The organism is Betaproteobacteria bacterium (assembly GCA_009377585.1).
In the GTDB taxonomy this organism is placed as follows: Bacteria; Pseudomonadota; Gammaproteobacteria; order Burkholderiales; family WYBJ01; genus WYBJ01.
Genome location: WHTS01000030.1, coordinates 1 through 57,357, shown reverse-complemented (window position 1 = coordinate 57,357; position 57,357 = coordinate 1). Strand labels below are relative to the sequence as shown.

The following is a 57,357-nucleotide window of genomic DNA, read 5'->3' as shown; positions in this document are numbered from 1 at the left end:
CAAACGGCGCGAAAAAGACCCTTGAGATAGAGCGCCTCGAAGAAAACGCACGAACAAAATCCACGACGTTCATCCCGACCAATTCACACGACTATCGGAACGACGATGACACTCGCGCGAGTAACCGAGACGGCGCAGGGCGGCGTTTACCGTGTTCTCGCTCATCGAGCGACCGTTGGTCCGGGCGCCGGGGAAGACGAAACGCTTCTCGCCGGTTGCTGCATGGAGCTCGCGCAAGATATCGAGCGCCTGTCTCGAGAGCGGAACGATGTGCTGTTCGCGTGCCTTCATGCGTTTGGCGGGGATGCGCCACTCCGCGCCGTCGAGCTCGAATTCGCTCCACTCCGCCTTGCGCAGCTCACCTGGTCGCACGAACAGGAGCGGGGCAAGTCCCAGGGCGCACTTGGTGATGAGTGCCCCGTTGTAGCCCTCGATCGCGCGCATCAGCTCGCCCACGCGCTTGGGCTCGGTGATCGAAGCGTGGTGCCGCTCCTTCACCGGCGTCAGAGCACCGCGTAGATCGCCGCAGGGATCTCGAACTGCACGACCGGTGGCGACCGCGTAGCGAAACACCCGGCCGCAGTTCTGCAACGCGCGATGCGAAGTCTCGATGGCGCCGCGGGATTCGATTCGCCGGAGGATGGCGAGGAGCTCCGGCGCGGTGATCTCGCCGATCGGGCGCTTGCCGATCCAGGGGAATACGTCGCGCTCCAGCCGCCGGATGATCTTGTCGGCGTGGCCGGGCGCCCAAGCCTGGGAATACTTTTCATACCACTCGCGAGCCACCACCTCGAACGCGTTTTCGGTGCTCGCGACGACCGCAGACTTTTGCGCCTTGCGATGCTCACTCGGATCAATGCCGTTTGCGAGCTGCTTGCGCGCCTCGTCACGTCGGTCGCGTGCATCCTTGAGGGACACCTCGGGGTAGGTGCCGAGCGACAGTTGCTTCTCCTTACCGAGATAGCGGTACTTCAGTCGCCACCATCGCGATCCGTTCGGATTGACGAGTAGGAACATGCCGCCGCCATCAAAAAGCTTGAGCGGCTTCTCGGTAGCGCGCGCGTTCTTGATGGCTGTAGCGGTCAGCGGCACGGCGGGGGCAACAGCTCTTGAGGGTAGTCGTTTCAGACCGAGTTGCCCCCAAAGTTATCCCCGCACTCGCCCGGCTGTCAAGAGATGCTCACAGCCCTCTCGGACTATACCGCTATGACTTCACTTAATTTTTTGGATTACTGCGGAACTGCCTGGACACTGCTGGAAGGGGTTCTGGTGGCCAAGGGCGGAATCGAACCACCGACACAAGGATTTTCAGTCCTCTGCTCTACCAACTGAGCTACTTGGCCTTCCGGTGTTGCAACAGCTATTTCAAATCCTCTGCTTTGTCGCGCACACCTGGCCAGGCTTGCTCGGCAGGCACGCTTAACGACGCGGCGCGCCGAAACAGCAGGCGCGCCGGGAACGCCGGATTATACGGAAAAAAACTCGAGATCGCCCATTGAGCCGTGACCCGGTCGCCCATTGAGCCGTGACCCGGTCGCCCATTGAGCCGTGACCCTATGGATTTAGACGCCCGCACGCCAAGGGCACGAGATTCGCACCGCCGTGACACGCACGCCGGATCGGTGGGATGGCTCGCGAGCTTGCCGCGACGTGCGTCTCTGGTCGCCGGGTGTCCCCGGCCGTCATCCAAGGAGAAAGCCATGACCGTCGCGCGAATCACCGAAATCAGCAGCGTCAGCACGAAGAGCTTCGAAGACGCCATCATCCAGGGTGTCGAGCGCGCCAACAAGACGCTGAAGAACCTCAAGGGCGCCTGGGTGAAGGATCAGGAAGTGAACATCGACAACGGCAAGATCAGCGGCTACAAGGTAATCCTCAAGGTTACGTTCGTTCTGACCGATTGATCACGCGACATCGGCGGCATGCGCGCGGCGCTCACCGGGGCCGCTTCGCCGACTTGGGGCTGCTGCCTCGATCGGTGCCGCTCGGCACGTTTCAACAACCCGGCAAGTTTCCCCGCAAGACCGGGCTTTGACGGGGCGCCCCGGCGCGGATGCCTGCGATGCCGGCATTCGGCGATGTAACCGAGCCGCTCGCCGCAGAAGCGATCGCCTGCGGTTGCAATCCTGGTCAAGGGGCGATCGGCGGCGACCCGGTCTGCGCGCGTTTCCTTGCGATCGACCGATGGGCGCTTTACAGTCCCCATTCGGTCCACGGAGGAAGCGCCATGCCCGCAATCAACTATCTGCCCGATATTCTCGAAACCCCCGAGGCGCAACAGCTCGCCACCGGCTTCATATTCACGGAAGGCCCGCTGTGGCATCCCGACGGTTTCTACTATTTTGTCGACATCCGCACCAACAGTCTCTACCGCCTCACGCCGGGCAAGTCGGCCGAGCTCGTGACCAAGACCCAGGGCGGCAACGGCACGACGTTCGACTTGCAAGGGCGCCTGGTCATCTGCGAAGGCGAGGGCCGCCGGGTCTCGCGCCTGGGTGCCGATGGCAAACTCGAGCCGATCGTCGAGCGCTTTCAGGGCGGGCGCTTCAATCGTCCCAATGATGTGGTATGCCGTTCCGACGGCAGCCTCTTCTTCACCGACCCGGACAAGCGGGTCGCCTATGGCGAACGCGAGATCCCGCCGCCGGCGGGCGTCGACAACCTGTGGGACGGCGCCCGCGTGTACCGCATCTCGCCCGCCGGCGAGCCGAGCGTCGTCGCCCATTGCGAGTATCCGAACGGCCTCGCGTTCTCGCCCGACGAGCGTACCCTGTATGTTGCCAACACCCGCTCGACCAAGTATTTGCACGCGATCGATGTCGATGCGGAAGGCAAGATGACGGGGCGGCGCATCTTCGCCGACATGAACCTCGGCTCGCAGCCGGGCATTCCGGACGGGATGAAGGTCGACAGCCAGGGCAACGTCTACTGCACCGGGCCCGGCGGGATCTGGGTGATCTCCCCGCGCGGAGAGCGCATCGGCACCATCGCCTTTCCCGAACAAGCGGTCAATTTCACGTTCGGCGGCGACGACTTGCGAACGCTCTTCTGCTGCGCGCACACGTCGGTCTACACCCTGCGCGTCCGGATTCCCGGCAACCCGCATCCCTGGTACCGGCTGCGTAAACGCTGATCGGTCCGGACGGTTGCGGCGGGCGAGGGCACGCGACTCCCGCGCGGATCGCCCGCCATCCGGCCGGTGCATCGACGCGGCCCGTGCCCCTTGCGATGGGGAGAGTTCCTTTGCAGCACCCTGGTCGCGTGGTAGCGTTCCCGTGTTGTCAACCGAGAATCCTGTCCACCGATGAGCGGCCGAGCGCGTTACATGGTCGTGCTACCCGGGCGTGGATGCAAACGAGGTAAAGAAATCCCGGCGGCCTTACGTTAATTCCGCATGTCCCGCTACAAGCTAACTCGCGAGAGCATTCTCGACGGCAGTCTGCGCGCCGCCTCCCAGGCGTTGCTGGGGGTCAACGCGCGCTACCTGAGCGACGAGGAACGCGCACGCCAGATCGAGCAGGCGCTCGTCTCGGCACCTGATCCCGATGCCATCTGGGTATTCGGTTACGGGTCGCTCATGTGGAACCCGGCATTCCACTTCGCCGAGCGCAGAACCGCCCGCATCCACGGCTATCACCGCCAGTTCTGTCTTTGGGCGCGCGCCGGGCGCGGCAGCCCCGAGCGGCCCGGTCTCATGCTCGGCATCGAACCGGGCGGAAGCTGCAACGGCGTGATCTACCGGATTGCGCCTGGGCTGGTGAAAAGCGAGCTGGATGTGCTGTGGCGGCGCGAGATGAACTCGGCTGCCTATCGGCCCGAATGGGTCGCCGCGCGCACTCGCGAGCGGACGGTGCACGCCATCACGTTCGCTGTGAACCGGTCGCACGAACGCTATATCGGAGATCTCGACCTGGTCTCGACCGCGCGCTACCTGGCGCAAGGCGCCGGCCCCCTGGGGCTGTGCTGCGACTATCTGTTCGAAACCGTTACGCACCTGCGCGAACTGGGCGTGCGCGATCGGCACCTGGAAGTTCTGGAAGCGCACGTCCGGATGCATTGCGGGCGTGGTGAAGCGGCGGTGCAAGCGGCGGGCGAACGGTCTTGCGCATGATGATGGCGTCGAACGCGCGGTAGCGGCCCGCAGGAGCGAGGCTCACGAGGCGACGGTATCCGGGGCCCCGGCGGTCATCGCGGTCAGGATGGCGTCTTTCATTGCAGCGCGCGCCGCCTCGGTCGTGGCTTCGCCAGGACATGCTTCCAGGGCGATGAACGCAGGCGGCTGGAACACGAGGATGCGCTCGCCGAGCGTCAAGGCCTCGTCGATCGAATGGGTGATGAAGATGCTGGTCTTGCGGTTCTCGCGCACCAGGCGCACGAACTCGGCGCGCAGCTTCGCGCCCGTCAGCTCGTCGAGCGCGGAGAAGGGTTCGTCGCAAAGCAGGATCTCCGCATTGACCGCGAATGCGCGTGCGATGGATACCCGCTGGCGCATGCCGCCCGAGAGCGCATGCGGATAGGCATCCTCGTAGCCTTCGAGCCCGAGGCGGCGCAGCCAGTCGCGCGCGACGGCGAGCCGCTCGCGTTCTTCTCGATGGTTGAGCTCGAGCCCGTAGGAGACGTTATGCAGTGCCGTGCGCCAGGGAAGCAGGCGGTCGGACTGGAATACGACCGCGATCTTGCCGCGGAACCAGTCGAAGTCGTGGAAGGGATCGCGCTCGTACACGCGAACGCCGCCGGAGGTGGGCTCGAGCAGCCCGGTGAGGAGGTTGAACATGGTCGACTTGCCGCAGCCGGTGCGTCCGACGACCGCGATCACTTCTCCCGACGCGACCTCGAACGACAGGTCCTTGACGGCGTAGGCGGGCAGCTCGCGGCCGGCCTTGTCGGTAAAGCGCTTGCAGACGTTGTCGAAGCGGATGATCGGTTCGGTCATCGCACGCTCACAATCCGCGCTCGGACTGCGCGCGGTAGCGCAGCAGCCGGTTCTCGATCAGCGTGATGATTTGCTGCGTGCCGAGCACGAAGAGCACCAGCAGCAGCGTCCAGGCGAGCGCCCCGGCCAAGTCGAACAGTTGTTGCATCTGCAGCAGCTGATAGCCCACGCCACCGGTCGCGCCGACCAGTTCGGCGACCACCACGACGCGCGACCCGTTGCCGATGTTCACCTTCCAGGCGGTCAGGATGCCGGGCACTACGGTGGGCAGCACGACGGTGCGGAACATGTCGTAACGGCTTGGCCGGAAGGACAGCGCCATTTCGTGCAGATCCTTCGAGATCGAGCGATATGCGTCGAGCACCTGGAAGGTGAAGGCTGGAACCGTGGTGGCCACGATGATGAACCAGATGCGGAATTCGATCGTCTTGAACCAGATGATCGAAATCACGACCCAGGACAGCGCCGGGATCCCCTGGTTGAAATGCAGGATGGGGAAAAGATAGTCGTTGGCTTTGCGCGACTTCGCCATCGCCACGGCGAACAGGGTGCCGAACAGGAACGCACCGGCGAGACCCGCAAGAATGCGCAGCGCCGTCGCGCCTGCATTGCCGACCAGTTCCCACGAGCCGAAGATCTTGGCGAGCGCGGCGCCGATCGCCGGCAGCGGCGGGAACAGGTAAGGGGGAAAGAACAGCGAAGCGATCTGCCAGGCGATCGCGAGGCCCAGCATGGCGAACAGCGCCTCACGGCGCACGGTCAGGTGCCGCAGCATCGTATGAAATCTACTTCAGCGGTGAGCCGTAGATCGCGCCCGCTTCCGGCATCTTGTCGAGATACTTGGTGGAAACGCCCGCGCGGAATACGGCTTCGATTTCCTTACGAATCTCGGCCGCGCCGGCCACGTTTATGCCGAGCCGGTCGTTGTTCTCGATCAGCGCCTGGATGGCCGCCTGGTCCGCGCTGCTCGCTTTCGGCAGGATCAGTGCCGCGGCCTTGGCCGGGTTCTTGCGTGTCCACTCGGCGGCCGCCTTGTAGGCGGAATAGAGCGGCTGCACGAGATGCGCGTTCTGCTTCACCCACGCTTCCTGCGCAGCCACGCCCAGTGTCGGAATCGAATCGCCGCCCGCGAACTCGCGCCATTGCCGGCGGATGTCCAGGTCGAGCGTGCGAACCGTAGGCTTCTTCGCCAGCAACTGCGTGTAGCCCGGCTCCCACAATTGCACGGCATCGGCGCGCTCGGCCATGGCGTAGCTCATGAGCCCGGGTGGTGCGGTATTGACCACGTTCGCCTTGCTCATGTCGAGCCCCTGGCGGCGCGCGAACCAGTCGATCATCGCGAAGTTGGTCGTCACGCGCGCCGCGGCGATCTGCTTGCCGGCGAGGTCCTTCACCGTCTTGACGTCGTTGTTGGACGTCACCAGCGCGCCCCAGAAATCGAACAGGTTGAAAAGATACGTGACCGGCACGCCGCGATTGCGCGCAACGGCGATGGTGAGCGTGGCGGCGCTGCCACCCACCTGGAACTCGCCGGAATTGAACTGGGTGACATAGGCATCCGGCGGACGCTGGACGAACGTGATGTCGAGCCCGTTGGCGGCGTCGAACTTGTTGGCCTTGATGATCGGCGGCAGGAACGCGCCGAGAGAGGGCGGCACGAAGATCGCGATCGTGATCTTGGCCGGTGTCGCCTGCGCCTGCGCGCCGATCGGAAGCAGCGCGCACAGCAGGACGATACAACTGCATACGAACTTGGCGTTCATGCTTCTCCTCCTGGGTGGGCGGTCAGCCACTCGAAGTTGTTCGCTTCCTTTCACTTGCAGTGCGCGCATCGGCATGCAGGCCGATGCCGTTCGGCCGGCGCGGACTCTGGTCCGCTGTTTCCCGGCCGCGCCTCCCGGCCCATCTCCCAGGGAAGGAGGCAGTCTTGTGTGCCCACTGACAGCAGAAACCGAACCGCAGAACCGGATTGCGGCTCCTCACGAGTTCACGGCGTCCGCTGCAGTTGCGCGCCGGCATCCCGAATCGCACGCCAGATGCGCTCCGGCGTGGCCGGCATCTCCACATGGCGCACGCCGAATTCGGACAGTGCATCGACGACCGCGTTGACGACCACGGCGAGCGCGGGCGTGGTGCCGCCTTCGCCGGCCGGGCGCAGTCCGAGCGGATGCGTCGTCGACGGCACTTCGCTGATGTGCGTTACGAAGGAGGGGAACTGATCGGCGCGCGGCATGGTGTAGTCCATGAAGGAGCCTGCCAGCAGCTGGCCGTCTTCCGGATCGTAGTAGCAGTGCTCGTACAGCGCCTGGCCCGCGCCCTGCACGATGCCGCCGTGCGTCTGGCCGTGAACGATCATGGGGTTGACCGCGCGCCCGGCATCGTCGACGGCGGCATAGCGCACGATCGCGACGCTGCCGAGCTGCGGATCGATCTCCACTTCGCACACGTGCGCGCCGTAGGGAAAGCTCGCCTCCTTCACCGTCTCGTCGGAAAACGCCGCGAGCGGTCCACGCAAGTCGTCGGGCAGGTCATCCAGGCGCTCGGCCGCGGCCGCGACATCGAACAGCCCGACGGTGCGTCCGCTGTCGGCAATCGTGAAGCGTCCGGCTTCGAACACCACCCGGCTGGGATCGCTTTCGAGCAGGCGCGCGGCGATGCGCTTGCCCTTGTCGACGATCTGGCGTGAGGCATTGAACACGACGATGCTGACGAGTCGCATGCCCCGGCCCGAGTGCGTGCCGCCGCCGACTTTCACGATGTCGGTGTCGCCGGCGATGATGTCGACTTGCTCCAGCGCCACGCCGAGCCATTCGGTAACGAGCTGGGCGAAGCTGGTCTCGTGGCCTTGGCCGTTGGAGACCGTGCCGACCACGACCGAGACCCGTCCTTCGGGATGCACGGTGATCTCGGCGCGTTCTCTCGGCACGCCGGTCGCGGTATCGACATAGTTCGCCACGCCGATTCCGCGCACCTTGCCGCGCCGGCGCGCTTCCTCGCGTCGGGCCGGGAAGCCCGCCCAGTCGCCCAGCTCGAGCGCTTTCGCCATCACCCCGTGGTAGTCGCCGCTGTCGTACACCATGCCGAAGGGGTTGGTATACGGCAGCTCGGCTTGCGTCAGCAGGTTGCGGCGGCGCAGCTCGATGCGATCGAAGCCGCATTCGCGCGCGGCCAGGTCGATGAGGCGCTCCATCACGTACATCACCTCGGGCCGGCCGGCGCTGCGGTATGGGCGCGTGGGTGAAGTGTTGCTGAGCACCGCCCGGGCGCGAAAGAATGCGCACGGCACCCGGTAGATGCTCGTCATGATCTCGATGCCCTTCTGCAGCGGCGAGAAGTTGGTCGGATGCCCGCCGGCGTTGCCGATGTTGGAACCGCGGATGGCGAGGAAGCTTCCTTGGGCGTCGAGCGCGAGCTCGGCCTCCACCGCGAGGTCCCGCGCCTGGTAGTCGGCGAGGAAGGCCTCGTGCCGTTCGCAGGTCCATTTGACCGGACGCCCGACCCGCCGCGCCGCCCATGCCACCACGCAGAATTCGGGATAGATCATCCCACGGGTGCCGAAGTTGCCGCCGATGTCGCGCATCACCGCCCGCACCTGGGTGGCCGGCACGTTCAGCACCGTGGCGAGATCGTCCTTCAGGCGCACCGCACCGCCGCTGCCGGCATGCAGGGTGTAACGCTGGGCGGCGGCATCGTACTCGGCCACCGCGGCGCGCGGCTCCATCGTCACGCCGGTCACGCGATTGATCCGCGTCTCGAATCGAACCACGTGTGCGGCGCACGCGAACGCCGCTTCGGTGGCCTCGCGTTGGCCGGCGTCGGCATCCAGGCAGACGTTCGATCCGGCTTCGTCCCAGACACGGGGCGCATCGGGCTGCGCTGCCGCGACGGTGTCGATTACGGCGGGCAGCACCTCGTAGTCGACCGCGACTTGTTCAGCGCCGTCCTTGGCGATCGCCACGCTCTCCGCAATCACCACCGCAAGCGCTTCGCCGACGAAGCGCACCTTGTCGGCTGCGAGCGGATAATGCGGCGCGGTGAATATCGGCGTGCCATCGCGGTTCGTCAGCCGGATCTCGGCCGGGTGCATCGACAGCGGATGATGCGGCAACGGATTGAGTCGGTCGGCATGCAGGTCCTGTCCGGTCAGCACCGCAGTCACGCCCTGAATTGCGAGCGCCGCGCTGGTGTCGATCGCCCGGATGCGCGCGTGCGCGTGCGGCGAGCGTACGAATATCGCGAACAGCTGTCCGGGGAGGTTCAGGTCATCGCTGAACGAGCCTTTGCCCGTGAGCAGGCGCTCGTCTTCCTTGCGGCGGACCGGTTGTCCGATGCGGGTGCTATCGAGCTCTACCGATTTCATGACCGCTCGTCCCTCCCTTGCAGGGCGCGCATCGGCATGCAGGCCGATGCTGTTCGGCCGGCGCGGACCATGGTCCGCGAATTCCCGGCCTTACCCCCCAGCCCCTCTCCCGGGGGGAGAGGGGAGCGTCGTGTCCGTATTGAACTGTCGTCCAATACGGAAGAGGAGAAATCGCGACTTCGTCCATTCGCGTTCCAGGTTGGTCGCGAGAGCGCGCATGCAAAAGCGAATTCAGCATACCATAGGGCATCGCACGTACACGCGATGCTCGGGGGCAGGGCCGGGGCATGTGGGCTCCTGGTCTTCATCGTCCCTGCGGCGGAGCTTGCGCCCGAGTGGTGCTTGCGCCCGAATGGTTTCACCGCGGGCGGGGCTCGCAGGATGCAAGGGCGTCCTGAATTTCCGCGTGCTCGAAAGTGACTTGGAGCAGCCCTGATGCAGCAGCCGATTCCGGCGGTGATCCTGCTGAGCGGAGGGCTCGACTCCGCCACCGTGCTCGCGCTGGCGCTGCGCGACGGCTACGCCTGCCATGCATTGAGTTTCCGCTACGGGCAGCGACACGCGATCGAGCTGGATCGCGCCGCCACCATCGCGCAGCAGCTGGGCGCGGTGCGGCATGTCGTCCTCGACATCGATCTGCGCCGCTTCGGCGGCTCGGCGCTCACCGCCGACATTCCGGTGCCGAAGCAGCGCTCCGCCGAGGCGATCGGACACGGCATTCCGGCGACCTACGTACCGGCGCGCAATACCGTGTTCCTGAGCCTCGCGCTGGCGTGGGCCGAGACGCTCGCCGCCGCCGACATCTTCATCGGCGTCAACGCGCTCGATTACTCCGGCTATCCGGACTGCCGGCCGGAGTTCATCGCGGCTTTCGAGCTCATGGCCAACCTCGCAACCCGGGCCGGCATCGAGGGCGAGCGGCGGCTGCGCATCCATACGCCGCTCATCCACATGAGCAAGGCCGACATCATCCGCAAGGGCGCCGAGCTTGGCGTCGACTACGCCCTCACGTTGAGTTGCTACGATCCCGCGCCGAGCGGGGCGCCATGCCGCGCGTGCGATGCCTGCCTGCTGCGGGCAAAAGGCTTCGCCGAAGCCGGCATGGAAGACCCTGCGGTGATGCGATCGGGAATCTGAGCGCCTTTTGAGCGTTCGCGAAGTAACCCCCTTGTATGTTTTGTCCCATGGGGTCTGGTTGTCTTCCCTCTCCCTCCGGGAGAGGGATCGAGGGGTGAGGCCGGGAATTCGCGGACCATGGTCCGCGCCGGCCGAACGGCATCGGCCTGCATGCCGATGCGCGCACTGCAAGTGAGGGAAATTATGCGTCATGCGCACGATTTCCCTCACCCCCAGCCCCTCTCCCGGGGGGAGAGGGGAGCTTCGTGTGCCCGCCAGCTCTTGTCGTGCATCATGCCGGCCCGACCGGCGCCGGCGAAACATGCCAGATGTCGCGGCAATACTCGCGGATCGCGCGGTCCGATGAGAAAAAGCCGATGCGTGCCACATTGCATATCGACATCCGCGTCCAGCGCTCGCGGTCGCGGTAAGCCCGATCGACATCGTCCTGGCAGTCGACGTAGGCGCGGTAGTCGGCGAGGAGCATGTAGTCGTCTCGCGCGAGCAGCGAGTCGATCAGCGGCCGGAAGAGCTGCCGGTCCCCGCCGCAAAAATGCCCGCACGCGATGAGATCGATGGCGGCCTTGAGCTCGAGATCGGATTCGTACAGGGCTCCGGGGTCGTAACCGCTCGTGCGCAGCGCATGCACCTCGGCCTCGGTGTGACCGAACAGGAAGAAGTTTTCGGCGCCGACCCGATCGCGAATCTCGACGTTGGCGCCGTCCAGCGTCCCGATGGTGAGCGCTCCGTTCATCGCGAACTTCATGTTGCCGGTTCCGGAGGCTTCCTTGCCTGCAGTCGAGATCTGCTCCGAAAGCTCGGCCGCCGGATAAATGAGCTCGGCCACTTGCACGCGAAAGTTCGGCACGAATACCACCCGCATGCGACCGTTCACGTCCGGATCGCCGTTCACCGTCTGCGCGATCGAAGTGATCAGCTTGATGATGCACTTGGCCATGTAGTAGCCGGGCGCCGCCTTGCCACCGAACACGTACACGCGCGGCACGATGTCGAGCGCCGGGTTGGCCTTCAGGCGCAGATAGCGGGTGACGATGTTGAGCGCGCTCAGATGCTGGCGCTTGTACTCGTGGATACGCTTCACCTGGATGTCGAACAGCCAGGCCGGATCGATCTCGATTCCGCAATGCGTGCGCACGTGGCTCGCCAGGCGCGTCTTGTTGGCTTGCTTGATATCACGCCAGCGGGTCCGAAAGTCGTCGCGCCCGATATGCGCTTCGAGTCCCGCGAGCCTGTCGAGCTGCGTGCTCCAGCCCTCGCCGATGGATTCGGTGATGAGCGCACTCAATCCTGGATTGGCGAGCTGCAGGAAGCGCCGCGGCGTGACGCCGTTGGTCTTGTTGCCGAACTTTTCCGGCCACAGCTCGTAGAACCCATTCAGCACGCTTTCCTGCAGGAGGCGCGTATGCAACGCGGCCACGCCGTTGATGGCATGCGATCCCACGCAGGCGAGATTCGCCATGCGCACGCTCTTGTCGCCCGACTCGTCGATGAGCGACAGGCGCGCGATCCGCGCCTCGTCGCCGGGATAGCGCCGCCGCACCTCGTTCAGGAACCGGTGATTGATCTCGAACACGATCTCGAGGTGGCGCGGCAGCATGCGCCCGAACAACGGCAGCGGCCAGGTTTCCAGGGCTTCGGGCAGCAGCGTGTGATTGGTGTAGCCGAACAGCGCCTGCGTGATGTGCCAGGCCTCGTCCCACGGCAGCAGGTGCTCGTCGACCAACAGGCGCATCGCTTCGGCGATGGCCAGTGCCGGGTGCGTGTCGTTCAATTGCGCGGCGTACTTCTCGTGCAGGCTGTCGACGCCCGTTCCCGGCACCTGCAGGTGGATGCGAATCATGTCCTGCAGTGAGCAGGAGACGAAGAAGTACTGCTGCGAGAGCCGCAGCGCCTTGCCCGCGGCGGCCTGATCGTTCGGATAGAGCACCTTGGAGATGGTCTCGGAGCGCACTTTCGCATCGACCGCGCCGTAGTAATCGCCGACATTGAAGGCCTGGAAGTCGAACGACTCGACCGCTCGCGCGTGCCACAGCCGCAGAAAATTCGCGCCGTCGGTGCGATAGCCGTGAATCGGCGTGTCATAGGCCACGCCGCGCACTTCGCGCTCCGACACCCAGCGCACGCGGTGGCGGCCGTGGTCGTCGGTATACGTCTCGGTATGGCCGCCGAACTTCACTCCGAACGCGATCGTCGGGCGCGCAATCTCCCACGGGTTGCCGTAGCGCAGCCACTTGTCGGTGCACTCCACCTGCCAGCCGTCGCGAATCTCCTGGTCGAAGATGCCGAACTCGTAGCGAATGCCGTAGCCGATCGCCGGCACCTTCAGCGTCGCCATCGATTCCATGTAGCAGGCGGCCAGACGCCCGAGGCCGCCGTTGCCGAGCCCCGGCTCTTCCTCGTGCGCGATCAACGCGTCCAGGTCGATGTCGAGGCTGTGCATCGCCTCGCGAACGGCCTCGGTGATGCCGAGGCTCAGCATGTTCGCCGCCAGATGCGGACCGAGCAGGAACTCCGCGGACAGGTAGCACACAGTGCGCGAGGCGTTGCGCCGGTACGATTCGGCCGCACGCAGCCAGCGCTCCAGCAGGCGGTCGCGCACGGTGTGCGCGAGCGCCTGGTACTGATCGTTCAGGGTCGCGACAAGCGGGAAACGGCCCTGGATGTAGCGCAGGTTGTCCAGGAAATCCTGCTTGATCGCCTCGACGCCGAGGCCGGTGCGGACCGGCTCGGGCGACCGCTCGGATGCACGCATGCTCACTCCTTGGCTAGTGTCCTGCGTCCTCCGGGGTTCGTTGCTGCAACCCCAATCGTGTGCCCCGCGCGAATTTCGGACTCGAGGACACTGAATGCCGCTTGAATTGCGCTGCCACAAGCCGCATCCTGAACGGCCGCTGGCAAGCGCAGATACGTCGAAAGTTCGTCGTCATGTCCGAATACACGTTCGTGTTGAGGCCCGAGTCGTTCTGCATTCGGCGCATTCCGCTCGATTGGCCGCTGGATCCGCGCCGCCTGAACGCCGACTGGTATTCCATCACGCGCAACGCCGAGGAGCTCTCCCTGGTCGTCCCGGAGCATGTCGACATCGACGCCGGTGAATGCGAGCGCGGGTGGTCCTGCCTCACGATCCAGGGCACGCTGGAGTTCGGCATGATCGGCGTGCTCGCCGCCGTTTCCCGAATACTCGCCGAGGCCAACGTCAGCATTTTCGTGGTTTCCACGTACAACACCGACCATTTCCTGGTACGCGCCGAGGATCTCGACACCGCCGTTGCGGCACTGACCCGGGCCGGTCATCGCGTGGCCCGGCCGTAACGGAATGCCGCATCCGCGGCGATCAAACGCTATCGTACCTCCGCTACAGAGGTTTCTACAGAGTCTGACACGCGCGATCCCTCGCTTCCAACCTCTTGTTTGTCCCAATGGCTATGCTTGTCTTCCCTCTCCCTTCGGGAGAGGGATCGAGGGGTGAGGCCGGGAATTCGCGGACCATGGTCCGCGCCGGCCGAACGGCATCGGCCTGCATGCCGATGCGCGCACTGCAAGTGAGGGAAAATAATGTGTCATGCTTAGGACTTCCCTCACCCCCAGCCCCTCTCCCGAAGGGAGAGGGGAGCCTCGAGCGCACGGTGGCTTTGTCAACTGCTTTGCGGACCCTCGACAAGTATTCGCAGAAGCGCGCTCCGCTCGCCTGCTTCTTGCATGATGACGGGCGGATCATCCCTGCCTATGGAACACGCCATCGATCGCGCCGCACGCACGGATGCCGGCGCTGCCTCGCCAGCGGCCGAAGAAAGTGCTTCGGTGCTGCGCGAAATTGCGCCCATGTGGGAATTCGCGCGGCACAGCGGCATTGCGCAGGAGCTGCACGCGCTCGCTCGCCCGCGGCCTGGACGCTCGCTGGCTGCGGCGGCGCTGGACTGGATCGCGATCGCGCTGGCCGCGGCCGCCGTCGTGCGCTACGGCTGGATCGCGCTGCCGCTCGCCCTGCTAATCGTCGGCAACCGCCAGCGCGCGCTCGGAAACCTGCTGCACGACGCATCGCATCGATCGTTCGATGAGCACCGCACGCGGGCTGCATGGCTTGCGAACGTGCTGTTCTGCTGGCCGCTGTGGGTCTCGATGCATCTCTATCGGCGCGAGCACAATCGTCATCACCGTTTCCTCGGCGATCCGCGGCGCGACCCCGATTTCATTCACGACGCCGGCTGCCTGCACCGGGGTTGGGCGTCGGTGTGGTGGGATCAGATCACATCCGGGCGGATGCTGCGCCTGTCCCTGTTCAGTCACCTTCCGCGCATGTCGGGGCGCGCGCTGCTGGGTGTGGCCGGCTGGTGGGGCGCCGTACTGGGGCTCATCGCCTTCGCTTCGGGGCCTGGCAACGCGCTCGTCTGCGCCGGCGTGTGGATCGCGGCGCGCGTGCTGGTATTTCATCCCATCACGACATTTCGCGAGATTTCGGATCACGTCGGTCTCGTTCCGGGGAGCCTCATCGGCTTCAGCCGCAACCATCCGTTCGACGGCATCCTGGCGCAGTTGATCCATCCGCATCACAACGGCTACCACCTGCTGCACCACCTCGTTCCCGGCATGCCGTTCCATGCCCTGCCGCGCGCGCACGTGTTGCTGCTGCGCTGGCCGCCTTATGCGGCGGGCGAGCAGTGCATCTCGTATTTCCTCGGCCCGGGAGCCGCGACCGAATCCTGGGTGCGGCGCTGGTTGCCTTCGCCGAACGCGCGCGGCTAGTGCAGCGCGCGGTACTCCTCGATCACCGCCGCGATCCCGTTCACCGAATCCAGCCGCTGCGGATCGAATTCGACCTCGCCGAAGTCGACCGCAAAGTCGCCTTCGAGGAAGGTCACCAGCTTCACCACCGAGAGCGAATCCAGGCGGCCGACCTTGATCAAGGATTCGCTGTCGGAAAAGGCGCCATGGTCGTCGTGGTCGCGCAGCATGCCGGCAACGAACCCACGAACCTTGTCTAGATCGCTTGCATTCATCGGTCGATCCTGAACGTTTCGAACACAAAAGCGAAGTGCTGTCGCAACTCGACATGCCGCTGTGGCGCAGCGAAGAAGCACAGGAAACAATGCAGCGCGCCGGCTGCGGGCGATGCTGGTTGCTGCGTGCGCTCAGCAGCGGACATCGGCGTTCTCCACTGCGGCGGCTTCGCCGCTTTTCCCTTCGGCATCGACCGCGAGCCGCTCGGCGAGCGCGTGCCGATCGAGCTTGCCGCTGCCGGTGAGCGGCAGGCTCGCAGCCGAATGGATCGTGCTCGGCACCATATGGGCCGGTACGCGCTCGCGCAATGCCCGCCGAATGGCTGTCGGTTCCAGCGCGCTGCCGGCAACGAAGCAAACGATCGCCTGCGCCACGCCATCCTCGATCGGCCACGCCAACGCCGCCACCTGGTCGGTGCGCGCGATCGCCCGCACGTGAGCCTCGATGTCCTCGAGCTCGACGCGATGGCCGAGGAACTTGATCTGGTTGTCGCCGCGTCCCAGCACGTGGAACATGCCAGACGCATCCTGCAACGCGAGATCGCCGGTCAGATACCAGCGTTTGCCTTCGATCCAGCGGAAACGCTCGGCGGTCAGCTCGGGCGCGCCCAGGTAGCCGGCGCTCAGCTGGGCGCCCGCAATGGCGAGCTCGCCACGCTCGCCCAGCGCGGCGCGGCGCAGGTCAGGACTCATCACCGCCAGCTCAGTGCCAGGATGCGGCACGCCGATCGCCGCTATACCGCGCTCCGGCGTCGCCACGGCCGTCGCGCCCGGCTCCAGCCGCTGGCCGGCGCAATCGACGGTCGCCTCGGTCGGCCCGTACAGGTTGTCGACCACGCTGTTCGGTGCCGCCGCCTGCCACGCCTGCACCGAGGCGAGCGGGAGCGGCTCGCCGCCGAACGAGGTGTAGCGCAGGCTCGGCAGCGAGCCGGGCTGCAGCGAGCGCGTGGCGCGCATCCATGCGATCAGCGCCGGCGTGCTGCCCCAGACGGTGAGGCTTCGTTCGCGAATGAACTTCGCCGGCGAGACCTGGCTCACCGGCGGCACGACATGCAGCGACGCGCCGGCGCGCCACGGCACGAAGATCTCGCCCACGGACGGATCGAAGGTCAGTTCGGTGAACTGCGATGCGCGGTCCTGCGGCGTCATTGCCTTGCGCGCGGCGAGCGCGGCCAGGTAGGCGCCAAGCGCAGCGCACGGAACCATCACGCCCTTCGGAACGCCGGTGGTGCCGGACGTGAACACGATGTAGGCTAGGTCGCCGGCTTGCAGCGGCGTCGGAGCCACGTTGCCGTCGTACTCGGTCAACGCCTCGAGGCTGATGGCCTTACTCTGAAGGGCGGGCGGCAAGCCGCGCCATGCGGCGTCGCTCGGCACGACAAGCAATGGGATCGCGTCCAGCAGCGACGGCGTGAGCAGCGCCAGTCCTGTTTCGTCGACGATCAACCCATCGAGCGCCACCCGGGGAAGCACCGACTGCAAGCGTGGCTGCGGCCAGCGCACGCCGAGCGGGACGTACGTGGCGCCGGCCCAGGCAGCGCCGAGCACGGCGAGCATCGCGGTCAGGCTGCGCGAGCCGAGGATGCCGATGCGCTCGCCTCGGCCCATGCCGCGCGCCTGCAGCGCGTGGGCGAGCCGGGCCGCGCGCGTCCGCAGCTCCGCATAGGTCAGCTCGACGCCGCCGGCGTAGAGCGCAAGCCGATCGGGCGTGCGCAGGCATTGCTCGAATACTGGCTGAGCCGGATTGAAGCTCATGGCTGTCCTCGACGCGCATCATCGGCGAAAATCGCACCGAAGCCATGAACCCCGGAGCACGTATGCACCAAGCCCTCGAAGGCATCACCGTTCTCGACCTGAGCCACGCCCTGGCGGGGCCTTTCTGCACCATGACGCTGGGCGACCACGGCGCCCGAATCGTGAAGATCGAGCCGCCCGGAGCCGGCGATATCGCGCGTGCCTGGGGCTCGCGTGGGCCGAGCGGCGATGCGGGTTATTTCGTCGCCCTGCACCGGAACAAGCGCGGCATCGTGCTCGATCTGAAGAACCCGCGCGGCAAGGAGACGTTCTGGCGCCTGCTCGAGCATGCCGATGTCGTGGTCGAGAACTACCGGGTCGGCGCGCTCGACAAGCTGGGCCTCGGCTACGCGGAGGCGTCGAAGCGCAATCCCGGCATCGTCTATTGCTCCATCTCCGGCTTCGGCCAGGATGGACCCTACCGGGATCGCGCCGCGCTCGATCTCATCCTGCAAGCCGAAAGCGGCATGATCAGCGTCACCGGCTCGGCCGACGGGACGACCGCGCGCGCCGGGGTTTCCATCGCCGACATGACCGCCGGCATGAATGCCGCCTTCGGCGTGATGGCGGCACTGCGGGTGAGGGAAAAAACCGGGCGCGGACAGTCGGTCGACATCTCGATGATGGAGGGGCAGCTGGCGCTGCTCGGGACGATGATCGGCGACTACTTCATGGATAAACACGTGCCGCGTCCCATGGGCACCGCCTACCGATCGCTGCTGCCGTACCAGACCTTTCATACCGCCACGCGCGATCTGGCGCTCGCGGTCGGCAGCGAAAAGCTGTGGAAGGACTTCTGCCCGGCGATCGGCTGCCCGGAGCTTGCGGACGATCCGCACTACCGCACCAACCAGGATCGGCGCGCCAACCGCGCCACCCTGCTCGACAGGCTGCAGGAAGTCTTCATGACCAAGTCGTACGAGCAGTGGGAGGAGATTCTCATCGGCCGCGGCATTCCGGTCGGCGCGATCAACGATCTCGGGCAGGTCGTCGAGCACCCGCAGGTGAAGGCGCGCGGCGCCCTGGTCGACGTCGAGCATCCGCGCCTGGGCAAGGTGCGCGTCGCCGGTCCGGCGGTGCGCTTGTCGGCGACGCCGGCCAGCGTGCGCAGCGCATCGCCGCTGCTCGGTCAACATACTCGGGAAGTTCTCACTGAAATGCTTGCAATGACGGCCCGGGAGATCGACGAGTTGTACGCTGCCGGTGCCTTGGGCGCGGGCTAACGCTTTCCCAACACCTCGAACCCGATCCGGATCCAGCGATCGCCGCGATCGATCACGCGGTTGGCGCGGATGCGGAATGCGCCACCGCCCGTGGGCAGCAGGAAATCGTTGTTGCCGCCGAAACGATCGGAGCCGATCACGACGCCGTCGATGCGGCCGGCATCGGTCTCGATCGGGGCATAGATGGCCCCCGCCGGGTCCGGTGTCGCCTCGGTTTCCAGCTGCAGCGCCACGCTGCTCGGCTCGAGATCGATCAGCACCGGCGATTCGCTCAACCGCTTGATGCCGATGCTCCAGCGGCTCGCGTCCGGCACCCGGATGCGGCGCACGATGCAGCCGAGCTGCCAATTCTCGCTGCCGGCGTGGCGAAACCCGATCAGCGCACCGAGTGGAATATGTTCGCCGGCGTCCTTGGGCAGTGACGCACCCAGGCCGGTTGCGCTCCTGTCGCGCAATTCCCAGGAAGCCACCGCGGGCCGATCGGGATCGGTGTCCTCGGCGGCCAGCAAGCCCATGACCTGGTCGAAGCCGAGCACGACTTCGATCGATTCGCCGCTCACCTTCTCGCGCTCGCTGCGCCAGGTGGCGCGGCGGAAGTCCTGCGACCAGAGCTTTTCGGCCAGATCGAGAAAGGCGCCGAAATGCAATGCCACCACCCGGCTGGGCGTCGCGCCGACGGAGAGCTTGCCGGCATAGAGCTGACTGCGGGCGCGGGCCAAGGTCGCGCCCAGGGGCGCAACCGCCAGGAAACGGGTGGTTTCCGCGACAGCGGACGCAGGCGATACGCGCTCGGGCCCCTTGTCGCCCGCGAGATCGATCTGGTACCAGTGCGCTTCGGGATCGAAGAACGGTTCGACGCGCAGATCGCGCGCGCTCGCGGCAAGCCAACGCTGCGCCAGCTCCATCTGCGGCGAAGTGAGAATGCCCACGTTCAAAGTGCACGCGAGCAGGCAGTGCGCGAACGCGTCGGTGCAGCTCAGCTCGCCGCCGCCGACCTGGCGCTCCAGCCCCAGCGACTCGATCGCGCGCATGAGCTGGTTGGCTTGCTGCCAGCTCGAAGGCTGTGCCGCCGTCTGCTCGAACGCATGCCATTTGATCTCGTCGGCGCGGGCGCGCAGCGAGCAGAGCGCGAGCTCAGCGCATTGCATCTGCTCCTCGGGCAGCTGCGGGCGGTTGACGAGCCGCAACGCCGTTTGCGCGAGCGCATTGGCGATGCGCCGGTGCAGCATCTGTGCGCCGCGAATCACGGCAAGCGCCAAGGTGCCGCCGTCGCGCCCTTCCAGCAGCCCGTCCAGGATCCTCGTGTAATGCTCTTTCGATGCCCGCTGCAGCCGGGTGAGAACCAGCACGTGCGCCGGGTCGAAGGGCATCGTGTCCGGCGCGGATTCGAACAGCGCCAGCACCCGATCGAAGGTGGGCCTCGAGTCGTCATCCACGGCAGTCACGGCGCCCTCGCTGGGATCGAAATTTCGGGCAGCGTTCGCGATCATCTGCGGTTACTGCGTTTGCGTCCGGAGTAGGTGTCCATGAGCTGATCGTGCATTTCGTTTGCGAGCAGATGCGCGGTGAAGTCGAGCGGCACGCCGAGCCAGCGCTCCACCAGATCATCCGGTATGGTTTCGCCGCCGGCCTCGTCGCCATAGAGCGCATTGGTCGGATCCATCTGTTGGCCGAGAGTGCGGATCGCGGGCCAGTTGTTGTCCTGCCCGAAGGCGCCGCGGTAGGCGAGCACCAGGCGCTGATAGCGTTCCGGCATGTTCTCGCGCCGGTAGATGGCGAACAGCGCCTGCCACGGGCGCGTACTGTCCTTGCGCGCCGATACGGCCATCTCCAACAGGTCGATCGCCTTGAAGACGTCGTCGTCCTCCATGTAGTGCGTGCGCGCCTGCTGCACGATCTCTTCCGGCGAGGACAGCGCCACCACGCGCTCGGCGGCTGGCTGGAACTGCTGCGTGATGTGATACTCGCGCGTCATGGCCGCGCCCGGAAGCGTGACCGGCTGGGTTCTGACCGCATCGGGAAGCGGCAAGGAATCCGTGGTCGGCGGCGCTACCCATTCGGCGGTCTGATCGACCATGCGCGGCTGGGTGACTTCCCATTCCGCGGTATCGACCGCGCGGACCGCTTGCGCCAGCACCGGCACTTCCTGCGTTCTTTGGTGCAGGGGCGTTTCATCGAACAGCGCAGCCGATGGGGCGGCGGTGCTCGCCGGCGTTGCCGGTGTGGGCTTGAAGGTCGGCCGGCGCCGCCGGCTGATCGCGAATGCACCCAGCAGAAGGACTCCAATTCCTCCCGCCACCTTCCAATCGAGCAGCAGATCGAGAACGCTCTGGCCACGTGTGCTGCTCGCGGCCGGCGCGGCCGCCGGTGCGCTCGATGCGGCTGTGGATGCGGGTTTCGGCTGCGCGGCGGGCGCAGCCCCCAGTGCAGTAGCCGGCGCAGCCGCTGGTGCGGCAAGCGACGAAGCCGCTGGTGCGGCAAGCGGGGCCGGCGCTGCGGCGCTCGTCGCTGCGGCGGGTGCCGATGCAATCGGCGCGGCGGCCGCGGCAGTGGGACTGCTGGCGGCGCTCGCCGTCGCATCCGGCCGCTCCGGCGTGGCTGCGAGCCGCTGCTCCAGTTGGGCCTTGAGCAGCTCGGCCTGCTTCTGCAGCAGGGCTAGCCGGTCCTCCAGCGCGAGCAGCGCGGCGGCATGATCGTCGCTGCGGGCGCGCAGCTCGGAAATCCGGCGCTGCGATTCGGCCGAGGCGGGCGCTGCCGTCGAAGTTTCCGCGGCTGCCGGCGCCGCCGCCGGCGCTGCCGATCGGGTTGCGGTGGCGGCCCGAGGCGCAGGGGGCGTGATTGCCGCGCGCGCGGCCGCCGCTACCGCACCGGCTTCGACGGGTTTCGGCTGCGCGGCCGGCGAAGCTGCCGGTACCGCGTCGCGGGTACGCCGTTGCGGCCGGGCCCCAACGGCCCGCGGCAAGCGCTCGGCAATCGGAGCCGCAGGCGTCGAGGCCACAGAGGTCGAGGCAAGCGGCGTTGCCGCTGCGCTCGCCGCCGCCGGCACAGCGGGCTGCGATACGCTCGGATCGAGCACGACGAAATCGCGCCCGACCGGATTCTCGCAGCCGACTTCGAGACGCAGGCCGACCACCGGGCCCATGACCGTGCCGAGCGTTTCGATGATGACGGTGTCGGCCGATCCGACGCGAATCCGGGCACCTTGTAGCGCTTGCGCGCCGGCGGGCGCGTTCGGGTTCGGCGCGACCCGAATGCAGCCCGGATCGATGATCCCGTCGGGCGTGCGCACCGGCACGGCAGCGAAGAAGCGCTCACCCAGCCGCGAGCGGACGTCGAGCGGGCCGATGCTTTGGCCGAAACTCGCATCCGGCAGCATCGCGAGCGCAAGCGCTGTGGCCGCGACCAGCGACTTCAGCCGCAGCTCGGGAGGCAACAGACGGGGGCGCAACCGATGCCCGTGCGCCGCCGAGCTCGGTCCGAATCGGGTATTCAAGGCGATTCCGTTCATGGTTCGAGGCCCTGGTGGACGCTTCGCTCGGAGGCAGGTCCAGGCCCGGAACCTCATTAACGTCCGCGATCGCTGTAAATTCAACGATCGCTCGCTCAGGCAGAGCCCGCCCGTGCCGTGCGACAGCACGCCTTGGATGATACCGTCGCGAGCAGGATGTATGCCAGTTAGCTGTGCCGATTCAAGTCCTGCGGCCGGCGTCCGATACCGGATTCACCACAATTCGGCTTGTGCCGCCACCTGGAGACATGCAGCAGGCGGCGGCGGTCGAAGGCGCGGCCGCAGCCACAACTCATGTTCGCAAGGAGGCCGCGTAAAATCGCCGAAGCAACCGCTCGCTGCGGTGCGCTTCGGCGATGGGGTGCAATGCGTAGATGCTGGCAACCGGGAGCGCGCCCCCCGGTCGGGGGACGGGAAAGCGATCAGCTCTCGCAGAACTTGGTAACCGGCACCGGCTCCTTGGCGCCTTTGCCTTCCCAGAACATCAGCTTCTGGTCCAGCCCCTTGGAAGCGAGGTAGCTCGCCACCGACTTGGCGCGCTGCTCGGAAAGATTGGCGTTCGCGCTGTCCGCCTCGAACCGGTCGGTATGGCCGGCGATGATGATCGAGCCGATCATCACCTTGCGCTTGGCGAGCGTGGCGACGAGCTTGTCGAGATCCTGTTTGCCGCCATCCTTGAGCACCGAGCTGCCCACGTCCCATGCGCTGTCGCCTTGCGCGAACGCATTCAGTTGCAAGTTCGAATATTGCGGCTTCTTGGACTTGGCCGCCGGAGCCGGCTTGGCTTCCGCACCGGGCTTGGGTTTCGGCTTGGGCTTGAGAACGCGCCCGCCGACCTCGACGGCTACGCGCCGGTTCGGTTGCAGGCACTCGCTCAATTCCTTCGACGGCGTGGCAGCGCAGCCGGCCAGGAAGGCAGACGCCAAGGCGCCGATTATTATCGTGTTACGCATGATTCCTCCGATTTATTGACAGGGCAATTGAGTGGGCAACGGGACGTACAGGCTTCGCGGCATCCAGTCTCCTCTGCAGGTGCGGGAAGTTTGGTCTTGTGGCGGCTTGCGATGCGGCAATGCTGGGCCGTTCGCTGCACAGGCCGAAGTCTAAAGCATTGCGTGCGAGGGCGGACAGCGTAAATCCAGAATATGGACAAGGATGCGCGTGTGATGGCGCCGTTCGGCCGTCGCGACGCTTCTTGTGGCGGCGCGGGAGATTAGGACAACGGTCTTATGCGCAATCCATTGGGCGTTACTCGTACGGTGAGTGCCTGAATCGCGGCGACACGGCACGCAGCGACACTGGTCAGGCGAGTACGCTCAGCAGCACGCGTCACTCCGCCTTGATGTGCGCACTCTTTGCAAGCTTGCCGTAGGTCTCGATCTCACGCCGGATCAGTTGCTCGAGCTCGGCCGGATTCCCGTCGGCCGGTTCGATGCTCTGGTCCTGAAATTGAGCGCGAACCTCGCGCTGGCGCATCACCTTTTGCAAGCCTTCGGCCAGGCGCGCCACGATCGGCTTGGGTGTTCTTGCGGGAGCCAGCATGCCGAACCAGACGATCGCCTCAAAACCTTTCAACCCGGATTCGTCCAGCGTCGGCACCTGCGGCAGTTGCGAAGCCCGCTTGACGCTCGTCACAGCGAGTACGCGCAGCCGATCCGTCTTGACATACGGCAGCAGCGGTCCGATCGGCAGCATCGACATGTTGACGTGCCCGCCGAGCACGTCCGTGATGGCCGGCAGATCGCCCTTGTAGGGCACATGACGAATGTCGACTCGCGCAAAACTCTTGAAGAGCTCCATCGCCAGGTGATTGGTACTGCCGTTTCCGCCCGAGCCATACGTGAGCTTGCCCGGCTGGGTCTTGGCCAGAGCGATCAGCTCGCCCACCGTTCTCGCCGCCACCGACGGATGTGCGACCAACAGGTAAGGCCCAACCGAAATGAGCCCGATGGGCGAGAAATCGCGCAGCGCGTCGTAGGGGACGTCCTTGTGCACGTAGCGCATGATCGTGAGCGTACTCGGTGTGCCCATGACAAGCGTGTAGCCGTCGGGTGTGGCCTTGGCCGCGAGCTCGGTGCCGAGCATGCCGTTCGCACCGCTGCGGTTGTCGACGAGGAACTGCTGGCCGAAAAGCGTGCTGAGGCCGGGGGTGACCAGGCGTGCGACCATGTCGGGCGTCGAGCGCGCGGGCGTAGCAACCAGGACGCGCACCGGTTTGTTGGGATAGTCTTGTGCGGCGAAGCCCGTCGCCTGCCAGATGAGCCCGACGAGCACGAAGATGCATCGAAACTTCACGGCCTTGCTCCTTTGTCTTTGCTCTTTGAATGAGTGATTTTCGAACTGCGCTGAGGCGAGCCCCGCAACATAGCAAATTTCTGCGCTTACAGAGCATGTGCCCGAACAATCGAGATATGGGACGTGACGGGTTCGCGCTGCAAGCGCCGCTCGACGAGATTCGTGAAGCCCTCCGGGTTGCCTATTGATCGTATAGGACGAGCGTGACATGAAATAGGGAGCGCTCGATAGCGGGTCACGAAGCATGCGCTGCTCACAGGAAACGATATGAAGCTCTGGTATCAAAGTCTCTCCCATCAGGCCGAGACGAATGCGTACGGTCTCGTCCTTAATCGCATTCTTGGATCGGTGGCCGACGCGGATACGACGATCCACCTGCAGGGCGTGCATCGCTCCGCCGGCATCGGCCAGCACTATCGATTGCTCGAGCACCACGACACCCACGAAGTGATCGAGAACGCGGTTCGTGCGCAGAGGCAAGGGTTCGACACATTTCTCATCGGCAACATCAGCGATGCCGGAATTCGTGAAGCGCGCGAGCAAGTCGATATTCCGGTGCTGGGGCTCGGCGAGACCTGCATGCACCTTGCCTGCATGATGGGCGCAAGTTTCGGCCTGGTGGCGATCAGCGAGCGCTGGATTCCGCGCCTTACGGAGAATGCGCGTCGTTACGGGCTCGAACGCCAGCTCGTGGGCATCGAGCCGATGCGCACCTCGCCGGTCGACCTGAAGAAGGGCCTGGTGGACCGCGACCATCGGGCCGACCTGCTTGACCAGTTCACCATCGCGGCATCGCGCTTGCTCGAACGTGGCGCGGAGGTCGTGATTCCGGCCGGTGGCGAGGTCGTGGTCCTCACGATCGAGGCCGGGATGTACCGGATCGAGGGCGCACCGATCGTGAACGGCATCGTCGAGCTGGTGAAAATGGGCGAGATGGCGGCGCGGCGTTTCCGCCTCACGGGCCGCTTCGCAGCCAAGCGTGGCGGGTACGCGCCGCCGAGCGGCGAGCTTCTCGCGCGCGTACGCGCCTTCTATGGCCCCGAGGTTTATCCCGGTGCAAAATAAGGGGCCCGGAAAACACACTCATGCTGGAGAAAGCACAATGAATTCGAAAACGATCCTGGTCGAACCGACCGCACCGCCGCGACCGCAGGCGGACAGCACGTCGGCGCGGTTCGAAAGCCTGCAAGGCAAAGTCGTGGGTTTCATCGACAACGCGAAGCCCAACTTCGAACACCTGGCCGCCGAGATCGGTACGTTGCTCACCGAGCAGCATGGGGTTGCGCGCGTGCTGACGCATCGCAAGCGCACGGCTTCGCTGCCGGTTGCGCAAGAAGCGCTGGAGAGCATGGCCGCCGAATGCGACCTCGTCATCGCCGGCTCCGGCGATTGAGGGTCGTGCACGTCGTGGAGTGTCCACGACAGCATCGAGGCGGCCAAGCGCGGCAAGGCGGCCGTCACCATCTGCTCGACCGCGTTCGAGACGCTGGGCCACGCCCAGGCACGCGCGCTCGGCAATGCGGATTTGCCCATCCTTCGCGTTGCGCATCCGTTCGGCAATCGCAATCGCGACGAGATTCGAGCCATGGCGGCGCAGTGCGTCGATCAGCTGCTCGCGCTCGCTCAGCGCGCCGAGCTTCCTGGCAGCGCGGGTAAAGCTTCACCGAACTCGGCACCTGTGCCGCAGCGCTGTGCGCGCCATGAAGTGAGCGGCGACCTGGAAGCGATCCAGGCGCTCATTCGCGAACGGCGCTGGGGCGACGGGTTGCCGGTGATGCCGCCGACCGTGGAGCGGGTCGAGCGGATGCTCGCTCGCAACGGCTATTCGCCGGACGCCGTGGTTGCCTCGATCGCACCCGGGTTCGGTGTGGCGACCCTGGAGAGCATCGCGGCCAATGCGGTCATGGCGGGCTGCGCACCGGAGCATCTGCCGCTGGTGGTGGCGGCGGTCGAGGCGGTGGCGCAGGCGCAATTCAACCTGCAAGGCATCCAGGCGACGACCAACTCGGTTGCGGTCTGGGTCGTGGTCAACGGACCGGGCGCGCAGCATCTGGGCATCAATGCCGGCATCAATTGTCTCGGCCAAGGCGCCTGGGCAAATGCGACGCTCGGACGCGCCGTGCACCTGGTGCTGCAGAATATCGGCGGCGCGCTACCCGGCGAGATGGATCGTGCGACCCACGGCCAGCCGGGCAAATACACGTTCTGCTGCGCCGAGAACGAGGCGGCGAGCCCATGGCAAGCGCTGCATGTCGAGCGCGGTTTTCGGCCCGATGCGACCACCGTCACCGTGGTCGGGGCCGAAGGCACGATGAACATGAACTCGCACGCCAAGGATGCCGACCAGTTGCTCGACGCATTCGCGCAGACGATGATCCATCCGCCGAGCAACGAGTACACGCACGGCGGCGAGCCGTGGCTGATCCTGGGTCCGGAGCATGCCGAAGTGCTGCATCGCGCCGGGATGTCGAAGGCCGACGTGAAGCGCGAGCTCTGGCTGCGCTCGCGCATGGCGGCCGGACGCATGACCGACCGCGACCGCGCGCGCGTGCTCGATTCGCGCAAGGACGAATTCCCGCAGCTCGAGCTCGACACGCTGCTGACGATCGCGCCCCAGCCCGAAGACATTCAGCTGATCGTCGCCGGCGGGCCCGGCACGCATTCGGTCTATGTGCCGTGCTTCGGCAATTCGCGTGCGGTCACCGTCGAGGTACAGAGCCGGTAATCGGCGGCAACCCCACCCCCTATCCGGCGTGCATCGTCGCGATCCCGACGCCAAGCTGCGCCATACCCGAGTGGCGGACGGCGCGCGGTGGCGATTCGTCAGGCCTTGAAGCCCGACGATATCCCGGCCATTACGGCTCGCGCGGAGCGTAGGGTTCGATTGCGCGGCAGGGCCCGAGCACTGTCATCAGCACGATGGCATTGCGCGTTTGCCGGCCGTCGTGCAACAGCCCGAGTGCGGCGGGGTGAATGCGAGCGGCCGGCTCGACCGACTGCGCAGGCGGGGCGGTATATACCGGCACGGGCGCTCGGGGTAGCTCGTACGCCACCGGTTGCGCGACGGGCGCGCCCCCCCAGCTGTAGTCCAGCATCTCCTCCGCCTGGGGCTGCGGCGGCGCACCGGTCGCCTGTCTTTCCTGCTGCTGCCGTCGTGCCTTGTTCGCAGCCAGCTGCATCACGTAGTTGACGAGCAGAAAGCCCGCGATGACCAACCCATAGACGAGAAGCTCCGAAGTCGACATCGCTTCGCACCTATGTCCGCGGCGTACCCGGGGGATTGTCTCCTGCCCCCGCGATCACACCTCGCATGTCCGTGTCGGCCTGGAGATTCTTCATCCGGTAGTAATCCATGATGCCGAGGTTGCCCTGGCGGAACGCTTCGGCCATGGCGCGCGGCACCTCGGCTTCGGACTCGACCACCCTCGCGCGCATTTCCTGCTCGAGCGCGACCGCCATCGCCCGGCGCTCCTCGGCCTTGGCTTGGGCGATCAGCTTGTCGGCATTGGCTTGATCGATCTGCAGCTTCGCGCCGATGTTCTCGCCCACGTCCACGTCCGCGATATCGATGGAAAGAATTTCATAGGCGGTGCCGGCATCGAGCCCCTTGCTCAGGATGTTCTTCGAGATATGGTCCGGATTCTCCAGTACGATCTTGTGGTTCCCGGCCGAACCGATCGTGCTCACCATGCCTTCGCCGACTCGAGCGATGATGGTCTCTTCGCCCGCGCCGCCCACCAGGCGATCGATGTTCGTGCGCACCGTGACTCGCGATACGACAATGAGCTGGATTCCGTCCTTGGCCACGGCGGCGATCTTCGGTGTCTCGATTACCTTCGGCAGAACGGACATCTGCACCGCTTCCAGCACGTTGCGGCCTGCCAGGTCGATGGCCGCCGCTCGCTTGAAGGGCAGCGGTATGCTGGCCTTGTCCGCCGAGATCATGGCGTTCACGACCCGTACCACGTTGCCGCCCGCCAGATAGTGGGCTTCGAGGTCGTTGAGGGTCACATCGATGCCCGCCTTGACCGAGCTGATGCGCGCTGTGATGACGGTGCCGGGTGGCACCCGGCGCAGGCGCATGCCGATCAGCGTGAAAAGGCCTACATAGGCCCCGGAGGCCCAGGCCGCGATCCACAGCGGGATCGGCACGAGGTACAAAATCAGTACCAATCCGGCGACCAGCAGGATCAGCAATCCGAAACCTCCGGTGAAACCGGTATCGAGCCATGTCATCGTCAGTCCTTTTCTTGAAGGTTTATCGAGCGTTTGACCACAATCCTGTTGCCGTCGACCCGCATGACCTCGATCGGCTCGCCGGCATCGACGAATCCGCCTTCCGAGACCACGTCCACGCGTTCGCCGTCGAAGTCCGCGATGCCCGCGGGACGAAGCGCAGACGAAGCGCGTCCGCTCCTGCCCTGCCAGCGCAGGTCGCCTGCCGGCGTGGACACGTAACCGCTCCCGGTATGGAGCCCGGCTTGCAGCACGAGCTGCCGCCCGAACGGCAGCCGCGGCAGGTAGCGCAGCAGCAGAAGGCTCCCGACCAACGCAAAGATCAACGCGAACACCACGCGAGCGGCCGTGAGCAGGATGAAGCGTGGTGCGTCGCCTGCACCGAGCATGCTCAATACCAGGCCGCCAATGACCGCGAGGATGCCCAGCACCCCGGCGATGCCGAAGCCGGGAATCACGAACGCCTCCAGCGCCAGCAGCAGGATGCCGGCGAGGACCAGCAGCACTTCTTCCCAGCCAACCAGCTGCACCAGCCAGTGTCCCCACAGGAAACAAGCGAGGCTCGCGATCCCTAGCGCGCCGGGAATGCCGAAGCCCGGCGTGCGGATCTCGACGATGATGCCGATCATGGCAATCGTGATGAGCAACGAGCTCACCACCGGATGGGTCAGAAAGCGCACGACGTTCTCCGCCCAGTTGAGCGAGGCGTGCCGCAGTTCGGCACCCCCGAGCCCGAGGCTGCGCAGCGCCTCCTCCAGCGTGTCCGCGCGCAGGTCGGCCAGCTTGTGCTCGAGCGCCTCGTCGGTGGTCAGCGTGAGGAGCTTGCCTTTCTCGATGACGCCGGGAATTTCCACGTCCGGGTCCACCATCGCCTCCGCCAGCAGCAACGGACGCTTGCGGCTCTCCGCGGTAGCGCGAAACTCCTTGCGCACGTACGACACCGTCTTCTCGCCGACGGGCTTGGCGGCCTCACCCGCTTGTCCCGCCTGCACCGGCGTGGCCGCACCGATCGTGCTGCCGCCCGCCATCACCAGATCCGCGGCGGCCAGGCTGATCAGCGCGCCCGCCGAGATGGCGCGCTTGTTCACGAACGCGATCGTGCGCACGCGGCTGTTGAGCAGGGCATCGCGAATCTGCACCGCCGCATCGACGCGTCCGCCGAAGGTATTGATCTCGAGCACGACGGCATCGGCCTTGGCCGCGGTTGCCTCGTCGAGCACGCGTTGTACGTAAGGTGCCAGCCCCAGATCGATCGTGCCTTCGATCGGCGCGACATAGACCACTGGCCGCTCCTGCTGCGCAGACGCGAGCGCCGCGGCGAAGAGCAATCCAAGTGCGAGCAGCAAGCGCATTCGCCATCGTCCTATCGGGGGTGCGCCAGCTCTACGAGCGAGACTGGCGCGGCAACGGTCCAGTGCAATCGGGCGATATTACCCGTTTGCGCCCTACCGAATTCTTTCTTCCCTCGCTCGCGCTACGCGCCAGCATACTGCGCGCGCAGTTTCACCTTGTCGAGCTTGCCGGTGGCGGTGTGCGGCAGCTCGTCCACGACCGCGACGTCGTCCGGCAGCCACCAGCTCGGCACCTTCGCCCGCAGGTGCTCGATGAGGCTCTGGGGTTCGATCTTGCGTCCTTCTTTCGGGACCACGATCAGCAACGGCCGCTCGTCCCATTTCGGATGCGGGATGCCGATCACGGCGGCTTCGGCGACATCGGGATGGCCCACGGCGAGATTCTCCAGCGCGATGGAGGAGATCCACTCGCCGCCCGACTTGATCACGTCCTTGGCGCGATCGGTGATCTGCATGTAGCCGTTCGCATCGATGGTGGCGACGTCGCCGGTATCGAAGAACCCTTCGCCGTCGAGGACGGGCGCATCGCTGCGGAAATAAGCGCGCGCCACCGCGGCGCCTGCAACCTTCAGCCTGCCGAACGTTTTGCCGTCCCAGGGCAGGCGCCGTCCGTCGTCGTCGGTGATCTTCATCTCGACGGAGAACGGCGCGAAGCCCTGCTTGCACTTGAGATCGATCAGCGCGTCGCCGCGCAGATGGGCAGCCGCGGGCTTGACCGAGCCAATGGTGCCGACCGGGCTCATCTCGGTCATGCCCCAGGCATGGAACACTTCGATCCCTTGCGCCTCGAACGCTTCGATCAGCGAGCGCGGCGCCGCGGCCCCGCCCACCACCAGGCGCTCGAGGCTGGACAGGCGCCGATTCTCCTTCTGCATGTACTGCAGCAGCATCGCCCACACGGTCGGCACGCCGGCGCTGCAGGTGACCTGCTCGGCTTCGAGCAGCTGGTAGATCGAGGCGCCGTCGAGTCTTGCACCGGGCATGACGAGCTTGGCGCCGGTCATCGGCGCGGAGAACGCGATCGACCAGGAATTCGCATGGAACAACGGCACCACCGGCAGGATGACCGAGCGCGAGGCGAGGCCCAGCGCGTCCGGCGCGGACATCGCCATCGAATGCAGCACGTTGGAGCGATGCGAATAGAGCACGCCCTTGGGATGGCCCGTCGTTCCGGAGGTATAGCAAAGCCCGGCCGCGGCGCGCTCGTCGATATCGACCCAGGCGAAGTCACCGTCGACTTCGCCGATCCAGTCCTCGTAGGCGATCGCGTTGCGCAGCCGGGTGTCCGGCATGTGGGCGCGATCGGTGAGAACGACGTAGCGTTGCACCGTGGCGAGCTTGTCGGCAAGCGCCTCCAGCAGCGGCACGAACGTGAGGTCGGTCATGAGCAACCGATCCTCGGCATGATTCACGATCCAGGCGATCTGCTCGGGAAAGAGCCGAGGGTTCACGGTGTGATAGACCGCGCCGGCGCCGGTGATGCCGTACCAGGCTTCCAGATGACGCGCGCTGTTCCAGGCCAACGTGGCGACCCGGTCGCCCGGTGCAATGCCCTCGCGCGCCAGTCGCTGTGCGACGCTCAGGGCCCGGGCCCGGATCGCTGCGTAGTTGGTGCGAACGATCGGCCCTTCCACCGAGCGGGTCACCACTTCGCGGCTGCCGTGCTGGCACGCGGCGTAATCGATGATCCGCGAGACGAGCAACGGCCAGTCCTGCATCAATCCGAGCATCGGCTCCTCCTTTGACGCGATGCCTGCTCGCCTCCCGCGAAAGGCGGCTCTCATTCCGTGCTCCCCGTTCGCACGTGGAGCGACGTGCACCGTCATCCCCGCGCAAGCGAGCGCTGCGGGTCGTCAGCGACAGCGTCGTTCCCGCGTAGGCGCGCACAGGCGGAATCCAAAGTGTTGCCAGCATAGCGCGGATTCGCGTGCGGCCGTATCGTTGAGCGCGTGATCTCGGCGTGGTACGGTCGCCGGCTCGCGGCCTCGCCTGTTGTTCGCGCCCGGGCCGACAGACGGAGAACCCGATGTCCGAATCGATCCATTCCCCCGCGCTCGACTATTCCGGCCTCGTCGGCGAATCGAACGTCATGGTCGCAATGCGCGACGGCGTGCGGCTCGCAACCGACATCTATCGGCCGGCCCGCGATGGGCACGCGGTGACCGAGCCGCTGCCCGTGATCCTCGAACGCACCCCCTATGGCAAAGCGCGCGCTTCGCGCTCCGAGCTCGACCGCGGCGAGACCGAGGCGCGGCCGCGCGCGGAAGTCGCCGAATGGTTCGTGCGCCGCGGCTACGTCGTGATCTACCAGGACTGTCGCGGCCGCTACGATTCCGAGGGCCACTTCGTGAAGTAATGGACGCACGGCACGTTCGACGACTACTGGCGCCAGCTCGGCATCTACGCCGAGGGTTGGCACGAGCGCTTCGCCGACGTGCCGCAGATCCACATGTCGAGCTGGTACGATGCCTACGTGCCGACTGCGCTCGAAAATTACCTGGGTCTCGAGGCACGCAAGCGCGGTCCGGTGCGGCTCATCATGGGGCCGTGGACGCACGGCGATCGCAGCCAATCGTGGCGGGCGAGGTCGATTTCGGGCCGGCCGCGACCATCGACGGCAATCTCGCCGCGCATTGGCGCGAGCTGCGGCTGCGCTGGTTCGAGCACTGGCTGAAAGGCCGGGCGAACGGCGTCGAGCGCGAAGCCGCGGTGCGGCTGTTTCTCATGGGGGGCGGATCGGGCCGGCGCGATGCGGCCGGACGCATGCAGCACGGCGGCGCATTCGACCAGCGCGAAGACCCGCGCTTCTTCGGCTGCACGCGCTTCGGGCTGCCGCTGGCCGCGCGGCGCGACGTGCTCGTGTTCCAGACCCCACCCCTTGCCGAGGATGTGGCCGTGATCGGCCCGCTGCTGATCCGGCTGCACGTGAGCTCGAACTGCGTCGACACCGATTTCACCGCCAAGCTGATCGACGTGCATCCGGCGAACCCCGACTATCCGCGCGGCTTCGCGATGAACCTCGCCGACGGCATCCTGCGGCTCCGCTACCGCGATTCATGGGAGAAACCGGTAATGATGACGCCGGGCACGGTGTACGAGATCGCGATCGAGCCGTATGCCACCTGCAATCTGTTCCCAGGCCGGCCATCGCATCCGGGTCGACGTCTCGTCGAGCAACTTTCCGCGCTACGATCTGAACTACAACACCGGCGAGCCCGAGGGGGCGGCGGTGCGCAAGCGCATTGCCACCAATAGCGTCTATGTCGACCGGCTGCGCGCCTCGCACATCGTGCTGCCGATCGTGCCGCTGTCCGCCCTGCGGGGCATCTAGCGGCCGGGGGCACGGATCGGGTCAGGTCTTGCTTGTTGCGCGAACGCGCTTGTTTCGCAGGAAATGCAAGAAGCAAGACCTGACTCCACGCGCGACCTGCCCGCCACGCTCACAATGTATTAGCATGTCCGCATCGACCGCCGACAAGGGAGACCAGCCGTGCCGAATCTCGACTCGCTCACCGCTAATGCCCATAACACCCGACTGATTGGCTATCACGACTTGCAGGGGCGCGAATCCCTGCAGGTGACGTTGCAGGGCGATTGGTGTTACGTCGGTCATTTGCCGGGCTCCTCGCGTAATCCGCTTACCGGCAAGGACGAACCCAACGGGACGTCGATCCTCAACGTCTCGAACCCGGCCCGACCCGAGCTCCTGGCACACATTCCGGGCGCGGCAGAGGCGAATTGCCGCTCGGTACAGGTGATCGATAGCCCGCGCGACGGCAGGCGCTATCTCGCACGCAACCACGAGACGGCGAGCGCCTGCAGTTTCCAGGTCTTCGACATCACCGATCGCGCGAAGCCCGAAATGGTCGCCGACGTGAAAGAGACCCCGGCCGGACCGATGAACATCGCGCACAAAGGCTGGTGGGACGCCGAAACGGGACTCTACTTCGGCTGCGCCAACGAGCCGGGCTTCCGTCCCGGCGGGCACCTGGTCATCTGGGATTTCTCGGCGCCGGGCAAGCCCAGGTACGTGGCCAATCATTGGCTGCCGGGCCAGCGCCTTTCCGAGCCGTTCGACAAGGACAAGGGCCCCAACCTGCACCATCCCGTGGTCGACATGCCGAACAAGCGCGTGTATCTGTCCTACGCGCGCGGCGGTAACGTCGCGGTGCTCGACATCCAGAACATCACCAAGCCCGAGCTCGTTTTCGATTACACGATCGAGCCGCAGTTCAAGGGACCGCATACTTCGATGCCGTTCTTCGGCGTGAAAACGCCCAACTTCACGCCCGACTTCGGTGACGTGCGCGATTACATCATCGTCGCCAACGAAGCGAGCGATGCGCAATATCAAGGGCTGGAGGTGCGGTGCATGGTTTTCATGCTCGACGTGACGGCACGGGACAACCCGATGATGGTCGATATCTTTCGGGTGCCCGATGCAGACTTCCTCACGCAAGGCGGACGCTTTGGCCCGCACCAGTTCAACGAGACTCAGGACAACAAGCTCTACCGGCCACAGGACAACCGCAATCTGCTGTACGTCGCGTACTTCGCCGGGGGGTTGCGGGTACTGGACATCTCGGACCCCTTCGCCATGAAGGAAGTCGGCTACTACATTCCGAAGACGACCTCGACCACCATACCACGGCTCAAGACGGTGATTCAGACCAACGACGTGGATCTCGATTACCGCGGGCTCGCCTACATCAGCGATCGCGCGGGGACCGGCCTGCACGTCGTCGAATATCTCGGCTGAGGGGCCGCTTGGAACGTCACCACAACAGCCGCGGCTGGTTGTAGCGCCATGTCTCGAGCATCCAGCAGCAGTAGGCGATCGCCGCCTTCGCGTCGTCCGGCTGCATGAGGCGAAAGCGCGTGTTCGGCGGGTTGTTGCGACCGCCCTCGGTGATCATTTCGACGTAGGTCACGTCGTTGCCCTGGGTGGTGATCTCGATGCGCCCCGTATCCGGCGGGCTCGTGTCGATCACGTTGCGGCCGGGCAGCGCGATCACGCGGAAGAACGTTCCCGGCAGCGAGGCGCCGACCAGGCGGTTGTCGACCCAGAGCGTGGTCTCCGGACCGCTCAACGCAACTCCGGAGCGATAGATATAGATGACGGCCTCGCGCGTGACTGGCTCGAAACGTCTGGCTTCGGCCGTGCGCTCCGGGGTTGCCTGGGGCGTGCTGGCGCAGGCCGCGACCAATGCGATTGTGCCGAGTGCAATGAATGTGCGAAGGCACGGCGCCAACCCTGCATATCGAAAGCGCATGACGATGTTCCGCGAGTCGATGTCGAAGCATCGATTCTAAGGCGCAAATGGCGTGCGGGCTTGGCGCCGGCAAAGGGAGTTGCGTTGCCGGCGAGGGGATTGCGCTGCAGGTGAGGGCCCAGCGGCGATGGTTGTTGCCGAAGGCTGCGTTCGGTAGTATCGGATGACTACCGGAGTCGAACGCATGAGCACCGTTGCCACCAGCTTGAAGCTGCCGCCGGATCTGAAGAAGCGAATCGACGAACTGGCCCGGGTCTCCGGCCAGTCAACGCACGCTTTCATGCTGCAGGCTCTGCAGCTGCATGTCGAGGAAGCGGAGAAGCACCGGCGGTTCGTGGCCGATGCGCTTGCGGCTGACGAAGAAATGGAGCGAACCGGCCAAGGTTATCCCTTCGACAAGGCGAGGGCATACCTGGAGGCGAGGATCATCGGCAAACCTGCAGCGAGACCCAGAAAAGTGTCGTGGCGGAAATAGTTCTTTCCGCTGCTGCATTGGACGACCTCGATCGCATCAACGCGTTTCTTCTGGAGATTGCTGCCGAATCGGCGGCGGCGGTTCAGGCGCCCATTCTGGATGCACTCGCCATTCTTGCCGATCATCCGCGAATGGGTCGTCGCGTGGAGCCCGGGCTTCGCGAGCTGGTCATTTCGACCGGCCGAACGGGTAATCTTGCCCTGTATCGTCATGACGAGCGCCGACACCTCGTTCGCATCCTGCGCATTCGACATCAGCGCGACGCGGGCTACCGCGATTGAGAATCCATGCTCGAAGCAACGTTGCGCAGTTGGGGCAGGCTCTCTTAGGTCGCTCCGCCGGTAAGGCCCAATCGATCGCCGTGCAATAATGCCAGAAGCGCAATCGGCGGAGTGCTTCACATGCAGGAGCTGCTGCTTCACGACGCGACCGTCATCGCCATGGATCGCAGCCGCGCCATACTCGAACACACTTCCGTGGCGATTCGCGACGAGCGCATCGTCGAGGTGGGCCCGGCCGCGACCTTGCGGGATCGGTACCGCACGGCCCAGGTGATCGATTGCCGTCGCAAGGCCGTCATGCCGGGCATGGTGGATCTGCACGGATACCTGGGCGGCAGCTTGCTGAAATCCACCGGGCAAAACTTGAGCGGCGGCGTGCGCCGCACGATGCTGGAGAACCTGCTGCCGGATTTCACCGACGAGGCGTGGTGGCAGGCCGATGCGCAACTGAACGCGCTCGAACGCCTCAAGATGGGCACCACCTGCATGTTCTCGATGATGGGCGGTAACGGCACGCGCACCGATGACGTGGCGTTCACGCAGATCGCCGCGCGCGAGCTCCAGCGCATTGGCCTTCGCACCCGCATCGGCATAGGTCCGGCGCGCCCGCCCTGGCCGCGCCGCTTCACCTATTGGCGCAACGGCGTGAAGACCGAGCGCATGGTGGGTTTCGACGAAGTCATGGACAACTGCGAGCGGCTGTTGTCGCAACGCGCGCAGGACAGCGCAAGCATCGTCGACTACGGCGTCGCCTTATCGCGCATCGGCAATCGCAACGAGCACGATCCGGTGTGGTCTCCGGAGCGTGAGCAGTGGGTGCGCAAGCAGGCCGAGGCCGTTTTGCACTTGAAGAAGAAGCATGGCGTGATCTTCTGGACTCACATGTACGGCAACGCCATCGAATACGCCCATGACGAGAAGCTCGGCCTGCTGGGACCCGATACGGTCCTGTCGCACTGCACCGGCATTTCCGAGCGGGCGATCGGCATCATGCGCGATACCGGCACGCATGGGGCGCACCATCCGCGCGCCGGGCGCATCTATACCTACCCGGGTCGCTGTCCCGTGCCCGAGCTGATCGACGCGGGCGTCACCGTGGCGCTCGGCTCGGATGCGCCGGCCACCCACAACTGCGACCTGTTCCTGGACATGAAGGCGGCCATCGATCAGCAACGCATCCATTTCAAGGACGCCGACATTCTGCCGCCGGGCAAGGTGCTGGAGATGGCAACCATCGACGGCTGCAAGGCGCTCGGCCTGGACCAGGAATTGGGATCGGTGGAAGTCGGAAAAAAGGCCGACTTGATCACCATCGATCTGTTTCAGCCGCACCTGTATCCCTTGGACATGCTGGTCTACCGGCTCGTCTACAACGCCACGGGCGCCGACGTTGCCGATGTGACGGTGTCCGGCCGGCTGGTGATGCAAGACCGAAAGCTGTTGACCATCGACGAGACCGAAGTGCTGGAGCATGCCCAAGCCGTGTACCAGCGCTTTGTCGAGCGCGCCGACTTGGCGGCGCACACCCGCAACTCGGACCGTTTCTGGGGCGCGTCGCGGGCAGAGTAGATCGTTGGCGCCTTGGACGAGGGGTGGCGTGAGATGCGCCGCGGATTTCACGCAACATCGGAAAACACATGGTGTCCTGAGTCAGAAGTTCGTCACCCCCGCGAACGCGGGGGTCCAGGCGGAGTCTCGTTCTGGATTCCCGCTTGCGCGGGAATGACGAATTACAACGGATTTGCGATTTACCACACTGGCGGTAGCGCATGGCGGTAGAGCAGGCGTACGAGATCGGCGTCGACATCGGGGGCACATTCACCGATGTGGTTTGCAGGAGCACGCGGGGGGAACTGCGACTCGCCAAGATTCCGACCACGCGCGCCGATCCGAGCGCCGGAGTCTTGCACGCGGTGGCGCATATGACGCGCGAGTGGGGAATCGCGCCGCAAGCGATCGCCCGCTTTGTCCACGGCACGACGGTAGCAACCAACGCCGTGCTCGAGCGCAAGGGCGCGAAGATCGGTCTCATCACCACCCTCGGCTTCAGGGATGTGCTCGAAATCGGCCGCCAGAGTCGCCACCACGTCTACAGCGTGATGCTCACGCCGGAGACGCCGGTGTTCCTGGCGCCGGGCGCGCTGCGCAGGGAAGTCTCCGAGCGTGTCGCGGCCACGGGCGAGGTGATCGTCGCGCTCGACGAGGCGGCTGTGCTGCGCGCGGCCGATGCGCTGGCCGCCGAAGGCGTGGAGGCGATCGCGATCGCGTTCCTGTTCTCCTTTCTCAATCCGGCACACGAGCGGCGTGCGGCCGAGATCGTGCGCGAAGCCCATCCGCAGCTCATGCTCTCGCTCTCCTGCGAGGTCGATCCGGCGTTCCGGGAATACGAGCGCACCTGCATCACTGCCTTCGATGCGTATCTCAAGCCCGTGATCGAGCGCTATCTGCAGGCCATGGAGCGGGACCTCGAGACCCGCAGTGTCGGCGCACCGTTGCAGATCATGCAGTCGCGCGGCGGTGTCGCTTCGTCGCGCGTGGCCAGGCGTAGCCCCGTGCGCCTGTTTCTCTCCGGACCGGCGGCCGGGGTGATCGGCGGACGCGTCGCGGGCGAAGCGGCCGGGGCGAATGACGTCATCACGATTGACATCGGCGGCACCAGCGCGGACATCGCGCTCATCCATCGCGGCAAGCCGCTGATCGCCGCCGAAGGAATGCTCGACGGTTACGCCGTGCGCGTGCCGATGGTCGACGTGAACGCGATCGGCGCCGGTGGCGGCAGCATCGCCTGGCTGGACGGCGCGAAATCGCTGCGCGTCGGTCCGCACTCGGCCGGTTCGGAACCGGGGCCCGCATGCTATGGCCGCGGTGGCACCGAGGCTACGGTTACCGATGCCTCCATCGTTCTCGGCTACATCGATCCGGCGTACTTCGTCGGCGGCACGATGCGGCTCGAGCCGGATCTCGCCCGAAAAGCGATCGAGAGCCGGGTCGCCAGGCCGCTCGGCATGAGCGTCGAGCAGGCTGCGCTCGGCATCCACCGGGTAATCAACGCCACGATGGCCGAGGGCATCCGCTTCGTCTCGGTGAAGCGCGGCATCGACCCGAGGCGTTTCAGCCTGGTGCCACTCGGCGGCGGCGGGCCGGTACATGCGAGCGCACTGGCGCGCGAGCTCGGCATGCGGCGGGTGATCGTGCCGCTGCATCCGGGCGTGCTGTCGGCGGCGGGGCTTCTGGCCGCGCCGGTCGAGCATCAGGCGGCGGTTGCCTTCAACACGCCGGTCGCGCGAGTGACGCGGCAGCAGCTTGCGCAAGTTTTCGCGGAGCTCGACGCGCGCTGTGATGCGCTCATGATGAGCGAGCGGGTGGCGCGCAGCCGCATCGAGCGCCACTATCTCGCCGACGTTTGTTACATCGGCCAGTCCTACCATCTGGAAGTCGCGGTGGCGGTTCGCAGCGACGACGCGCTCGAGCGTCTCACCCGTGATTTCTACGAAGTGCACGACCGCATCTATGGCCACAGCGCGCCCGGGCCGATCCAGTTCGTGAACCTGCGCGCGGTGCATCAGGCGCAGGTTGGCGGCCCCGATGCAGCGGTCGACTACGCGCCTGCCGCGGGCGATGCGTGCAAGGGCACGCGCGCGATTCTCACGGCCCAATCGGGCAAGTTCGTGCAGGCGCGCGTGTACGAGCGAAGCCGGATCGCGCCAGGTACGCGCTTCGAGGGCCCCGCGATCCTCGAGCAGTCGGATACGACCACCGTTCTCGATTGCGGCTGGCAGGCCGAGATCGACAGCCGCGGAAGCTTGATTCTCACCGCGGCGCCATGAGAGCAGGACGATGAACACATTCACTCGCGCCGAAGTCGTCGATCCGATCACGACCGAGGTGATCCGCAACAAGCTCGAAGGCATCGCCAACGAGATGGAGCTGACGCTGCTCAAGAGCTCGTTTTCGCCGATCGTGAAGGAGGGGCTCGACACCTCCGCGAGCCTCTTCACGGTCAACGGCGAGACCCTCGCCCAGGCGTGCGCGATTCCGGTCCACCTCGCCACGCTGATCCCGGCGCTCAGGACGATGGTGGAGAAATATCCGATACCCACTATGCGCGAGGGGGACGCCTACATCCTGAACGATCCATACTGCGGCGGCACGCATTTGCCCGACATTGCGATCATGACGCCGGTGTTCCATCGCGGGCGCGTGATCGCATTGAGCGCCACGATGACGCACCACGGCGACATCGGCGGCTTTTCGCCGGGGTCGCTCCCGCCCGCAGCCACCGAGATCTACCAGGAAGGATTGCGGATTCCGGCGCTGAAGTTCCGCATCGCTGGCGAGTACAACGAAACGCTGGTCGCCATCCTGCGCCAGAACAGCCGCTTGCCCGATACGCTCATGGGTGATCTCAACGCGCAGCTCGCGGCATGCACCGTGGGTGCGCGCCGGCTGCAGGAGCTCGCCGACCAGTACGGTGCCGAGTTCCTCATGGCGGTGTTCGAGGAGCTTCTGGACCGCTCCGAAACGATGACGCGCCAGGCGCTCGGCACGATTCCCGCAGGCTCCTATCGTTACGTGGATCACCTCGACAACGACGGCATCCACCTCGAAACGCCCGTGCGCATCGAGGTTGCGGTGACCGTGCGCGACGGCGCCATCGAGTTCGACCTCGCGGGGACCGATCCGCAGCTCGACGGCCCGCTCAATTGCGTACCCTCGGGCTCGCAGGCCGCAGCCTATTTCGCAGTGCGCGTGCTGACCGATGCGAGCATCCCCACCAACGGCGGTTGCTTCCGGCCGGTCAGCTTGAAGCTGCCGAAGGGCTCGCTCGTCAATCCCGAGGAGCCGGCCCCGGTCAACGCACGCACGTCCACGATCAAGCGCATCGCGACCTGCATGGTGAGCGCGTTGGCCTCCGTCCTGCCCGACCGGGTGGCCGCCCCGTCCGCCGGGACCTTGCTTGTGGTGGCATTTGCCGGACGGCGGGCGAGCGGCGAGCGCTTCATCGTGGGTGAGCTCATCGCCGGCGGCAGCGGAGCCGCGCGCGACCGGGATGGCGTCGACGTGGTCGACACCGACGCGAGCAACTGCATGAACCTGCCGGCCGAAGCGCTCGAGATGGATGCGCCGCTGCGCCTGCATCGCGTTGCGCTGCGCACGGATTCGGGCGGGGCAGGACAGTATCGCGGGGGCTTAGGCGTCATCCGTGAGTACGAAGTTCTCGCCGACGGCGTGACCTTCACGCATCGCGGCGAGCGGCATTTCAGCGCGGCCCCGGGTCTGGACGGCGGGCTGCCGGGGGCTTCGGCGTATTCGGTGATACGTCGCGCCGACGGACGCGAGGAAGTGATCCCCTCCAAGGCGCTCACCGTGCTCAACAAGGGCGATCGCGTGATCGTGGAAACCCCGGGTGGCGGAGGCTACGGCAATCCGGAGCGGCGCCACGGCGTCGCAGGCGATGTCGCCAACGGCAAGGTGAGCCCGGCGGCCGCACGCCAGCGTTACGGGCTTCGCTGAACCGGGGTCAGGTCTTGCTTGTTGCAGATGGGGCGCGCAGGTGTCCTTGCCTCAGTTCACGCTGGCTCCGGAAGCCTTGACGACCGGCGCCCTTGAGAGCTTTCGGTCGATGGTACCGCTCAACCAGCGCACGGCAACGGATCTCGGGCGCCTCATCGCCGCCAAGCAAGCGAGCGCGGTCGAAATCGCGCAGGCCTGTCTTGCCCGGATCGAAGCGCGCGACAAGGACGTGCAGGCATGGGAGCACGTCGATCGCGAGGGCGTGCTCGCGCAGGCACGCGCTTGCGACCGCACAGCGCCGCGCGGTCCGCTACACGGTATTCCTTTCGGCGTGAAGGATGTGATCGACACGCACGATATGCCCACGCAGTACGGCTCGTCCATCTATGCAGGCCATCGGCCGCGTGCGGACGCCGCCGCGGTGGCCTTGCTGCGGGAGGCGGGCGCGGTCCTCCTGGGCAAGACCGTCACCGTCGAGCTTGCGGGCTTTCACTGGTCGCGAACGCGCAACCCGCACGATCTGGAGCATACCCCCGGCGGGTCTTCCAGCGGATCGGGGGCGGCAGTGGCGGATTTCATGACCCCCCTGGCGCTCGGGACGCAGACGGGCGGTTCGACCTTGCGGCCTGCTGCGTTCTGCGGGGTGCTGGGGTACAAGCCGAGCTTCAATCTCGTGAACCGCGCAGGCATGAAGCCGCTGGCAGAGTCGCAGGATACGATCGGACTTTTTGCTCGCAGCCTGAGCGACCTCGCACACATGCTTTCGGCACTCACCGCGTGCGCGGTCCCGCCGCTGACGACATCGGCTGCTCCGCGCATCGCGGCTGCCCGCATGCCGGCCTGGCCTGCGCTCGATCCGGCCATGGAGCGTGCCTTCGACGAGGCTTGCGCCCGCCTCGCCCGTGCCGGCGCGCCGGTCGCCGAGCTTCGACTGCCGCAGCCGTTCGTCGATGCCTTCGTTGCGCAACGCCAGGTGAACGACTACGAAGCATGGCGCGGTTTTGCTCACGAGCGGATGCATCATTGGGCGCAGCTTTCGTCGAGCCTGCAGGCACGGCTCACGCATGCCGCACGCTGCACCTACGAACAGTACGCGCGGGCGCAGGATGTGATCTTTCAGTGCAAAGCGCTGCTGCGGGAGCTGTTCGCGCAATACGATGTGCTACTCACTCCAAGCGTGCCCGGAGAGGCACCTCGCAGCCACGAGAACACCGGCGACTCGAGCTTTCACCGAATATGGACGGCATTGCATGCGCCGGCGCTGAACCTGCCGGCTTTCCATGGCCCGAACGGCCTGCCGATGGGATTACAACTGATCGGCGCCTACCGGCGCGACGCCGCATTGCTCGCGCATGCCGCGTGGATCGAGCGTGCGCTGAGCGATTGAGCGAGGAGGATTCGACGGCGCGGTCGACCCCGTCCGACGTCACGCAGCCCGCAACCCAGCCCGCGGCCTTGCACCGCGCGCACCGCGGCATCGATCTCGGCCAGTTCCGCGGGCTCGAACGGGCGAATCCAGTCCGTCCTGTTCCGCAGCTCGGCGCCCGTCCAGGCGCAGGCTCCTTCGATGGGGCGATGTTTGATGGCGTGCATGCCCTTTTCCTCCGGTCGCGCTGGGTGCCGACATTTATACACCGATTGCCGCGAAGGTGCTCGGGCGTGCTTTCGGCCCGGGTGTGTTACTTGCGAATGGACGACCGGCACTCGGAGGACAGCATGCGTCGACACACTCTGAAAGCGGCGCTGTGTGTAATCGCGGGCTGTAGCTTGGCGCTTGGCGTCGGCAAGGCCGACGCATTTTCCGAGATCGTCGTATTCGGAGACAGCCTTTCCGACGATGGCAACGTCTACCGTCTCACTCAAGGCTATCCCAACAATCCGTTGCTGCCGTTTCCACCGGATCAGCTTTATGCCGATGGCCGACAGTCCAACGGGCCCGTCGCGGTCGAATATCTAGCGCAGCGCCTGAGGACGCCCCTGCGCAATTTCGCCCAGGCGGGCGCGACGACCGGCACGGCCAACATCTGGGACGATGGTGCATTGGGCGAAGCGCCGGGAGCGCTCGGCCTGTCCGGCATGCGCTCCCAGGTTCAGAGCTACGTCGCGCAAGCGGGTGCAGCCGATTCGAACGCGCTCTACGTGCTTTGGGGTGGACCGAATGATTTCGTGTCGGGCCTTGCCAATCCCGGCACCTTCGATCCGGTCGCCGCGATCGCCAATGCCGTGACCAACCTGTCGAACGAGGCAGGGCAGCTCTATGGCAATGGTGCACGCCACTTCCTGATCCCCAACATGGCGGACTTGGGGCTGACGCCTCGGGCAACGTCCGCCGGGTTGAGCGCACCGGCGACTGGCCTCACGATGTCCTTCAACAACACTCTGGATGCGGCGCTGAGCGGTCTGCGCGCCAGCCTTGCGGGCGCTACGATCCACGGCCTCGATACCTTCGGGCTGTCGCAGGAAACCTTCGCCGAGTTTTCCGGCGGAGATCCCGGCGCTGCGGAAGTCACGCTGGCTTGCCTCTCGGTGCCGGCGTGCGCAGGCGATCCGCAGACGCAAGCGACCTTCCTGTTCTGGGACGATCTTCATCCCACCACGCAAATCCATTCGATCCTCGGGGGCGAGATGGCCGCAGCGGTGCCCGAGCCGGAAATCTGGGTGCTGTTCCTTGCCGGGCTCGCGCTGGCGGCCTGGCAACGCAGGCGCAGCTTCGGCTAGCCCGGATATTTCATCCCGTGCAGGCCGATGATCAAATTGGAGGTGGCGATCATTAGCTCAATCACTTCGTTACGCAAAGCATTTGGTTTCGATCCGGGCCGGCCTGATGAAATATCCGGGCTGGCTGCACGCTCGGATGCAGTCATGCGACGAGGCCGATCGGCGCCCTTTACCGAGCTTTCGGCATGCGCTTGGAATGCAGCGCCGCGGCGAGTAAGCTAATGCCCGCGCGGGACAGTCGCATTGTTCGAGGGTGCTGAAAACCCGACCTGCGCTCAATTCTTTTGGCGAACTTCCAACGGGGGCGCTGCCATGGCAATCAGGAAACTCGGTCACGTCGGCATCTGGGCCAAGGATTTCGACCAGGTGCGCGATTTCTATTCGAACGTTCTCGGCCTGCACATTAGCGACCAGACGGCCAACGCCGCATTCATGACGTCCGATCCCGAGCGAGAGCATCATGAATTCGTCGTATTCCGTGCGACCCAGCCCGGACAGCATACGAGTGTGCAGCAGGTGTCGTTCAGCTGCGAAAAGCTCGAGGACGTCATCGCCTACTACCGCCGGTTCAAGGAGAACAACGTCAAGTTCTCCCGCATCACCTCGCACGGCAACGCGGTCGGACTGTACTTCTACGACCCGGAAGACAACCATATCGAGGTGTACTGGACCACGCCGTTCCAGGCGCGGCAGCCTTACGGCGTTGCCATCGACATCAACCGTCCGGTCGACGAGATCCTGCGGGATATAGAAGCCGACGTGAAGATCCACGGCGCGACCGGCCATCGGGATCCGGAATCTTTCGAGAAGCAGCGCGAGCAGTTCCAGCGCGACGGCATCCGCTGCTGACCGAGCCGCGCCACCTTGGCGTACTTGTCGATCTTCCGCTTCAGGTGCTGCGCATAGACGTCGGGCGGGCTGCCAATCGGTGGCCCGCCTATAGCGCCAGTGCCTGCCGCAAGTGTTCCAGTGAGGAATTGCCGCCCGAGCAGATGAGCGCTACCTTCCTGCCGCGTAGTTCTGCACGCATCCGATAGGCCGCCGCCAGCGGCGCCGCACCGGCGCCTTCCGCCAGCGTGTGAGCGCGCTCGATCATCCATACCATCGCTTGCCGGATCTCGTCGTCGCTCACCAACACGAAATCGTGCAGGTGTTCGCGCATGACGTGCTGTGTGAGCTCGGCAGCACTGCCGGTTGCGATGCCCTCGGCAAAGGTGCGATTGGGTGCGGCGACCAGAGCCTGCTGCTTCCAGGATTCGTAGCCCGCGGGCGAAGCCTCCGACTGCACCGCGATCACCTGCACGAGCGGGTTGATGCCGTGTGCGGCAATGCACGCGCCAGCGACTCCGCTACCCATGCCCAGTGGAACGATTACCACTTCGATGTCCGGCTCCTCCAGCAGGATCTCCAGCGTGTGCGTTCCCACACCTGCGATCAACAGCGGTTCGTTGGCGGCGTGCACATAGCGATAGCCATGCTGACGGGCCAAGGACTCGCAGTGCTGCACGGCCTCCTCGAATTTTGCGCCGTGAAAGATGACCTCGGCGCTCATGCCTTGCATGGCGGCTACCTTGCCCGGATTGGCGCCTTCCGGTACCACGATCAGGACGCGCGCACCGAACAGCTGACCGGCATAGGCGATGGACTGGCCGTGATTTCCGGTCGAAGCGCTGATCAATCCGCGCTGCCGTTCGGCCGCGGTCATTTGCGCAACCAGATTGACGCCGCCGCGTACCTTGAAGGCGCCGACCGGCTGATGGTTTTCGTGCTTGACGTACGCCCGCGTGCCAAGCAGCTCGTTCAATGCCGGGTAGCTGTACAGCGGCGTCGGCCGCAGATAGGGCGCGATGCGGCTGCGCGCGGCAAGCACGTCGCGAAATACGGGCAGCGGATACTCGTTCATGGAGTGAGTATCCTCTCATCTCCATCGAGAACGTGGCAAGGCAACCGTCGTGACGTTCCTGCAAGGGCGCAGTCGATGCCTTCAGCGAGCCTCGGCCGCCGCGAGCACCGGGACATTGCGCCGTCTCAGCACCCAGTAGCCGACGATGAGGCCGACTGGCACGCAGGCGAGCCAGGCCAGCTGCCGGTCGGGATGCAACAACGCCAGGAGCGCGCAGGCTGCGAGCCCGACTCTCACCGGCACGTCGATCGCGGCACGTTGCGCGAACCTTGCCTGGATGCTGAAGGTGATGCCGACGGTCGCGGTTGCGATCAGCAACATCGCTCCGATCTGCGCCCAGCCGGGTTCCACCACCAGCTCCGGGCGCGTAAAGACGCCGGCCATCAGGATGAACAACGAGACACAGATCGTCAGGGCGTGGTAGAGCGTGTGCATGAAGGAGGTTTCCGCGATCTTCGAGGTTACCGCGGCCGATACCGACGTGGGTGGCGTCACCTCGCCCCAGACCGCGACGAAGAACGCGAAAAAGTGAACGACCCATGGATCCACGCCGATCTTGATGAACGGCGGCACGATGACGAGCGCGGTGACGATGTAGGTCGGCGCCGGCGGCAGCCCCATGCCGAGCAACGCGCCGAAGAAGAAAGCGACGACCACCATCGCCGCCAGGTTGACTCCCGCCGCCGCGATCAAAAGAGAGCCCACCTTGGTCGGCACACCGGTGATGACCAGCGCGCCGGTCATGATCGACAGTGTGGCCAGCAGCAGCGTCAGATCGGCGGTCATCTCGGCAAAATAGTCGACGAAGCGCCTGAGCGTGCCGGCGAGATTGCGCCAAGGCCGGCCGGGTGCGCGCGCGGTGGCGATCACGTGCGCCACCACCAGGGCGCCACCGACGCCGAGAAAGACATAAATTGCGGCGAACATGGGCGCCAGGTGCAATACGGCCATGATGCCGATCAGCCCGCCGACGACCGCGACGAAGGCGCCGATGTTGGTCCAGTCCGACCAACGCATGACCTCTGCCACGACGGTGCCGAGCTGCGCACGGTAGCGCGTCGAGAGCAGGTAGACCGATACGCTCACGCCAAGGTAATAGATGATCGCCGGCGCATAACCGCGCGCGACTACGTCGAAATAGCTGCGACCCAGGAATTCCGCCATGAGGAAGGCGGCGATGCCCATCACCGGCGGCATCAGCTGGCCGCCGAGCGACGAGGCGGTCTCGATGCCGGCCGCAACCGGTCGCGGCATGCCGGCGCCGATCATCGCCGGGATGGTCGCCGAGCCTACGGTGATCGCATTGGCGGCGCCGCTGCCGCTCACAGTGCCCACGGCCATCGAGCCGAGCACCGCGGATTGGGGCAGGGCGTGCGGCGAGCGCACGGCAACCTGCTTGGATAGCCTCAGGATCGAGTCCACGCAGCCGAACGCGCGCAATGCGGCGAGCACCAGGATGAAGGAGCCGATCAGCGTCAATGCGAGCTGCGGCAGGTTGGAGAAGACGCCAGTGGACATCTCCACGCTCATTGCGCTCGCAATGCGCTCCCAGCTCAACCCCGGATGAAAGAACATGCCGGGCACCACCGAGCCGTACACCGCGTAGAGGATGAGGAAGATGTTCAGCACGAACAGCGCCATGTGGCGCCGGCGCGTGTACTCCATGATCAACAGCGCCATCAACGATCCCATGATGAGATCGGGCGCGCTCCACACGCCGGCGCGCACGGTGCCGATTTCCTCGTACTCGACGAACATGTACACGGCCACGGCGAGCGAGATGGCGATGTAGACCGCCGCGATGAGCCAACTGACGATGGGCGGCAGCCGCGGATACAGGTCGTTCTTGCGCAGATCGTCCAGCGTCATGAGCACGAAGGTGACCGGCACCAGCACCAGCGCGAGCAGCACCGGCCCGCCCTCGGCGGTCCAGTAATAGACGAACAGGTAGACGAAGAAGCAGATCGCCGTCAGAAGGTAGAGACCGTTGGCGATGGCGTGCTGCCGCGGCGCGGGCGCGCTAGAACCAGGCTGGGCGGAGGTGGCATCCATGCGAATCTCGGCGGCAGGCGCGCGCGCCTGCCGCGAATTTCAATTCAACGTCGAGGGGTCGGCTACTTTGCGACCCGGGCGTCCCACTTCGCGTCCCAGACGCCCTTCTCGCGCATGTACTTCGCAAGCCCCGGGTGCACCGGCACCAGGTTCACCGACGACTCGACGCCGCGGCGCTGGAAGCCGGCCATATCCTTGGCGATCTGGGCGAACGAGGCATCGGCCTTGGCCAGCTCGGCGGCGTTCTTCTCGACCACCTTGAGCATCTGGTACACGTCGGCTTCGGGAACATCGAGGCCGACATGGTAGCCGTAGTAGAACGGCATCAGGATCGCCTTGTCGGCATGGATGTCGCGCTTGAACACTTCATGCTTGACCTCGATCACCGCGAAGCCGGCTTTCTTGAGCGCGGCGACTTCCGCCGCACTCGGGTTGACGACCGCCCAGTCGGTGGTCAACGAGGCCTCGGCGATCCACGGCGGGATCGAGGCTTCGCCATTGGTGTACAGGCCGAAGCCATCGATGCGGCCGCTTTGCAGCAACGACCCGGCGGCGGACAGGTCGACCTGGCGGTAGTTGTACTTGATGCCGAGCGTCTCGAAAATCCGCTCGAGCTGGGCACGGGTGTCCCATGGCGGCATGCCGGTGAAGAGCGCCTTGCCCGCCAGATCGTGCCAGCTCTTGTACTTGTCCTTGTCGCGCACGTGCACCGCGATGCCCATGTCGGTGGTGAACACCCACAGCGACTGCAGCGGCTGGCGCTTGATGTTGCTCTTGAAACCCTTGAAGCGCTTGATGTCGTTGGCCATCTCGTAGAAGGCGATGTCGGAGCCGTAGTAGCCCTCGAACTGGCCGGTGGCGTAACCCTTGACCGACACGATCGCACCCGGCGTGGGCTGCACCGTGATCCGGTATTTCGGCATCTCCCGGTTCAGCAGCTCGGCGAACACAACCAGCCCCTTGTGCCCGGCCGAGCCCACCGCCGAGGTGCCCCAGGGAATTTCCTTGACCTGCGCCCACCCCGCAGCACTCCACAACGCCGCCAGGGAAGCGACCAAAACAACGAACGAACGCCGCAACATTGCCGAATCCTCCTCCATGATGTCGAGAGCCGCTGGTGGCTCTCCCGCGTGCCCATTGTAGTGTGGGCGCGGCGCAGGGGATAGAGGGCGAGGAACAACGTAAGCTGAGAGGTCGGTCCGGCACAGGGTCTTGGCGCGACGAGTATGAAAACGACATCGAGAGGAAAGAGGCCATCCCGGCATCAGGCGCGAAGCGCTTGCCCTGTGCGAGACCGGCGGCTTCTCAGCTCGCGCCAACACCGGTCGCCTCCGGTCGCTTACTATTCAGTACCTGCTCAGCCGAGGAGATCCGCATGCCGTTCTACGAAAGAGGTAACGCCCGCATTCGTTACGAGCAAGCCGGTTCCGGCTTCCCGCTGTTCATCATCTACGGCGGAGGCCTGGACTCGAAGGTGACCTACGCCAACGGCCCCTTCGACGCGATGGCCGAATTCAAGGGCGAGTACCGCTGCATCGCCATGGATCTGCGCAACGCCAACGGTGGCGAAACGACCGGCCCGCTCGATACCGAGCAGCCTTGGAACATGCATACCGACGATCAGCTCGGGCTGCTCGAACACTTGGGTGTCGAAATTCCTCACCCGGATGTACGGCGACGTCGACTTCGTGCTCACCGTGTCGCGCGATTTCGTACGCAACTGTCAGACGCCGCTGCTCGTGCTGCCGGACAACACGCCGCCTCATCCCTATGCCACCGCCATGGAAATGGCGCGGCTCGCGCCCAACGCGCAGGTGAGTCTCTTTCCGTGGAAGGATACGAAGGAGAACACCGCGTTCGCGGTACGGCACATCCGGACTTTCCTGCAGGCGCATCGGCCGAATTGATTGCCCGGGCCGGTCGGCCCCGCGAGGGCCCGCGCGTGCCTGTGCAATGTCGTGACAGATTTTCCAGAGGAGCTTTCCGCATGCCTTACACGACCACCGCTTCCGGCCTGCAATTCGAGGATCTTGTCGTCGGTTCGGGAGACGCGGCGGCAGCCGACCAGCATGTCAGCGTGCATTACACCGGTTGGTTGTACGAGAACGATCAGATCGGAGCCAAGTTCGATTCGAGCAAGGACCGGGGCGAGCCGTTCGATTTTCCGCTCGGCGCGGGACAGGTGATTCGCGGCTGGGACGAGGGCGTGGCCGGCATGAAGGTCGGCGGGACGCGTCGGCTGATCATTCCGGCTGCACTCGGATATGGCGCACGCGGCGCGGGCGGGGTGATTCCGCCGAATGCCACGCTCCTGTTCGAGGTGGAGCTGCTGGGGGTCTGACGAGACGTTCGCACCATGGGAAGCGATCCGATTCAGAAGCCGCAGCCGGCGGCGACAGTGATGTTGTTGCGCGATGGCGTGCGAGGCATGGAAGTGTTCATGATCGTTCGTCATCACCAGAGCGATGTTCACGCCGGTGCGCTGGTGTTTCCGGGCGGACGGGTGGACCCCGAGGATTACGACCTCGCCGGCGATGCGGCGGTGTTTCCAACGCAGGACGGCATGGATGCGGCCACGGCGGCGTTGCGCGTGGCCGCCGTGCGCGAGACGTTCGAAGAATGCGGCGTGCTGCTTGCGCGTGCACGCGGGCAAGGAGCGCTGGTCAGCGCTGCTCGCCTGCGAGACATCGAGGCCACGCACCGTGCCGCGATGACCCGCGGCGGTCGCAGCTTCGGCACCATGCTCGCGCAAGAGAATCTGGTGCTCGCGCCCGAGACGATGGTTTACTTTGCGAACTGGATCACCCCGGAGCGCTCTGCCAAGCGCTTCGACACGCATTTCTTCCTCGCAGCCGCGCCGTCGGATCAGGTTGCCCTGCACGATGGCCACGAGGCGGTGGATTCAGTTTGGATTACCCCCGGCAGCGCGCTGGAACGCGCCCGGGCTGGCGTCTACCAGCTGCGGTTCCCGACGCAGATGAACCTGCAGAAACTCGGCCGCCACGCGTTGTCGGCGCCGGCAATGGATGCGGCGCGTGCAAGCCGGGTGGTGACCGTCATGACCAGGCAGGAGCGGATCGGCGATGGTATGCGCGTCCTGCGACTTCCGCTGGAGGCCGACTACGGCGGCGAGCTGTTCGAGGTTTCCGACCCGCCGTAGCCGTGCAGCCGATGCCGCCCTCCGCCCGAGGCGAGGGCGGCATTCGGCAAGCTGTTACTGCAGCGCCACCTTATGCTCGGTCTTGAAGTAGTCCTTGAGCCAGTCCCACGCCTCGGGCGAGAAAGTGATCGCGTCCTTGATGATGGGCTTGGCCGCATCGCCGACGAACTGCGGATAGCCTTCGATCACCTTGCCGGCGACCTTGTCGAACTCGGGATCCTTGAGGATGTTCTCGATTGCCGTGCGCCAAGCGTCGAGCACCGGCTTGGGTGTGCCTGTCGGCAGGAAGATGCCCTTGTTCATCATGGTATTCATCTTCGATACCGAGATCCATGCGTCGTAGCCGGGCCCGGACGGCTTCTTGCCCTGCACCATCTCGTAGGCTTCCGCAAAATGAGGCAGGTCGAGGGCATTCGGATCGCGCACCAGCTCGCCTTTATCGTTGATGATCCCGGCCGTAAAAAGCGGTACCGCCTTGCCCGCCTTGACCAGTTGCACCGCATTGCCGAGATAGCCGGGCATCGAATCGTAGTTCACGTTGAATTCGCCGCGCTCGAACGCGAGGCGCACCGGCCCGCGATTCAGGCCCCAGACGTGATTGACCTTGAACCCGAGCAAATGCAGCGTCATGATGAAGCGCAGCTCGCCGGAGTTCGCGCTTTGCCCGCCGAACACCAGCTGCTGGCCTTTCAGCTTGGGCAGGTCCTTCGGGCCGGCGATGCCGAGCGACGGTGAGGCGTAGGCGACCATGCCTTGGGGAGAGAGCAGCAGCGGTTCCCACTTGTCCAGCTGGAACTTGACCTTGGACCGATCGAACACGAAGCTGGCGACCGTGGTGGCCGACACGATCATCACGTGGGTGCCGTCCGGTTTCGCGCGCTCCTGGAACTGATTGGCGCCGGGAATCGAGCGCGCGCCCGGGACGTTGCGCACGATGATCGTCGGGTTGCCGGGAAGATATTTCTCGAAGTAGGGTGCGAGCGCCCGGGTATAAACGTCCGAGCCCCCGCCGGGGGCGAACGGCACGATGATCTCGATGCGCTTGCCCGAGAAATCGACCTTCTGGGCGGATGCTTCCGACGCCGACAAAGCGGTGAAGCACGCAACCGCCGCTACAACCAGACTGCCTGTCATCGATAGAAGTGACACTGCGATTTTCTCCTGTTCATGCCGTCTCACCTTCTGGAACGAAATCGGAGACGGGTTCCGAATATTAGACATAAACGGCCATGAACGGGTCGGATTGGAGCCAAACGCGTGCTCACGCCCGCCACCCTCGCTGCCGCGCCACGCCGGCGACCACGAACACGAACACGCGAGGCCGAGCATCAGCCGGCGCTCAGTCTCACGAGACCGGCTTCACGCCGGCTTTCCTGAACACCTTGCCGCGCGTTTCGATCTCGCTGCGGATGAGGTGCTCGAATTCCGCCGGCGTGCTGGGCCAGGAGCGCCCGCCCATCGCAGCGATCCTGTCCTTGATATCCTTCATCGCGGCGATGCGGGTGACTTCGCGGCCGATCTTTTCCACCACGTGGACCGGCGTCTTGGCCGGGGCGAGGATACCGAACCAGCCCTCGTACTTGTACCCCGGCACCCCGGCCGCGGCGACCGTGGGCACGTCCGGCAGCAGCGCGGAGCGTTCCGGCGACGTCACGCCCAAGGCGATCAGTCGTCCCTCTCGCACCAGAGGCAAGGCGGCGAGAATCGGCGGCACCGCGTAATGGATGCGCCCCGATACCGTGTCGGTAATGGTCTCGGGCGTGCCCTTGTAAGGCACGTGCACCACGCTGATCTTCGCCGTCTGCGCGAACAACTCGCCGCCGTAGTGCGTTCCGCTGCCGATGCCGGAGGATGCGAACGTCAGTTTGCCGGGCTGACTTTTCGCCATGGCCACGAGGTCCTTGACCGATTTGACGCCGAGCGACGGGGCAACTACCAGCAGCAGCGGATTGGCTGCAATCAGCGAGATCGGAATGAAATCCTTGTGCGGATCGTAAGGCAGCTTGGGATAGATCGAAGCCGAGCCGGCGAACGCCGAGGAGTTGAGCAGTAGCGTATGGCCATCGGGCGTCGCGCCTGCGACGATCGCGGTGCCGATCGTGCTGCCCGCGCCGGAGCGGTTGTCGATCACGACCTGCTGGCCCCAGGCATCGATGAACTTCGTGCCGTACATGCGCGCCAGCAGATCGGTCGCGCTCCCCGGCGTGAACGGCACGATGATGCGGATCGGTTTGGTGGGATAGTTCGAGGTTTGAGCCGGTACGGAGGGTGCGGCAACGACGGCAGCGACGAGCGGCAAAATATGTACGAAGGAACGCATGACGAACTCCTTCTCGCTGGCAGGTTAACCGGAGGCAGCACGAACCTTTGCGAATGGACGAAACGAGCCGGCAACATACGCCCGCCGGCCGCAAATGGAAAGCGGCCGCAAAACGGCAAGCGGGCGCAAAACGGCAAGCGGGCGCAAAACGGCAAGCGGTCGCGTTCGGCTATGCGTTCGGTCTATCATTGCCCTTCCCCCGCGTCGCCACATCGCCATGAATCAACATCTCCCCATCGCCGTCGTGCTCTCGACCGGCGGTACGATCGCTGGCCGCGGCGGTTCGACTATGAGCTTGTCGGAATACAAGGCGGGTTCGCTGCTCGGCCAGGAGCTGGTAGAAGCGGTCCCGGAGCTGGAACAGTTCGCACGCGTGCGCGTCGAGCAGATCTGCAATGTCGGCAGCTCGAATATCACGTTCGCGCATTGGCGCACGCTCGCGCAACGCATCGATGCGATATTCGCCACCGAGCCGCAGGTCGCGGGCGTGGTGATCACGCATGGCACCAGCACCATAGAAGAGACCGCGTATTTTCTCGATCTGACCGTCGGGCATGATCGCCCGGTCGTGCTGGTCGGCTCTCAACGTCCTCCCACCGCGTTGAGCGCGGACGGTCCGCTCAATCTCGTCAATGCCGTGCGCGTCGCGGCGTGCCGCGATTCCCGCGGCCGAGGCGTGCTGGTGGTGCTGAACGACGAGATCAACGCCGCACGCGACGTAACGAAGAGCAACACCTACCGGTTGGAGACGTTCCGCTCCGGCGAGCTCGGCTTCCTTGGCTACGTCGATCAGGACAAGGTGGTGTTCTATCGCTCGTCCGACAAGCGGCACACCGTGCGCTCGGAGTTCAGGCTGGACACGATAGGAGAAGCGTTGCCGAAGGTCGAGATCGTCTACTCGTGCGTCGAGGCCAGCACGCCGCTCATCATCGACGCACTGCAGAAGGCCGGCGTGCGAGGCATCGTTTTCGCGGCCACCGGCGCCGGCTCGCTCTCGGAGCGGGAGAAGGAAGCCGTGAGGCAAGCGATCGCGCGCTCACTCGGAACGGTTTTCGTTCGGGCGAGCCGAGTCGGCAACGGGCGTGTCATCGGGCGAGCGGAATTCGATCAGCTCGGTATCGTTCCCGCCGACAACTTGAGCCCGCAGAAAGCCCGCATACTGCTCATGCTTGCGCTCGCACGAACGAGCGACCTGGACGAGCTGAGACGAATCTTCTCGCAGTATTAGCGCCGCGCTTTGATCGATCGCAAGGCGGCCGGGCGCCTTGCGATTCAAAGCGCGACTGCGAAACAGCAGCATTCATGCAGACCATGGCCGGCATCACAACCGGCATCACGGAGAGAGCAATGCGTATTGCAGTCATCGGTAGCGGCGGGGTGGGCGGCGCGTTCGGCGCGGCGCTGGCGCAGGCAGGGGCGGACGTGACCTTCCTCGCGCGCGGGGCGCATCTGGAAGCGATGCGAGCCAACGGGCTGCGGGTTGTAAGCCCGCGCGGGGATAGGCACGTCCATCCGTGCAAAGCAACCGATGACCCCGCCGCAATCGGCGTCGTGGACGTGGTGCTCTTCTGCGTGAAGCTTTGGGACGTCGAAAGCGCCGGCGCGGCGATCAAGAGCCTGGTCGGACCGGATACAGCGGTGATTCCGTTGCAGAACGGCATCGATGCGGCCGAGCGCCTGATTCCCATTCTGGGCAGCGACGCGATCATGGGCGGCGTGGCGCAGATCAGCGCGACCATCGATCAGCCCGGCGTCATCCGCCAGACCGGCACGTTCATGAAGATCGTGTTCGGCGAGCTGGACGGACGCGCGAGCGAGCGCGCAACGGCGTTTCAATCGATGTGTCAGAAGGCCGGCTTCGACGTGACGCTCACCGACGCGATCCAGACGGCGCTGTGGGAAAAATTCGTCCTGCTCGCGGTGAACAGCTCGGTGGTGTCGCTGATCCGGTTGCCGTTCGGCAAGCTGTCCGAGGATGCGGATGTGAGGGCGTTGTTCAGCGCGAGCTTCGCCGAGGTCATCGCGCTGGGTCGTGCGCTGGGCGTGAAACTGCCGCCCGACATGCAGGCCCGGATGGAAAAGGCAACGCACAATTTTCCGCCGGCGATGATGCCCTCGATGGCGGTCGACCTGCTGCGCGGCAACCGCCTCGAATTGCCGTGGCTCGGCGGCAAGGTGGTAGCCCTGGGCAAGCAGCTGGGGATGCCGACCCCGGTGTTCTCGGTGATGTACGCTGCGCTGAAGCTGCATGCGAACGGGGCGCCGAACTAGCCCAACTTCCAGCGCGCCGTGTACGAACTGCCATGCCTCCTGCGGGCCGCTTGGCGCAGGCAAAAAAAGAGGGGCGCGATGCCCCTCTTTCCCATCGTGGCTTGACCGCCCGCCGGTTATTTCTTCACGCCCTTGGCCATGCCGAGCTGCGTGAGGATCTGCTCGTAAGCCTTGTTCTCTTCCGCGAGCGCCTTGCGGAACTCGGCCGAAGGCGCGTAGGCGTCGAACCACTGGTACTTGGCGAGGATCTTCTTCCACGAATCGCTCTTGACCAGCTTCGGCAGGGTCTGATCCCAGTACTTGACGGCCTCGGCCGGAATTCCCGGCGGCGCGAACAGGCCGCGCCAGTGCAGGATGGCGAGATCGATGCCCATCGAGCGCCATGTCGGCACGTTGGCGAAGTCTCCTGAAAGCGGCTCGGGCGCCGAGATGGCGATGAGCCGCACCTTGCCCGCTCGCGCCTGCTCCATCGCTTCCGACAAGCCGGTGGAGATCACCGGAACATGACCGCCGAGGAGCTGGATCATCAGATCGCCGCCGGCCTTGAACGAGACGATCTTGACCTGCTTCGGATCGATCGCCTGCGCCATCGCCGCGCGCAGGATGTTCATCTGGTCGTTGCTCGGCACGGTGCCCACGCCGAAGGTGACCGAGCCGGGATCCGCCTTGACCTTCGCCAGTATGTCCTTCGCGCTCTTGTAGGGCGAGTCCGAGAGAACCGCCCATACCAGGTACTCGGTGATCAGCCGGGCGATGGGCGTTACATCGGTATAGGTGAGCGGCGTGGTACCGACGATGCGGTTGGTGTAGATGCGGTTCGACTCGATGTAGAGAAAGTTCGGGTTGCCTTTTTTCTGGTGGATATAGTTCTTGGCGAGATTGCCGCCGGCGCCACCCATGTTGTTGATCACGAACTTTTCCGGAAACAGCTTCTCTTCGCGCAGCGCGCGCTCCAGCGCACGGGCGACGAGATCGAGCCCGCCGCCCGGGTTGCCGGCAGGCACGATCTCCACCGTTCTCGACGGGAACTCCGCGGCGCGTGCCGGGCTGCTCGCGCAAGCGAGGCCCGCGGCGGCCAGAATCAACAGCCGGGCTAGCTTCATCTTCTGCTCCATGAGGTGTGAATATTCGCCGGAATCATATCAGCAGCGGTGTGCCCTTCACATTTACTCGAAGACTCCCCTCCTGCGAAGGAGGGGCGGGACGCGAGCGCACGTCGCGGACGGGGTGGTTGGGTGGATTGCAGCAGTTTCTCTTTTTCACTGCAGACCACACCCCTTGCAGGGCGCGCATCGGTATGCAGGCCGATGCCGTTCGGCCGGCGCGGACCATGGTCCGCGAATTCCCGGCCTCACCCCCGGCGCTTCGCGCCACCCCTCCTTGTGAGCAGTATTAGCCCCGCAGGCGGGCAGGCGCGGTTAAGAAACCTGGTTGGGTTTCTTGAGAGAGGAGGGGAAAGCGCTAGTCGAGTTTCACGCCGACCTCACGGAACAGCTTGCCGATCTTCGCGTAGTCGGCTTTCACGCGTTGGGTGAGCTCTTCCGATGGTGGTGGT

At 65.4% G+C, this 57,357-nt stretch carries 46 protein-coding genes, 1 tRNA gene and 1 pseudogene; 24 read left to right on the top strand and 24 right to left on the bottom strand.

Annotation, left to right across the window (positions count from 1 at the left end; translation table 11 throughout):
• Nucleotides 1-69 precede the first annotated feature (69 nt).
• Together GEV05_12180 and GEV05_12175 are read right to left on the bottom strand one after the other, a co-directional pair.
• On the bottom strand, nt 70-1,092 hold the full coding sequence (locus tag GEV05_12180; protein ID MPZ44140.1) for a DUF4102 domain-containing protein: 1,023 nt from the start codon (nt 1,090-1,092) through the stop codon (nt 70-72).
• Between the two features lie 175 nt (nt 1,093-1,267).
• A tRNA-Phe gene (locus GEV05_12175) sits at nt 1,268-1,343 on the bottom strand.
• Between the two features lie 357 nt (nt 1,344-1,700).
• Here GEV05_12175 and GEV05_12170 point away from each other — a divergent pair.
• The 3 genes from GEV05_12170 (at nt 1,701) to GEV05_12160 (ending at nt 4,111) form a co-directional block, all read left to right on the top strand.
• Nucleotides 1,701-1,904, top strand: a complete 204-nt coding sequence (locus GEV05_12170) for a dodecin domain-containing protein (protein ID MPZ44139.1) — start codon at nt 1,701-1,703, stop codon at nt 1,902-1,904.
• 149 nt (nt 1,905-2,053) lie between these two features.
• Complete coding sequence (locus tag GEV05_12165; protein ID MPZ44138.1) at nt 2,054-3,133, top strand: SMP-30/gluconolactonase/LRE family protein; 1,080 nt, start codon at nt 2,054-2,056, stop codon at nt 3,131-3,133.
• Nucleotides 3,134-3,394: 261 nt separating this feature from the next.
• Entirely contained in the window at nt 3,395-4,111 is a 717-nt protein-coding gene (locus GEV05_12160) for a gamma-glutamylcyclotransferase (protein MPZ44137.1), read from the top strand.
• A 42-nt stretch (nt 4,112-4,153) separates the two neighbouring features.
• Here GEV05_12160 and GEV05_12155 read toward each other — a convergent pair whose 3' ends face one another.
• The 4 genes from GEV05_12155 to GEV05_12140 all read right to left on the bottom strand — a co-directional run bounded on the left by GEV05_12155 (nt 4,154) and on the right by GEV05_12140 (nt 9,293).
• Nucleotides 4,154-4,933, bottom strand: a complete 780-nt coding sequence (locus GEV05_12155) for an ATP-binding cassette domain-containing protein (GenBank protein MPZ44136.1) — start codon at nt 4,931-4,933, stop codon at nt 4,154-4,156.
• A 7-nt stretch (nt 4,934-4,940) separates the two neighbouring features.
• The gene (locus GEV05_12150; protein ID MPZ44135.1) at nt 4,941-5,708 is read right to left on the bottom strand and encodes an ABC transporter permease subunit; all 768 of its coding nucleotides are present in this window, start codon (nt 5,706-5,708) and stop codon (nt 4,941-4,943) included.
• A 10-nt stretch (nt 5,709-5,718) separates the two neighbouring features.
• The gene (locus tag GEV05_12145; protein MPZ44134.1) at nt 5,719-6,771 is read right to left on the bottom strand and encodes a hypothetical protein; all 1,053 of its coding nucleotides are present in this window, start codon (nt 6,769-6,771) and stop codon (nt 5,719-5,721) included.
• Between the two features lie 149 nt (nt 6,772-6,920).
• Nucleotides 6,921-9,293, bottom strand: coding sequence for a molybdopterin-dependent oxidoreductase (locus GEV05_12140; GenBank protein MPZ44133.1), 2,373 nt, complete (start codon nt 9,291-9,293; stop codon nt 6,921-6,923).
• Between the two features lie 435 nt (nt 9,294-9,728).
• Between GEV05_12140 and queC the strand changes: the two genes are divergently transcribed.
• Nucleotides 9,729-10,430, top strand: coding sequence for a 7-cyano-7-deazaguanine synthase QueC (queC, locus tag GEV05_12135; protein ID MPZ44132.1), 702 nt, complete (start codon nt 9,729-9,731; stop codon nt 10,428-10,430).
• A gap of 271 nt (nt 10,431-10,701) precedes the next feature.
• Here the strand turns inward: queC and glgP are convergent, their stop codons facing one another.
• Nucleotides 10,702-13,182, bottom strand: a complete 2,481-nt coding sequence (gene glgP, locus GEV05_12130) for a glycogen/starch/alpha-glucan family phosphorylase (protein ID MPZ44131.1) — start codon at nt 13,180-13,182, stop codon at nt 10,702-10,704.
• 173 nt (nt 13,183-13,355) lie between these two features.
• On the opposite strand from glgP, the gene GEV05_12125 reads away from it, so the two are divergent.
• The gene (locus GEV05_12125; GenBank protein ID MPZ44130.1) at nt 13,356-13,742 is read left to right on the top strand and encodes an ACT domain-containing protein; all 387 of its coding nucleotides are present in this window, start codon (nt 13,356-13,358) and stop codon (nt 13,740-13,742) included.
• A gap of 387 nt (nt 13,743-14,129) precedes the next feature.
• Nucleotides 14,130-15,173 carry a fatty acid desaturase gene (locus GEV05_12120; GenBank protein ID MPZ44129.1) on the top strand — a complete coding sequence of 348 codons (1,044 nt, stop codon included), beginning with the start codon at nt 14,130-14,132 and terminating at the stop codon, nt 15,171-15,173.
• On the opposite strand, the gene GEV05_12115 is transcribed toward GEV05_12120, so the two are convergent.
• Together GEV05_12115 and GEV05_12110 are read right to left on the bottom strand one after the other, a co-directional pair.
• Entirely contained in the window at nt 15,170-15,427 is a 258-nt protein-coding gene (locus GEV05_12115; protein ID MPZ44128.1) for a hypothetical protein, read from the bottom strand. The genes GEV05_12120 and GEV05_12115 overlap by 4 nt on opposite strands.
• A gap of 132 nt (nt 15,428-15,559) precedes the next feature.
• A complete protein-coding gene (locus GEV05_12110; protein MPZ44127.1) occupies nt 15,560-17,182 on the bottom strand; it encodes an amino acid adenylation domain-containing protein in 1,623 nt (540 codons plus the stop codon).
• Nucleotides 17,183-17,226: 44 nt separating this feature from the next.
• On the opposite strand from GEV05_12110, the gene GEV05_12105 reads away from it, so the two are divergent.
• Nucleotides 17,227-18,444, top strand: a complete 1,218-nt coding sequence (locus tag GEV05_12105) for a CoA transferase (protein ID MPZ44126.1) — start codon at nt 17,227-17,229, stop codon at nt 18,442-18,444.
• Here GEV05_12105 and GEV05_12100 read toward each other — a convergent pair.
• From GEV05_12100 to GEV05_12085, 4 genes are all read right to left on the bottom strand, one after another.
• Complete coding sequence (locus GEV05_12100) at nt 18,441-19,889, bottom strand: hypothetical protein (GenBank protein ID MPZ44125.1); 1,449 nt, start codon at nt 19,887-19,889, stop codon at nt 18,441-18,443. The two genes, GEV05_12105 and GEV05_12100, sit on opposite strands and share 4 nt — an antisense overlap.
• Nucleotides 19,890-19,930: 41 nt before the next feature.
• Nucleotides 19,931-21,937, bottom strand: coding sequence for a hypothetical protein (locus GEV05_12095; protein MPZ44124.1), 2,007 nt, complete (start codon nt 21,935-21,937; stop codon nt 19,931-19,933).
• A 437-nt stretch (nt 21,938-22,374) separates the two neighbouring features.
• The gene (locus GEV05_12090) at nt 22,375-22,905 is read right to left on the bottom strand and encodes an OmpA family protein (protein ID MPZ44123.1); all 531 of its coding nucleotides are present in this window, start codon (nt 22,903-22,905) and stop codon (nt 22,375-22,377) included.
• A 376-nt stretch (nt 22,906-23,281) separates the two neighbouring features.
• Nucleotides 23,282-25,003, bottom strand: a complete 1,722-nt coding sequence (locus tag GEV05_12085; protein ID MPZ44122.1) for a hypothetical protein — start codon at nt 25,001-25,003, stop codon at nt 23,282-23,284.
• On the opposite strand from GEV05_12085, the gene GEV05_12080 reads away from it, so the two are divergent.
• The 3 genes from GEV05_12080 to GEV05_12070 all read left to right on the top strand — a co-directional run bounded on the left by GEV05_12080 (nt 24,989) and on the right by GEV05_12070 (nt 26,972).
• The gene (locus GEV05_12080; GenBank protein ID MPZ44121.1) at nt 24,989-25,312 is read left to right on the top strand and encodes a hypothetical protein; all 324 of its coding nucleotides are present in this window, start codon (nt 24,989-24,991) and stop codon (nt 25,310-25,312) included. The two genes, GEV05_12085 and GEV05_12080, sit on opposite strands and share 15 nt — an antisense overlap.
• A gap of 37 nt (nt 25,313-25,349) precedes the next feature.
• Nucleotides 25,350-25,640: a hypothetical protein gene (locus GEV05_12075; GenBank protein MPZ44120.1), complete on the top strand. Its 291-nt coding sequence runs from the start codon at nt 25,350-25,352 to the stop codon at nt 25,638-25,640.
• Between the two features lie 192 nt (nt 25,641-25,832).
• Nucleotides 25,833-26,972, top strand: coding sequence for a hypothetical protein (locus tag GEV05_12070; protein MPZ44119.1), 1,140 nt, complete (start codon nt 25,833-25,835; stop codon nt 26,970-26,972).
• 130 nt (nt 26,973-27,102) lie between these two features.
• Here the strand turns inward: GEV05_12070 and GEV05_12065 are convergent, their stop codons facing one another.
• From GEV05_12065 to GEV05_12050, 4 genes are all read right to left on the bottom strand, one after another.
• A complete protein-coding gene (locus GEV05_12065; GenBank protein MPZ44118.1) occupies nt 27,103-27,492 on the bottom strand; it encodes a hypothetical protein in 390 nt (129 codons plus the stop codon).
• 10 nt (nt 27,493-27,502) lie between these two features.
• The gene (floA, locus tag GEV05_12060; GenBank protein MPZ44117.1) at nt 27,503-28,483 is read right to left on the bottom strand and encodes a flotillin-like protein FloA; all 981 of its coding nucleotides are present in this window, start codon (nt 28,481-28,483) and stop codon (nt 27,503-27,505) included.
• Nucleotides 28,484-28,485: 2 nt separating this feature from the next.
• Nucleotides 28,486-29,835, bottom strand: coding sequence for a nodulation protein NfeD (locus GEV05_12055; protein MPZ44116.1), 1,350 nt, complete (start codon nt 29,833-29,835; stop codon nt 28,486-28,488).
• A 122-nt stretch (nt 29,836-29,957) separates the two neighbouring features.
• Entirely contained in the window at nt 29,958-31,565 is a 1,608-nt protein-coding gene (locus tag GEV05_12050) for a long-chain-fatty-acid--CoA ligase (GenBank protein ID MPZ44115.1), read from the bottom strand.
• Between the two features lie 359 nt (nt 31,566-31,924).
• Between GEV05_12050 and GEV05_12045 the strand changes: the two are divergent.
• Both GEV05_12045 and GEV05_12040 read left to right on the top strand, forming a co-directional pair.
• Nucleotides 31,925-33,166 (top strand): annotated as a pseudogene (locus tag GEV05_12045) (CocE/NonD family hydrolase).
• Nucleotides 33,167-33,325: 159 nt separating this feature from the next.
• Nucleotides 33,326-34,594, top strand: coding sequence for a hypothetical protein (locus GEV05_12040; protein ID MPZ44114.1), 1,269 nt, complete (start codon nt 33,326-33,328; stop codon nt 34,592-34,594).
• Between the two features lie 16 nt (nt 34,595-34,610).
• On the opposite strand, the gene GEV05_12035 is transcribed toward GEV05_12040, so the two are convergent.
• On the bottom strand, nt 34,611-35,108 hold the full coding sequence (locus GEV05_12035) for a hypothetical protein (protein ID MPZ44113.1): 498 nt from the start codon (nt 35,106-35,108) through the stop codon (nt 34,611-34,613).
• Nucleotides 35,109-35,292: 184 nt separating this feature from the next.
• Here GEV05_12035 and GEV05_12030 point away from each other — a divergent pair, with 184 nt between their 5' ends.
• The 8 genes from GEV05_12030 to GEV05_11995 all read left to right on the top strand — a co-directional run bounded on the left by GEV05_12030 (nt 35,293) and on the right by GEV05_11995 (nt 44,945).
• On the top strand, nt 35,293-35,583 hold the full coding sequence (locus GEV05_12030) for a ribbon-helix-helix protein, CopG family (GenBank protein MPZ44112.1): 291 nt from the start codon (nt 35,293-35,295) through the stop codon (nt 35,581-35,583).
• Nucleotides 35,580-35,864, top strand: a complete 285-nt coding sequence (locus tag GEV05_12025; GenBank protein MPZ44111.1) for a type II toxin-antitoxin system RelE/ParE family toxin — start codon at nt 35,580-35,582, stop codon at nt 35,862-35,864. The genes GEV05_12030 and GEV05_12025 overlap by 4 nt, the downstream gene beginning before the upstream one ends.
• 120 nt (nt 35,865-35,984) lie before the next feature.
• The gene (locus tag GEV05_12020) at nt 35,985-37,433 is read left to right on the top strand and encodes an amidohydrolase family protein (protein MPZ44110.1); all 1,449 of its coding nucleotides are present in this window, start codon (nt 35,985-35,987) and stop codon (nt 37,431-37,433) included.
• A 200-nt stretch (nt 37,434-37,633) separates the two neighbouring features.
• Nucleotides 37,634-39,691, top strand: a complete 2,058-nt coding sequence (locus GEV05_12015; protein ID MPZ44109.1) for a hydantoinase/oxoprolinase family protein — start codon at nt 37,634-37,636, stop codon at nt 39,689-39,691.
• Between the two features lie 10 nt (nt 39,692-39,701).
• Nucleotides 39,702-41,378, top strand: a complete 1,677-nt coding sequence (locus tag GEV05_12010) for a hydantoinase B/oxoprolinase family protein (GenBank protein MPZ44108.1) — start codon at nt 39,702-39,704, stop codon at nt 41,376-41,378.
• Nucleotides 41,379-41,487: 109 nt separating this feature from the next.
• Entirely contained in the window at nt 41,488-42,765 is a 1,278-nt protein-coding gene (locus GEV05_12005; protein ID MPZ44107.1) for an amidase, read from the top strand.
• Nucleotides 42,762-44,096, top strand: coding sequence for a hypothetical protein (locus GEV05_12000; protein ID MPZ44106.1), 1,335 nt, complete (start codon nt 42,762-42,764; stop codon nt 44,094-44,096). The genes GEV05_12005 and GEV05_12000 overlap by 4 nt, the downstream gene beginning before the upstream one ends.
• Nucleotides 44,097-44,408: 312 nt before the next feature.
• Complete coding sequence (locus tag GEV05_11995; protein MPZ44105.1) at nt 44,409-44,945, top strand: glyoxalase; 537 nt, start codon at nt 44,409-44,411, stop codon at nt 44,943-44,945.
• A gap of 88 nt (nt 44,946-45,033) precedes the next feature.
• Here GEV05_11995 and GEV05_11990 read toward each other — a convergent pair whose 3' ends face one another.
• The 3 genes from GEV05_11990 to GEV05_11980 all read right to left on the bottom strand — a co-directional run bounded on the left by GEV05_11990 (nt 45,034) and on the right by GEV05_11980 (nt 49,373).
• Nucleotides 45,034-45,999, bottom strand: a complete 966-nt coding sequence (locus tag GEV05_11990; protein ID MPZ44104.1) for a pyridoxal-phosphate dependent enzyme — start codon at nt 45,997-45,999, stop codon at nt 45,034-45,036.
• A gap of 81 nt (nt 46,000-46,080) precedes the next feature.
• On the bottom strand, nt 46,081-48,051 hold the full coding sequence (locus GEV05_11985; protein MPZ44103.1) for a TRAP transporter fused permease subunit: 1,971 nt from the start codon (nt 48,049-48,051) through the stop codon (nt 46,081-46,083).
• Between the two features lie 62 nt (nt 48,052-48,113).
• Nucleotides 48,114-49,373 (bottom strand): TRAP transporter substrate-binding protein, encoded by a 1,260-nt coding sequence (locus GEV05_11980; protein ID MPZ44102.1) that lies wholly within the window; start codon nt 49,371-49,373, stop codon nt 48,114-48,116.
• A gap of 665 nt (nt 49,374-50,038) precedes the next feature.
• On the opposite strand from GEV05_11980, the gene GEV05_11975 reads away from it, so the two are divergent.
• Together GEV05_11975 and GEV05_11970 are read left to right on the top strand one after the other, a co-directional pair.
• Nucleotides 50,039-50,392: an FKBP-type peptidyl-prolyl cis-trans isomerase gene (locus GEV05_11975; protein MPZ44101.1), complete on the top strand. Its 354-nt coding sequence runs from the start codon at nt 50,039-50,041 to the stop codon at nt 50,390-50,392.
• 15 nt (nt 50,393-50,407) lie between these two features.
• Complete coding sequence (locus GEV05_11970; protein MPZ44100.1) at nt 50,408-51,211, top strand: NUDIX hydrolase; 804 nt, start codon at nt 50,408-50,410, stop codon at nt 51,209-51,211.
• A 54-nt stretch (nt 51,212-51,265) separates the two neighbouring features.
• Here GEV05_11970 and GEV05_11965 read toward each other — a convergent pair whose 3' ends face one another.
• Both GEV05_11965 and GEV05_11960 read right to left on the bottom strand, forming a co-directional pair.
• Nucleotides 51,266-52,360, bottom strand: coding sequence for a tricarboxylate transporter (locus tag GEV05_11965; protein ID MPZ44099.1), 1,095 nt, complete (start codon nt 52,358-52,360; stop codon nt 51,266-51,268).
• Nucleotides 52,361-52,556: 196 nt separating this feature from the next.
• Nucleotides 52,557-53,531: a tripartite tricarboxylate transporter substrate binding protein gene (locus GEV05_11960; GenBank protein MPZ44098.1), complete on the bottom strand. Its 975-nt coding sequence runs from the start codon at nt 53,529-53,531 to the stop codon at nt 52,557-52,559.
• A 217-nt stretch (nt 53,532-53,748) separates the two neighbouring features.
• On the opposite strand from GEV05_11960, the gene GEV05_11955 reads away from it, so the two are divergent.
• Together GEV05_11955 and GEV05_11950 are read left to right on the top strand one after the other, a co-directional pair.
• Nucleotides 53,749-54,759: a type II asparaginase gene (locus GEV05_11955; protein ID MPZ44097.1), complete on the top strand. Its 1,011-nt coding sequence runs from the start codon at nt 53,749-53,751 to the stop codon at nt 54,757-54,759.
• A gap of 74 nt (nt 54,760-54,833) precedes the next feature.
• The gene (locus GEV05_11950) at nt 54,834-55,802 is read left to right on the top strand and encodes a 2-dehydropantoate 2-reductase (GenBank protein MPZ44096.1); all 969 of its coding nucleotides are present in this window, start codon (nt 54,834-54,836) and stop codon (nt 55,800-55,802) included.
• A gap of 116 nt (nt 55,803-55,918) precedes the next feature.
• Here the strand turns inward: GEV05_11950 and GEV05_11945 are convergent, their stop codons facing one another.
• A complete protein-coding gene (locus tag GEV05_11945; GenBank protein ID MPZ44095.1) occupies nt 55,919-56,917 on the bottom strand; it encodes a hypothetical protein in 999 nt (332 codons plus the stop codon).
• Between the last annotated feature and the right edge of the window lie 440 nt (nt 56,918-57,357).

Coding starts and splice junctions, on each gene's coding strand:
- GEV05_12170 (MPZ44139.1), top strand. CDS start 1,701: ATGACCGTCGCGCGAATCACCGAAATCAGCAGCGTCAGCACGAAGAGC.
- GEV05_12165 (MPZ44138.1), top strand. CDS start 2,054: ATGCCTGCGATGCCGGCATTCGGCGATGTAACCGAGCCGCTCGCCGCA.
- GEV05_12160 (MPZ44137.1), top strand. CDS start 3,395: ATGTCCCGCTACAAGCTAACTCGCGAGAGCATTCTCGACGGCAGTCTG.
- GEV05_12155 (MPZ44136.1), bottom strand. CDS start 4,933: ATGACCGAACCGATCATCCGCTTCGACAACGTCTGCAAGCGCTTTACC.
- GEV05_12150 (MPZ44135.1), bottom strand. CDS start 5,708: ATGCTGCGGCACCTGACCGTGCGCCGTGAGGCGCTGTTCGCCATGCTG.
- GEV05_12145 (MPZ44134.1), bottom strand. CDS start 6,771: ATGCCGATGCGCGCACTGCAAGTGAAAGGAAGCGAACAACTTCGAGTG.
- GEV05_12140 (MPZ44133.1), bottom strand. CDS start 9,293: ATGAAATCGGTAGAGCTCGATAGCACCCGCATCGGACAACCGGTCCGC.
- queC (MPZ44132.1), top strand. CDS start 9,729: ATGCAGCAGCCGATTCCGGCGGTGATCCTGCTGAGCGGAGGGCTCGAC.
- glgP (MPZ44131.1), bottom strand. CDS start 13,182: ATGCGTGCATCCGAGCGGTCGCCCGAGCCGGTCCGCACCGGCCTCGGC.
- GEV05_12125 (MPZ44130.1), top strand. CDS start 13,356: ATGTCCGAATACACGTTCGTGTTGAGGCCCGAGTCGTTCTGCATTCGG.
- GEV05_12120 (MPZ44129.1), top strand. CDS start 14,130: ATGATGACGGGCGGATCATCCCTGCCTATGGAACACGCCATCGATCGC.
- GEV05_12115 (MPZ44128.1), bottom strand. CDS start 15,427: ATGAATGCAAGCGATCTAGACAAGGTTCGTGGGTTCGTTGCCGGCATG.
- GEV05_12110 (MPZ44127.1), bottom strand. CDS start 17,182: ATGAGCTTCAATCCGGCTCAGCCAGTATTCGAGCAATGCCTGCGCACG.
- GEV05_12105 (MPZ44126.1), top strand. CDS start 17,227: ATGAACCCCGGAGCACGTATGCACCAAGCCCTCGAAGGCATCACCGTT.
- GEV05_12090 (MPZ44123.1), bottom strand. CDS start 22,905: ATGCGTAACACGATAATAATCGGCGCCTTGGCGTCTGCCTTCCTGGCC.
- GEV05_12085 (MPZ44122.1), bottom strand. CDS start 25,003: ATGGTCGCGGTCCACCAGGCCCTTCTTCAGGTCGACCGGCGAGGTGCG.
- GEV05_12075 (MPZ44120.1), top strand. CDS start 25,350: ATGAATTCGAAAACGATCCTGGTCGAACCGACCGCACCGCCGCGACCG.
- GEV05_12070 (MPZ44119.1), top strand. CDS start 25,833: ATGGCGGCGCAGTGCGTCGATCAGCTGCTCGCGCTCGCTCAGCGCGCC.
- GEV05_12065 (MPZ44118.1), bottom strand. CDS start 27,492: ATGTCGACTTCGGAGCTTCTCGTCTATGGGTTGGTCATCGCGGGCTTT.
- floA (MPZ44117.1), bottom strand. CDS start 28,483: ATGACATGGCTCGATACCGGTTTCACCGGAGGTTTCGGATTGCTGATC.
- GEV05_12055 (MPZ44116.1), bottom strand. CDS start 29,835: ATGCGCTTGCTGCTCGCACTTGGATTGCTCTTCGCCGCGGCGCTCGCG.
- GEV05_12050 (MPZ44115.1), bottom strand. CDS start 31,565: ATGCTCGGATTGATGCAGGACTGGCCGTTGCTCGTCTCGCGGATCATC.
- GEV05_12035 (MPZ44113.1), bottom strand. CDS start 35,108: ATGCGCTTTCGATATGCAGGGTTGGCGCCGTGCCTTCGCACATTCATT.
- GEV05_12030 (MPZ44112.1), top strand. CDS start 35,293: ATGAGCACCGTTGCCACCAGCTTGAAGCTGCCGCCGGATCTGAAGAAG.
- GEV05_12020 (MPZ44110.1), top strand. CDS start 35,985: ATGCAGGAGCTGCTGCTTCACGACGCGACCGTCATCGCCATGGATCGC.
- GEV05_12015 (MPZ44109.1), top strand. CDS start 37,634: ATGGCGGTAGAGCAGGCGTACGAGATCGGCGTCGACATCGGGGGCACA.
- GEV05_12010 (MPZ44108.1), top strand. CDS start 39,702: ATGAACACATTCACTCGCGCCGAAGTCGTCGATCCGATCACGACCGAG.
- GEV05_12005 (MPZ44107.1), top strand. CDS start 41,488: ATGGTACCGCTCAACCAGCGCACGGCAACGGATCTCGGGCGCCTCATC.
- GEV05_11995 (MPZ44105.1), top strand. CDS start 44,409: ATGGCAATCAGGAAACTCGGTCACGTCGGCATCTGGGCCAAGGATTTC.
- GEV05_11990 (MPZ44104.1), bottom strand. CDS start 45,999: ATGAACGAGTATCCGCTGCCCGTATTTCGCGACGTGCTTGCCGCGCGC.
- GEV05_11985 (MPZ44103.1), bottom strand. CDS start 48,051: ATGGATGCCACCTCCGCCCAGCCTGGTTCTAGCGCGCCCGCGCCGCGG.
- GEV05_11975 (MPZ44101.1), top strand. CDS start 50,039: ATGCCTTACACGACCACCGCTTCCGGCCTGCAATTCGAGGATCTTGTC.
- GEV05_11970 (MPZ44100.1), top strand. CDS start 50,408: ATGGGAAGCGATCCGATTCAGAAGCCGCAGCCGGCGGCGACAGTGATG.
- GEV05_11960 (MPZ44098.1), bottom strand. CDS start 53,531: ATGCGTTCCTTCGTACATATTTTGCCGCTCGTCGCTGCCGTCGTTGCC.
- GEV05_11955 (MPZ44097.1), top strand. CDS start 53,749: ATGAATCAACATCTCCCCATCGCCGTCGTGCTCTCGACCGGCGGTACG.
- GEV05_11950 (MPZ44096.1), top strand. CDS start 54,834: ATGCAGACCATGGCCGGCATCACAACCGGCATCACGGAGAGAGCAATG.
- GEV05_11945 (MPZ44095.1), bottom strand. CDS start 56,917: ATGGAGCAGAAGATGAAGCTAGCCCGGCTGTTGATTCTGGCCGCCGCG.